Here is a 52628-nt window from a genome sequence, read left to right as displayed (position 1 = left end):
GACCACCCGCGTCCTCACCGAGGCCGCGGTCAACGGCAAGATCGATCCGCTCGAAGGCCTCAAGGAGAACGTCATCGTCGGCCGGCTGATCCCGGCAGGCACCGGCGCCTCCATGGCCAAGATCCGCGAAGTCGCGATGAAGCGCGACAAGCTGATCCTGGACGAGCGCGAGAAGCAGGCATCCGTCGTGCCGCCCGCGCCGGAAGCGGAGCTTCCTGCGCTGCCGCCTGCGGAATGATCGTTCATCCGTAGCAATACCGAGGACACTGAAAAGGCCGGCGTAAGCCGGCCTTTTTGCTGCTTTCTTTGCTTGCTGCGATGCAGGATCAACCTTTGTTCATCTTTCCTTCAGGCGCAAAAGCGCTTCTGCTAGGGGTGCTTAGACCGGTGGATCCCGTGACGGGGGCAGGGCCGGAGACCACGGAACTGACATGCTTGATCTTGCAATCGTAGGCGGCGGCCCCGGCGGGCTGATGAGCGCCTGGTACCTGAAGCGTAAGCTCGGCGACCTCTGCCGCGTCACCATCTTCGAGGCCTCCGACCGGCTCGGCGGCAAGATCGTCACGCGCAAATTCGATTCCGCGCCGGCAATGTACGAGGCCGGCGTTGCCGAAATCTATGACTACTCGATGACGGGACCCGATCCGCTGCGCGAGCTGATCCAGCATTTCGGCCTGCAGACGATTCCGATGGACGCCGAGCAGGTGCAGTTCGGCGGCGAGCTGCTCAACGACGTGCCGGGCATGCGCCGCAAATACGGCGCCAAGACCGCGGCCGCGATCGAGGCGTTCCGCAAGCGCTGCACCGAAGTGATGTCGCCGATCGAATATTACGAAGGCGTCGGCGCGCACGACAACGAGAATCCCTGGGCCTACAAGACCGCCGAGCAGGTGCTGGACGAGGAGGTCGAGGACGAGACCGCAAAGCGCTTCTTCAAGGTGATGGCGCGCTCGGACATCGCGACCGAAAGCCACAACACCAACGGCCTCAACGCGCTCAAGAACTATCTGATGGACGTCGAGGGCTATATCGGGCTCTATTCCATCCAGAACGGCAACGAACAGCTGATCGAGTGCCTGCAGTCGGAGGTCAACGCCGACATCCAGCTCAATCACCGTGTGCTCACCGTCGGCAAGGCGCCGACGGGCCGCTACCAGCTCAAGATGATGAATGGCAAGGGCCCGGAGACGCGCGACTTCGATCTCGTGCTGGTGTGCCTGCCGCATTCCTGGCTTGCCACCATGGGGTGGGAAGGCGAGCAGCTGCGCAAGTCGATGGTCAAGCATGTTTCGTATTTCGACCGTCCGGCGCACTATTTGCGCGTCTCGATCCTGTTCGACGAGCCGTTCTGGGGCGAGAAGATTCCCGGCGCCTGGTTCATGTCGGAAGCCTTCGGCGGCTGCTGCGTCTACAACGAGGGCGCGCGCCACGACGTCGGCAAGCATGGCGTGCTGAACTGGCTGATTCCCGGCTCCGACGCGCTGGCCTTCGCCAATCTCTCTGATCAGGAACTGATCGACGCCGCGCTGAAATCGCTGCCGGCTTCGCTCGGCGATGCCCGCGCGCATTTCATGGAAGGCAAGATCCATCGCTGGCTGTCGTCAGTGAATGCGCTGCCGGGCGGTCTGCCTGTGCGCGACGTCATGACCAATCACCGCCCGGAGCCGAAGGAACATCCCGGAATCGTCGTGGTCGGCGACTATCTGTTCGATTCGACGCTGAACGGTTTGCTCGACTCCTCGGACGCGGCGACCGACATCATCCTGACCGAGATGATGCGCCTGCGCCGCGAACGCGCGCAGGAGGACAAGCCGCTCTCTGACAAGATCGACCGCGACTATTTCGAGAACTATCGCGGTCTCGGTCCCTATCACGAGGCGTGGCGGCACTTCACCGATCCCGACTATCTGACGAAACTGATCGGGCTCGTCTGGGGCAAGGCCAAGGGCTCAAAGCTCCTGGTCGCAGGATCGGCCAGCGGGGAACTCGTTGGCGCGCTGCGCGAGCGCGGCATCGATGCCTGGGGCATCGAGAGCAACCGTGCGATCCATGCCAAGACTCCCACGGCGCTGAAAAAGTACAACAAGCTCGGGTCGATCACGGACACGCCGTTCAAGGACGGCAGCTTCGACTTCGTGTTCGAGACCAGCCTCTGCCACGTTTCGGCGAAGCAGGTGGTCCGCGCGATCCGCGAGCTCAACCGTGTGGTCAGGACCGGCCTCGTGTTCGGCTCGGTCACCTCGGACATGGCGCCGGCTCTGATCGACCGTTACGACCTCCTGCGCGGGGTCAAGAAGCTCGGCACCTGGTGGGAATGGTCCGAGCTGTTCTTCGGCAACGGATTCGATCTGTCGATGCATCGCAAGGACTGCACCGATGCGCTCTGGGAGGCGACGCTTGCCGCGGGCAAGGGTCCGGGCCAGTGGTACGCCGACGCGGACTCTTTGCGCTATTCGTTCTTCGACAAGGTCGAGGACGACGACTAACCCTTAAGATCGGGTGAATTCGCCAATTGTTTTGCCGAATTCATCGTGATCGCATAGAATCGGTGAGATAGCGGCTGTCCGCTATCTCCTGCTTTCTCTGCGGTCATGCCGGCCGTCAGCATCGGTTGGTATCATGGCGTCCAAGCCTTTTTTGCCCGACAAACAGAAGCTCGCCGCTGAAGAGGCGGCCGAGCTCGACGACAAGCTCGCCTCCGCCGCCAAGCCCGACCTCGAAGACGACGAGGACGACGAAGACGAGGCGGATGACGAGCTCGACGACGACGATGAGGACGAGGACCTCGTCGTCTTTACCGCGCGCGAGGCTGCCGGCGCGCTCGCGACCATCCTGGGTTTCGTCAAGCCCTATCTGACCAACTACAAGCGGATGCTGTCGTTCGTGGCCTTCGGCGTCGTCGTCGAGACGCTGTTCAACGTCATCATGCCGCTCAGCCTGAAGTACCTGATCGACGACGCGCTCGGCGAGGAGGATTTCCAGGCGCTGTACAAGATCCTCGGCGTGCTCGCGGCCGCCGGCATCTTCACCTCGATCGTCGCGGTCTGGTACGAGCGCTGGGACGCGCGGCTGGCGGCCTGCATCATCTCCGACGTGCGCAAGCGTCTGTTTGAGCATGTCCAGGACCTGCCGGCGGCCTATTTCGGCCGCACCAAGCGCGGCGAGATCCTGTCGCGTTTCTCGGTCGACCTCTCGGCCTTCGAAGGCTCGGTGAAGTCCTTCGCCAACAGCGCCGCGCTGCCATTCCTGGAATTGGTCGCCGGCATCATCCTGATGGTGTTCCTGAACTGGCAGCTCGCGGTGGTCGCGCTGCTGGTGTTCCCGATCACGCTGATCGGCCCGCGCATCCTCACCCCGAAGGCGGTGCAGGCCAATTACGAGCAGAAGCAGAACGAAGCCGCGCTGCTCGGCATGGTGCAGGAGAACATCGGCGCCCAGGCCGTGATCAAGGCGTTCAGCCTGCAACGCAGGATGTTCGGCTTCTTCTCCTTCCGCAATGACGAGACGCGCAACAGGATCGCCTCGGCCGCGTTCCTGTCGACCATGGTGGAACGGACGGTCACCATCTCGGTCCTGTTGCTGCACCTCGTGGTTCTCGCGATCGGCGCGTATCTGGCGACCAAGGGCCAGATCACCATCGGCACGTTCGTCACCTTCGAGAGCGCGTTCTGGGAGGTCTCCTACAACATCGCCCATGTGATGCATTTCATTCCGGTGTCGATCTCCTCGGCCGCGGCGATCCGGCACATCCAGGAACTACTCGACGAGCCGACCCGCGGCGCCGACCGCCCCGGCGCGCCCGACCTGCCGCGCATCACCCACGACATCACCTTCGACCGCGTGACGTTCCAGTACGGGGGCAGCCAGGCTCCGGTGCTGGACAATCTCAGCCTCAAGCTGAACGCCGGTAAGAGCATCGCCATCGTCGGGCCCTCGGGCTCCGGCAAGAGCACGCTGCTCAATCTGATCTTGCGGCTGTACGTGCCCGACGAGGGACGTGTCACCATCGACGGCGTCGATGTCCGCAAGGTGACGCTGGACTCGCTGCGCCGGAGCATGGCCGTCGTGTTCCAGGAGAACATGCTGTTCAACATGTCGATCCGCGAGAACATCCGGCTCGGCAAGGAGGGCGCGACCGACGCGGAGGTGGAAGACGCCGCCAAGAAGGCCGAGATCCACCGCTACATCATGAGCCTGCCGCAGCGCTACGACACGCCGGTCGGCGAACGCGGCGATACGCTCTCGGGCGGTCAGCGCCAGCGCATCGCGATCGCGCGCGCGATCATCCGCAATCCGTCGGTGCTGCTGCTGGATGAGGCGACGTCGGCGCTCGACCAGACCACGGAAGCTGCGATCAACCGTACGCTGCTGAAGGTCGCCAAAGGCCGTACAATGATCTGGTCGACCCACCGCCTGACTTCGGTGGTCGAGATGGACGAGATCATCGTGATTTCAGGCGGCAGGGCGATCGAGCGCGGCTCGCACGCCGAGCTGCTCGCCAAGAACGGCACCTACCGCAAGCTGTGGAACGATCAGATCCACCAGCCGCACGGCGCTGTGGCTCAGGCCGACGACGACAGCGAAGATGACGACGAGGATGAAGACGACCTCGAGGATGATGAGGACGAGGACGACGAGGAGGAGTGACCGAGAAAGTTCGGCTCCAGATCGAAGGCGCCTCCGAGCGGGCGCAACAGTCCCTGAACCGACCAGGCGATGAAGCGGGCCCAGCGCTGCGCCGTCCAGTAGGGGCTTGTGGCAGTCGAGACTGAGCGGAAGTCGAACGCCTTCGCCGCCGACCATTTGTCGCAGGCCCGCTTGACCGGATCGGCGTAGAACGCGGCGACCTTGGCGGCATGCATCCCGTCGGAGGCCAGCCATCGCGGGATGTAGACGTTGCAGAGCCGCTCGACGTCCGTGAAGACCTTGTCGCAGCCGGTGCCGGCCGCCGGGCAGGAGGTCGAGAAGGCATCGCCGACCAGCACGAGGCCCGGCTGGCTGCCCGCATCGTTCACATAGAGATCGACTGGGCGAATCTTCACTTCGCCGGGAATGTCGAAGGGGCCGGTGATGCGCTTGAGCCGGGGTAGGGCGGCATGCAGCGTCTCGGCCGGGACGCGGCGCAGCTCGCGCAGCCAGGGATCGTCGAATCCGCGGTAGACGAACAGATTTGCCCGCATCCGCGTGCCGATCGGAAACAGTGTGATGTAGGGGATGCGGTCGCCCGGCCGCTCCGAAAAGTAGGTGAGGGCCGGGAAGTCGAACGCATTCCGCCCGGCCGGCAACACGTCGAATCCGATCGACATCGAATGGCAGGCGCTGACGATTTTTCGCGCAATGCCGAGCTGGTGGCGCAGGCCGACATTGAGGCCGTTGGCGAGCACGACCAGGCGCGCCGAGATGGTCTCATCATTGGATAGCGTGAGCCTCTGCCGCTCCGGGCTGGTCTCGACCGCGATAGCCTTGGCATAGATGCGCTCGACGCTCGCAGGAATCTCGTCGCGGATGGCGTTGACCAGGGAATCATAGAGGATGTTGAACTGCCGGCTCGGCGCCTTATCGAGCAGGCGGCCGAATCTGGCGATCCAGTTCTCGCCGGAATAGGTCGCGCGCCGCAGCACCGATTCTGCGATTCCGGTCTTCAGGAATCGCTCGACCTGTACCTCGCCGCTGAGTTTTTCGACTCGAAAGTCCGCCGGATAGCTCTCATGCGGATCGATCAGCACCGCCGAAATGCCGGCGCGGCCGAGCATCGCGGCAGCAGTCGAGCCGGACAATCCTCCGCCGATAATGGCAATGTCGGTGTACCGCATGGCGCAAATCTCTGCCGAAGGCGGCAGATTGACGCCTCAACAGGAAAAAAAGCCTTAGCAAGGGTTATAAAAGTATATTTTACCCGGATGTAAATAGTGTGTTGAGGTAGCGGAACAGGCTCGGAGTTCCCATATGGGGTTGGCGTGGGGAGGGCGGCAAACGTCGATTTCGGCAGGCGCGAGAAGCGTTTTGTGACTGTCGTTTCACCTTGACTTGACCGATTCTCACTTATAGAAAGCGCCTCACTTAACGACAGGCGGTGAGCATCGCCAACGTCGGTACGGACTACCTGCCCGATCCCTTTTGGATCGTCCGGCAGGCACCAACCTCGACGAATGCCGCTCAGACGCTGTCGATCATAGCTAGGCAATGCCAGTGCGATTCTAGTTCTCTTGAGATTTTTCTCTTGAGATCGAATTCGGATGCATGACCTCGGTGCGCGGGCCGCAGCTTAACGCTGATTGGCCTGAAAACTGCGGTCCTCTGTGGCGTCGTAACGCTTTCCGCTCGGTGATGGAGCGGTTGGCGCAATTTCGCTTTGTGCGGATTGTTCCGCTTGAGGCGGCCTCGTTGGGCGGGTGGCCCGAACAGAATTTGCGGTCCCGGCAACGGGCCGCGGTAAGACAGCGGATCCGCAAGGAGCCGCGATAACAAAGGGTAAGGCCAGGATGCCGACGATCAACCAGCTGATCGCTCAACCGCGGGAAGTGCAGAAGTCGCGCAAGAAGGTGCCGGCGCTGCAGCAGTCGCCTCAGAAGCGTGGTGTTTGCACCCGCGTCTACACCACGACCCCGAAGAAGCCGAACTCGGCGCTTCGTAAGGTCGCCAAGGTGCGCCTGACCAACGGCTTCGAGGTGATCGGCTACATCCCCGGCGAGGGTCATAACCTCCAGGAGCACTCGGTGGTCATGATCCGCGGCGGCCGCGTCAAGGACTTGCCCGGCGTGCGCTACCACATCCTCCGCGGCGTTCTGGATACCCAGGGCGTCAAGAACCGTAAGCAGCGTCGTTCGAAGTACGGCGCCAAGCGTCCGAAGTAAGCGGGAACCAAGCCTATGTCTCGTCGCCACTCTGCGGAAAAGCGCGAAGTTCTCCCGGATCCGAAGTTCGGGAACATCATCGTCACGAAGTTCATGAACTCGGTGATGTACGCCGGCAAGAAGTCGGTCGCCGAAGGTATCGTCTACGGCGCGTTCGGCATCATCGAATCCAAGACCAAGCAGAACCCGCTCGGCGTGTTCGAGCAGGCGCTCGAGAACGTCATGCCGACGATCGAGGTTCGCTCCCGCCGCGTCGGCGGGGCGACCTACCAGGTTCCGGTCGAGGTTCGCTCGACCCGTCGGCAGGCCCTCGGCATTCGCTGGCTGATCGCGGCTGCGCGCGAGCGCAACGAGAAGACGATGACCGAGCGGCTCTCGGCGGAGCTCTTGGACGCATCGAACAACCGGGGGAACGCCGTCAAGAAGCGTGAAGACGTGCACCGTATGGCGGAAGCCAACCGCGCCTTCTCGCACTATCGCTGGTAACGGCGAAACAAACGGACTCGCAAGGAACACCCCATGCCCCGCCAACATGCCATCGAGGACTACCGTAACTTCGGTATCATGGCGCATATCGACGCCGGCAAGACGACGACGACCGAGCGCATCCTCTATTACACCGGCAAGAGCCACAAGATCGGCGAAGTGCACGAAGGTGCCGCGACGATGGACTGGATGGAGCAGGAGCAGGAGCGTGGCATCACGATCACCTCGGCTGCGACCACCGCCTTTTGGGCGGGCAAGCGCCTGAACATCATCGACACCCCCGGCCACGTCGACTTCACGATCGAAGTCGAGCGTTCGCTGCGCGTGCTCGACGGTGCCGTCTGCGTGCTCGACTCCAACCAGGGCGTCGAGCCCCAGACCGAGACCGTCTGGCGCCAGGGCGACAAGTACAAGGTTCCGCGCATCGTCTTCGCCAACAAGATGGACAAGATCGGTGCCGACTTCTTCAAGTGTCTGTCGGACATCGTCGATCGTCTGGGCGCCAAGCCCGTCGCGATCCAGCTTCCGATCGGTGCCGAGAACAACTTCAAGGGTCTCGTCGACCTCGTGAAGATGAAGGGCGTCATCTGGAACGATGAGTCGCTCGGCGCGAAGTTCGATTATGTCGACATTCCGGAAGACCTCGTCGACCAGGCCAAGGAATACCGCGAGAAGATGGTGGAAGCCGCCGTCGAGCTCGACGACGATGCCATGGCTGCCTATCTCGACGGCAAGGAGCCCGACGAGGCGACACTGAAGCGTCTGATCCGCAAGGCAGTGCTGACCGGTGCGTTCTATCCCGTGCTGTGCGGTTCGGCCTTCAAGAACAAGGGCGTGCAGCCGCTGCTCGACGCCGTCGTCGACTATCTGCCGTCGCCGCTCGATGTGCCCGCGATCAAGGGCACCGACGACAAGGGCAACGAAGTCGTGCGCAAGGCGGACGACAAGGAGCCGCTGGCGCTGCTCGCGTTCAAGATCATGGACGACCCGTTCGTCGGCACCATCACTTTCTGCCGCATCTATTCCGGTATTCTGCAGAGCGGCACCGGCGTCGTGAACTCGACCCGTGAGAAGAAGGAGCGCATCGGGCGCATGCTGCTGATGCATGCGAACAACCGCGAGGACATCAAGGAAGCCTATGCCGGCGACATCGTCGCGCTGGCCGGCCTGAAGGAAGCGCGCACCGGTGACACGCTGTGCGATCCCGACAAGCAGGTGATCCTGGAGAAGATGGAATTCCCCGAGCCGGTCATCGAGATCGCGATCGAGCCGAAGTCCAAGGCCGACCAGGAGAAGCTGGGCGTGGCGCTGGCCAAGCTCGCCGCGGAGGATCCGTCCTTCCGCGTGTCGACCGACCACGAGTCCGGCCAGACCATCCTCAAGGGCATGGGCGAACTCCATCTCGACATCAAGGTCGACATCCTCAAGCGCACCTACAAGGTCGATGCCAACATCGGCGCGCCGCAGGTTGCGTTCCGTGAGCGCGTCACCAAGCGGGTCGAGCACAGCTACACCCACAAGAAGCAGACCGGCGGTACCGGCCAGTTCGCGGCCGTGTCGTTCATCGTCGAGCCGAACGAGCCCGGCAAGGGTTACGAGTTCGAATCGAAGATCGTCGGCGGTGCGGTGCCGAAGGAATACATCCCCGGCGTCGAGAAGGGCCTGGAGAGCGTGCTGTCGTCGGGCGTGGTCGCGGGCTTCCCCGTGGTCGACGTCAAGGTGCAGCTCGTCGACGGCAAGTATCACGACGTCGACTCGTCGGCGCTGGCCTTCGAAATCGCTTCGCGCGCCTGCTTCCGCGAAGCGCTGCAGATGGGCAAGTCCGTGCTGCTCGAGCCGATCATGAAGGTCGAAGTCGTGACCCCGGAAGACTACACCGGCTCGGTCATTGGCGACCTGAATTCCCGGCGCGGTCAGATCCAGGGTCAGGACATGCGCGGCAACGCCAACGTCATCAACGCGATGGTGCCGCTCATGAACATGTTCGGTTACGTGAACAACCTGCGCTCGATGAGTCAGGGACGCGCGACCTTCACCATGCAGTTCGATCACTACGCAGAAGCGCCGGCCAACGTGTCGGCAGAAGTCCAGAAGAAGTTTGCCTGATTGTCGTCGGTTGAAAGCTGACGATTGAACGGAGAGTCAAATGGCCAAAGCAAAGTTTGAACGTACCAAGCCGCACTGCAACATCGGCACCATCGGTCACGTCGACCATGGTAAGACGTCGCTGACCGCGGCGATCACCAAGGTTCTCGCCGAAGCCGGCGGTGCGACGTTCACCGCGTACGACCAGATCGACAAGGCGCCGGAAGAGAAGGCCCGCGGCATCACCATCTCGACCGCGCACGTCGAGTACGAGACGCCGAACCGCCACTACGCCCACGTCGACTGCCCCGGCCACGCCGACTACGTGAAGAACATGATCACCGGCGCTGCCCAGATGGACGGCGCGATCTTGGTCGTGTCGGCCGCTGACGGCCCGATGCCGCAGACCCGCGAGCACATCCTGCTCGCCCGCCAGGTCGGCGTGCCCGCGCTCGTCGTGTTCCTCAACAAGTGCGACATGGTCGACGATCCGGAGCTCCTCGAGCTCGTCGAGCTCGAAGTCCGCGAGCTGCTCTCGAAGTACGAATTCCCCGGCGACAAGATCCCGATCATCAAGGGTTCGGCTCTGGCCGCTCTCGAAGATTCGGACAAGAAGCTCGGCCACGACGCCATCATCGAGCTGATGAAGAACGTCGACAGCTACATCCCGCAGCCGGAGCGTCCGATCGACCAGCCGTTCCTGATGCCGGTTGAAGACGTGTTCTCGATCTCGGGCCGCGGCACCGTCGTCACCGGCCGTGTCGAGCGCGGCGTCGTCAAGGTCGGCGAGGAAATCGAGATCGTCGGTCTCCGCGCCACCCAGAAGACCACCGTGACCGGCGTCGAAATGTTCCGCAAGCTGCTCGATCAGGGCCAGGCCGGCGACAACATCGGCGCGCTGCTCCGCGGCACCAAGCGCGAGGACGTCGAGCGCGGCCAGGTTCTGGCCAAGCCGGGTTCGGTCAAGCCGCACACCAAGTTCAAGGCTGAGGCCTACATCCTCACCAAGGAAGAGGGCGGTCGCCACACCCCGTTCTTCACCAACTACCGTCCGCAGTTCTACTTCCGCACCACCGACGTGACCGGTGTCGTGCACCTGCCGGAAGGCACCGAGATGGTGATGCCGGGCGACAACATCGCGATGGAAGTGCATTTGATCGTGCCGATCGCGATGGAAGAAAAGCTCCGCTTCGCGATCCGCGAAGGCGGCCGCACCGTCGGCGCCGGCGTCGTCGCCTCGATCATCGAGTAATTACGAGAAAAGGGACGGCGAGTAGCGAATGGTGACATTCGCTATTCGCTATTCGCCACCCACTGAAGAGAGACCACGGCAATGAACGGCCAAAACATTCGTATCCGTCTCAAGGCGTTCGACCATCGTATCCTCGATACGTCGACCCGTGAGATCGTGAACACGGCGAAGCGCACCGGCGCGCAGGTCCGCGGACCCATTCCGCTGCCCACCCGCATCGAGAAGTTCACCGTCAACCGTTCGCCCCACGTCGACAAGAAGAGCCGCGAACAGTTCGAGATGCGCACCCACAAGCGCCTGCTCGACATCGTCGATCCGACCCCGCAGACCGTCGATGCTTTGATGAAGCTCGATCTGGCTGCCGGTGTCGACGTCGAGATCAAGCTCTAAGATTTTGGATCCCGTTCGCGAAAGCGGACAAAGAGAACAGGAAGCAAGCCGATGCGCTCCGGAGTGATCGCACAAAAGGTCGGGATGACGCGGGTCTTCACGGAGGCCGGCGAACATATCCCCGTGACCGTGCTGAAGCTCGGCAATTGCCAGGTCGTAGGCCACCGCACCGAAGAGAAGAACGGTTACGTCGCGCTCCAGCTCGGTTCTGGCAGCCGCAAGACCGTTTACATGCCCAAGGCCGAGCGCGGCCAGTTCGCGGTTGCCAAGGTCGAGCCGAAGCGCCGGGTCGAGGAGTTCCGCGTCACCGCGGACGCCATGATCCCGGTCGGTGCCGAGATCCAGGCCGATCACTTCGTCGTCGGCCAGTTCGTCGACGTCACCGGCACCTCGGTCGGTAAGGGCTTCGCGGGCGGTATGAAGCGCTGGAACTTCGGCGGTCTGCGCGCCACGCACGGTGTGTCGATCTCGCACCGCTCGATCGGTTCGACCGGTGGTCGTCAGGACCCCGGCAAGACCTGGAAGAACAAGAAGATGCCCGGCCATATGGGTGTCGATCGCATCACCACGCTCAACCTTCGCGTCGTCCAGACCGATGTCGAGCGCGGCCTGATCCTCGTCGAAGGCGCCGTTCCCGGCTCCAAGGGCGGCTGGATCCGTGTGCGCGACGCCGTCAAGAAGCCGCTGCCGAAGGAAGCTCCGAAGCCCGGCAAGTTCAAGGTTGCTGGCGACGCGGAAGCCGCTCCGGCTGCGCAGGAGGCGTGAGATGGAACTGAAGGTCACCACCCTCGAAGGTAAGGAAGCCGGCTCGGTCCAGCTCTCCGACGCCATTTTCGGCCTCGAGCCGCGCGAAGACATCATCGCGCGCTGCGTGCAGTGGCAGCTCAACAAGCGCCAGGCCGGCACACACAAGGCCAAGGGCCGCGCCGAGATCTGGCGCACCGGCAAGAAGATGTACAAGCAAAAGGGCACCGGCGGTGCGCGTCACGGCTCGGCTCGCGTGCCGCAGTTCCGTGGCGGTGGCCGTGCCTTTGGTCCGGTGGTGCGTTCGCACGCCACCGACCTGCCGAAGAAGGTCCGCGCGCTCGCCCTCAAGCATGCGCTCTCGGCCAAGGCCAAGGACGGCGATCTCGTCGTGATCGAGAAGGCCGCGCTGGAGGCCGCCAAGACCAAGGCGCTGCTCGGGCACTTCTCGGGCCTCGGCCTCACTAACGCGCTGATCATCGACGGTGCCGAGCTCAACAACGGCTTCGCCGCTGCGGCCCGCAACATCCCGAACATGGACGTGCTGCCGATCCAGGGCATCAACGTCTATGACATCCTGCGCCGTCAGAAGCTCGTTCTGACCAAGGCCGCCATCGATGCGCTGGAGGCGCGCTTCAAATGACGAAGAACATCGAGCCTCGCCACTACGACGTGATCCTGTCGCCGGTCGTGACCGAAAAGGCGACGATCGCCTCGGAGCACAACAAGGTGCTGTTCAAGGTGGCCGCCAAGGCGACCAAGCCGCAGATCAAGGAAGCGATCGAGAAGCTGTTCGACGTCAAGGTCAAGAGCGTCAACACGCTGGTCCGCAAGGGCAAGGTCAAGGCCTTCCGCGGCAATCTCGGTTCGCAGTCGAACACCAAGCGCGCGATCGTGACCCTCGAAGAGGGCCACCGGATCGACGTCACCACCGGTCTGTAAGGTCGTACGACGATGGCACTGAAGACATTCAATCCCACGACGCCGGGCCAGCGCCAGCTGGTGATGGTCGATCGTTCGGCCCTCTACAAGGGCAAGCCGCTGAAGGCGCTCACCGAGGGCAAGAAGTCCTCGGGCGGCCGCAACAACACCGGCCGCATCACCGTGCGCTTCCGCGGCGGTGGTCACAAGCAGACGCTGCGTACCGTCGACTTCAAGCGCGAGAAAGTCGACGTGCCCGCGACCGTCGAGCGGCTGGAATACGATCCGAACCGCACCGGCTTCATCGCGCTGATCAAGTATCAGGACGGTGAGCAGGCCTACATCCTGGCGCCGCAGCGCCTGGCCGTGGGTGACACCATCATCGCCGGCAACTACGTCGACGTGAAGCCGGGCAACGTCATGCCGCTCGGCAACATGCCTGTCGGCACGATCATCCACAACATCGAGGTCAAGATCGGGAAGGGCGGTCAGCTCGCCCGTTCCGCCGGCACCTACGCCCAGCTCGTCGGCCGCGACCAGGACTACGTCATCATCCGCCTGAACTCGGGCGAGCAGCGCCTAGTGCACGGCCGTTGCCGCGGCACGATCGGCGCGGTGTCGAACCCGGATCACATGAACACCTCGATCGGCAAGGCCGGTCGCAAGCGTTGGATGGGCCGTCGCCCGCACAACCGCGGTGTCGCCATGAACCCGATCGACCATCCGCACGGCGGTGGTGAAGGTCGTACCTCGGGCGGTCGCCACCCGGTCACCCCGTGGGGCAAGCCGACCAAGGGCAAGAAGACCCGTACCAACAAGTCGACCAACAAATTCATTCTCCTAAGCCGCCACAAGCGGAAGAAGTAAGGAACGCCGGACATGGTTCGTTCAGTCTGGAAAGGCCCGTTCGTCGAGGGTTCTCTGCTCAAGAAGGCAGATGCCGCGCGCGCGTCCGGCCGTCACGACGTCATCAAGATCTGGAGCCGTCGCTCGACGATCCTGCCGCAGTTCGTCGGTCTGACCTTCGGCGTCTACAACGGTCAGAAGCACGTGCCGGTGGCGGTCAACGAGGAAATGGTCGGTCACAAGTTCGGCGAGTTCTCGCCGACCCGGACCTTCCATGGCCACTCCGGCGACAAGAAAGCCAAGAAGGCTTGAGGATTAAACGATGAGCAAACCTAAGCGCGAACGGAGCCTCGCCGAGAACGAGGCCAAGGCGGTCGCCCGGATGCTGCGGGTGAGCCCGCAGAAGCTCAACCTGGTCGCCCAGCTCATTCGCGGCCGGAAGGCGTCTGCCGCGCTCGCCGACCTGCAGTTCTCGCGCAAGCGGATCGCGGTCGACGTGAAGAAGTGCCTGGAATCGGCGATCGCCAACGCCGAGAACAACCACGACCTCGACGTCGACGATCTCGTCGTGGCGCAGGCGTTCGTCGGCAATGGCCTCGTCATGAAGCGTTTCGCCGCGCGCGGCCGTGGCCGTTCGGGCCGTGTCTACAAACCATTTTCGCAGCTGACGATCATCGTTCGTCAGGTCGAAGCCGAAGCAGCGGCTTAAGGGCGCAGGAGAACACGATGGGTCAAAAGATCAATCCGATCGGTCTGCGTCTCGGCATCAACCGGACCTGGGATTCCCGCTGGTTCGCCGGCAAGCAGGAATACGGCAAGCTGCTGCACGAGGACGTCAAGATCCGCGAGATCCTGCACAAGGAGCTCAAGCAGGCGGCCGTCGCCCGCATCGTGATCGAGCGTCCGCACAAGAAGTGCCGCGTCACCATCCACTCGGCCCGTCCGGGCGTGGTGATCGGCAAGAAGGGCGCCGACATCGACAAGCTGCGCAAGCGGGTTGCGGACATCACCTCGTCCGACGTCGTCATCAACATCGTCGAGATCCGCAAGCCGGAGCTCGATGCGACGCTGGTGGCCGAGTCGATCGCGCAGCAGCTGGAGCGCCGCGTGGCGTTCCGCCGCGCCATGAAGCGCGCCGTGCAGTCGGCGATGCGTCTCGGCGCGGAAGGCATCCGCATCAACTGCTCGGGTCGTCTGGGCGGTGCGGAAATCGCGCGCATGGAGTGGTACCGCGAAGGTCGCGTGCCGCTGCACACGCTGCGCGCCGACATCGACTACGGCGTTGCGACCGCGTTCACGACCTTCGGCACCTGCGGCGTCAAGGTCTGGATCTTCAAGGGCGAGATCCTCGAGCACGATCCGATGGCCCAGGACAAGAGAATGGCCGAAGGCGAGACGGGTGGCAGCAGCGATCGTGGTGGTCGTCAGCGCCGCGACACGGCTGCAGCCTGATCCAGCACGGGAATTTGAGGGCTTAAAGCCATGATGCAACCAAAGAAAACGAAGTTCCGGAAGGCGCATAAGGGCCGCATCCACGGCGTTGCGTCTTCGGGCGCGACGTTGGCGTTCGGCCAGTACGGCCTGAAGGCGACCGAGCCTGAGCGCGTCACCGCGCGCCAGATCGAGGCCGCCCGCCGCGCGCTGACCCGTCACATGAAGCGCGCCGGCCGCGTCTGGATCCGCGTGTTCCCCGACGTTCCGGTGTCGAAGAAGCCGGCCGAAGTCCGCATGGGCTCCGGCAAGGGTTCGCCGGAACTGTGGGTGGCGCGCGTCAAGCCGGGCCGGGTGCTGTTCGAGATCGACGGCGTCAACACCCAGACCGCGCGTGAGGCGTTGACCCTGGCGGCCGCCAAGCTGCCGATCAAGACGCGCTTCGTCGAGCGCATTGCGGAGTAATGGCCATGGCCCAGATGAAGATCGAAGACATCCGCGCGATGAGCCCCGACCAGCAGGATGACGCCATCCTGAACCTGAAGAAGGAGCGCTTCAACCTGCGCTTCCAGCGTGCCACCGGGCAGCTCGAGAACACCTCGCGCCTGCGCGAGGCCCGCCGTGACATCGCCCGGATCAAGACCGTCGCCGCGCAGACGCGCGCGAAGAAGAAGTAAGAGGCTTACGAAGATGCCGAAACGTACTTTGCAGGGCGTGGTCGTCAGCGACAAGCAAGCCAAGACCATCGTGGTGCGCGTCGATCGCCGCTTCACGCACCCGATCTACAAGAAGACGATCCGCCGTTCGAAGAACTATCACGCGCACGACGAGAGCAACCAGTTCAAGCCGGGCGACGTGGTGTGGATCGAGGAATCGAAGCCGATTTCGAAGTTGAAGCGCTGGGTCGTGATCCGGGGCGAACACAAGAAAAGCGCCTGATCTGTTGGCTTTAGCCGACTGACTTCAGGGAAATGTTGAGCGCCGGCTGGGCTGGCGCAAAGAGAAAGAGGACGAGGTGCATCAATGATTCAGATGCAGACCAACCTCGACGTGGCCGACAATTCTGGCGCACGCCGTGTCATGTGTATCAAGGTGCTCGGGGGCTCCAAGCGCCGCTACGCCACGATCGGCGACATCATCGTCGTCTCGATCAAGGAAGCGATTCCGCGTGGCAAGGTGAAGAAGGGCGACGTGATGAAGGCCGTCGTGGTGCGCGTCCGCAAGGACATCCGCCGCGCCGACGGTTCGGTCATCCGTTTCGACCGCAACGCCGCCGTTCTGATCAACAACCAGTCCGAGCCGGTCGGCACTCGTATCTTCGGGCCCGTGCCGCGCGAGCTGCGCGCCAAGAACCACATGAAGATCATTTCGCTCGCGCCGGAGGTGCTGTGATGGCTGCGAAGATCCGCAAGGGCGACAAGGTCGTCGTGCTGACCGGCCGCGACAAGGGCCGCACCGGCGAGGTGTTCGAGGTTCGCCCCGACGCCGGCACGGCACTCGTGCGCGGCATCAACATGGTCAAGCGTCACCAGAAGCAGACGCAGGCCCAGGAGGGCGGCATCATCTCGAAAGAGGCGCCGATCCAACTGTCCAACATCGCGTATGTCGGCAAGGACGGAAAGCCGACCCGCGTCGGATTCAAGATTCTGGCGGACGGCAAGAAGGTCCGCATCGCCAAGAGCTCGGGAGCTGAGATCGATGGCTGAGGCCGCTTACACGCCGCGCCTGCGCGCGGAATACGATGCGAAGATCCGCACGGCCATGACCGAGAAGTTCGGTTATGAGAACGTGATGCAGGTTCCTCGCCTGGACAAGGTCGTGCTGAACATGGGCGTTGGCGATTCGGTCAACGACCGCAAGAAGGCCGAGACCGCCGCGGCCGAGCTGACCCAGATCGCCGGCCAGAAGGCGATCGTGACCTATTCGCGCATCGCGATCGCGACCTTCAAGCTGCGTGAGAACCAGCCGATCGGCTGCAAGGTCACGCTGCGCAAGGCCCGCATGTACGAGTTCATCGATCGCCTGGTGACGGTCGCGCTGCCGCGCGTCCGCGACTTCCGCGGCCTGAACCCGAAGAGCTTTGACGGCCGCGGCAACTACTCGCTCGGCATCAAGGAGCACATCATTTTCCCCGAGATCGACTTCGACAAGGTCACGGAAGCCCGCGGTATGGACATCACCGTCTGCACCACGGCCAAGACCGACGAAGAGGCGAGGGCCTTGTTGACCGCTTTCAATTTCCCGTTCCGGCAGTGAGACGCTGACCTAAAGCCTCTCAAACGCGGATACCCAGGAGCCAAGCATGGCAAAGAAGAGTTCAGTCGAGAAGAACAACCGGCGCAAGCGGATGGTGAAGAACGCCGCCGCCAAGCGCGAGCGGTTGAAGGCGATCATCGCCGACAAGAAGCTGCCGATGGAAGAGCGTTTCGCTGCGACGTTGAAGCTGGCCGAAATGCCGCGCAACTCGTCGGCGACCCGCATCCGCCTGCGTTGCGAGCTGTCGGGCCGCCCGCGCTCGAACTATCGCAAGAACAAGCTGTCCCGTATCGCGCTGCGCGACCTTGGCTCCAAGGGCATGGTCCCGGGCCTCGTGAAGTCCAGCTGGTAAGGAGGGTCGTTTAGATGTCTACGCACGATCCAATCAGCGATCTGATCACCCGCATCCGCAACGCGCAGATGCGCTCCAAGACCAAGGTGTCCACGCCTGGTTCGAAGATGCGCGAGAACGTGCTCGAGGTGCTGAAGTCCGAGGGCTACATCCGCGGTTACGCCACGCTCGAGCATCCCTCGGGCCGCAGCGAGATCGAGATCGAGCTGAAGTATTTCGACGGCGAGCCCGTCATCCGCGAGATCGAACGCGTTTCCAAGCCCGGGCGTCGTGTCTACGCCTCGGTGAAGAACCTGCCGCGGGTCAACAACGGGCTCGGCATTTCGGTGTTGTCGACGCCGAAGGGGATCATGGCCGACCACAGCGCGCGCGACGCGAATGTGGGCGGTGAAGTCCTCTTCACGGTGTTCTGAGAAGGATTTTTCATCCATGTCACGAGTTGGCAAAAGGCCTGTGGCGGTTCCGTCGGGTGTGACCGCGACCGTCGATGGGCAGACCGTCAAGATGAAGGGGCCGAAGGGCCAGCTTCAGTTCGTCGTCCATGACGACGTCGAGGTGAAGCTCGAGAGCGGCCAGATCAAGGTCAAGCCGCGCGCTGAGACCAACCGCGCCCGCGCGCTGTACGGTACCGCTCGCGCCCAGGTCGCGAATCTGGTCGAAGGCGTCACCAAGGGCTTCGAGAAGAAGCTCGAGATCACCGGCGTCGGTTACCGCGCCGCGATGCAGGGCAAGAACCTCCAGCTCGCGCTCGGCTACAGCCACGACGTGATCTATCCGATCCCGGAAGGGATCACGGTCACCGTGCCGAAGCCGACCGAGATCACGGTGGCGGGCAGCGACGTCCAGCGCGTCGGCCAGGTCGCCGCGGAGATCCGCGCCTACCGTCCGCCGGAGCCCTATAAGGGCAAGGGCGTGAAGTATGTGGGCGAATTCATCTTCCGCAAGGAAGGCAAGAAGAAGTAACGGAGCCGGTCATGTCCAAAGCCAAGGTTACGAATGCCCGGCGCAAGCGGAGTGTGCGGCTGAAGCTGCGCCGCTCCGGTGGCGGCCGTCCGCGTCTGTCGGTGTTCCGCTCGTCCAAGCACATCTACGCCCAGGTCATCGACGACCTGAAGGGTGAGACGCTGGCCTCTGCCTCATCGCTCGAGAAGTCGATGCGCGACGGCGGCAAGACCGGCGCTGACATCGATGCGGCGAAGGCGGTCGGCAAGCTGCTGGCCGAGCGCGCGGTCGAGAAGGGCGTCAAGGAAGTCGTGTTCGATCGTGGTGGCTACCTCTATCACGGGCGCGTCAAGGCTCTGGCCGACGCCGCGCGCGAGAGCGGGCTGAGCTTCTAACAGAATTTGAGGATTGAGGCGCAAGCCTCTGAAGGATTGGAAAAATGGCAGAACGCGAACAACGTGGTGGACGCGATCAACGCGGCGGCGGACGTGAACGCAAGGAGCGCGAGGAGCGCGACAGCGAGTTCGTCGACAAGCTGGTCCACATCAACCGCGTGGCCAAGGTCGTCAAGGGCGGCAAGCGCTTCGGTTTCGCTGCGCTGGTCGTGATCGGCGACCAGAAGGGCCGCGCCGGCTTCGGTCACGGCAAGGCGCGCGAAGTGCCTGAGGCGATCCGCAAGGCGACCGAGTCCGCCAAGCGCAACCTGACCCGCGTCTCGCTGCGCGAGGGCCGTACGCTCCATCACGACATCGCCGGCCGTCATGGTGCGGGCCGTGTATATCTGCGTGCAGCTCCCGCCGGTACCGGCATCATCGCCGGCGGCCCGATGCGCGCCGTGTTCGAGACGCTCGGCGTCCAGGACGTGGTGGCGAAGTCGATCGGCTCGTCGAACCCGTACAACATGGTTCGCGCGACCTTCGACGCGCTGAAGCATCAGGATTCGCCGCGTTCGGTCGCGGCCCGCCGCAACATCAAGGTGTCCACTCTGCAGTCGCGCCGTATCGGTGGCGATGCCGAGGCGGCTGCCGACTAACGGAAGCTTTGGAGTAGACTCCCATGGCCAAGGACGCCGCTAAGTCCAGCAAGACGATCAAGCTCGAGCAGATCGGCAGCGCGATCCGCCGCCATCACTCGCAGCGCTCGACGCTGATCGGTCTCAAGCTCAACAAGATCGGTCGCACCAGCGAACTGCAGGACACCCCGGCGGTCCGCGGCATGATCGAGAAGGTTCACCATCTCGTCCGCATCGTCGACGAGAAGTAAGAGGCGGCGCACGATCCCGAAAAGTGGATACCGGTTTTCGGTGAAGATCGTGCGCAAGACATAAGGAGAAGGGCGATGAAGCTCAGCGATATCGCCGACAACGCCGGCTCGCGCAAGAAGCGCATGCGCGTCGGCCGCGGCATCGGTTCGGGCAAGGGCAAGCAGTCCGGCCGCGGCGGCAAGGGCCAGACCGCGCGTTCGGGCGTGCGCATCAAGGGTTTCGAAGGCGGCCAGATGCCGATGCATCGCCGTCTGCCCAAGCGCGGCTTCAACAACATCTTCCGCGTCGAGTTCGCCGAGATCAATCTCGACCGGCTCCAGGAAGCGGTCGATGCCAAGAAGATCGACGCCGGCAGCGTCGTGAACGTCGAGGCCCTGGTGAAGGGCGGCGTGCTGCGCCGCGCCAAGGCCGGCCTGCGGCTGCTCGGCCGCGGCGAGCTCAAGTCGAAGCTCAACATCGAAGTGCATGGCGCCACCAAGACCGCGATCGCGGCGGTCGAGAAGGCCGGCGGCTCGGTGAAGATCCTCGCCCCCGCCAAGGAAGAAGGCGAGGCGGCGTAACAACTGCGTCATTGGCCCGCGGCACGCGAGCCTTTACGCATGCGGGACGTGGACTTATCGAAGCCGAGCCCCAGATAATGTCCGGCGTCCGCGAAAGCATGATCCGGAAAAGTGTGAAGCGGTTTTCCGACCAGATCATGCTCAAACGACAACCTAAAGCGCGATAATGAGACATCCTGGTTTCATCGCGCTTTAGTAGCCCGGCCGCGGGCATGACGGCGCAACAGGCGGCGGGAGAAAGTCCAAGATGGTCTCTGCAGCGGAACAACTGGCAGCCAATCTCAATTTCGGCGCGTTTGCCAAGGCCGACGAACTGAAGAAGCGCATCTGGTTCACCCTGGGTGCGCTGCTCGTTTATCGGCTCGGGACCTACATCCCGCTGCCGGGCATCGATCCCAACATCTGGGAGCAGGTGTTTCGCTCCCAGGCGGGCGGCATCCTCGGCATGTTCAACATGTTCGCCGGCGGCGGCATCCACCGCATGGCGATCTTCGCGCTGAACATCATGCCGTACATCTCGGCCTCGATCATCATCCAGCTCCTGACCACCGTCTCGCCGCAGCTCGAGGCGCTGAAGAAGGAGGGTGAGGCCGGCCGCAAGACGCTGAACCAGTACACCCGGTACCTGACCGTGATTCTGGCCGCGTTCCAGTCCTACGGTATCGCGGTGGGTCTGGAAGGCGCCGGCAACGTCGTCAGCGAGCCCGGCATGTTCTTCCGCCTGTCCACGGCGATCACGCTGACCGGCGGCACCATGTTCCTGATGTGGCTGGGCGAGCAGATCACCTCGCGCGGCATCGGAAACGGCATCTCGCTGATCATCCTCTCCGGCATCGTCGCCGAGCTGCCCGCGGCGCTTGCCAACATGCTCGAGCTCGGCCGTCAGGGCGCGATGTCGACCGGCCTGATCCTGGTCGTGATCATCATGGCTGTCGCCGTGATCGCCTTCATCGTGTTCATGGAGCGCGCCCAGCGCCGGCTCTTGATCCAGTATCCGAAGCGCCAGGTCGGCAACAAGATGTTCGAGGGCCAGTCCTCGCATCTGCCGCTCAAGCTCAACACCTCGGGCGTGATCCCGCCGATCTTCGCATCCTCGCTGCTGCTGCTGCCGACCACGGTTGCGAACTTCAACGCGGGCAGCGGTCCGGAATGGTTCCAGTGGATCACCACCCAGCTCGGCCACGGCCGTCCGCTGTTCCTGATCCTCTATCTCGCGCTGATCGTGTTCTTCGCGTTCTTCTACACCGCGATCGTGTTCAACCCGACCGAGACCGCGGACAATCTGAAGAAGCACGGCGGCTTCATTCCGGGCATCCGTCCCGGTGAGCGTACGGCCGAATATATCGACTACGTGCTGTCGCGCATCACCGTGCTCGGTGCGATCTATCTTGCCATCGTCTGCTTGATCCCGGAGATCCTGATCTCCTACGCCTCGGTGCCGTTCTACTTCGGCGGCACCTCGCTGCTGATCGTCGTCAGCGTCACCATGGACACGGTGGCGCAGGTGCAGGGCTATCTGCTGGCCCATCAGTACGAAGGCCTGATCCGCAAGTCCAAGCTGCGCGGCCGGCGCCGCTAGCCGCGGCGTCGCCGTAGATGAGCAGGGAGCTCGCGCGCCGAATCGCTTTCACGATTGGCGCGCTGCTCCTTTTCAGGCTCGGCACCCAGATTCCGATCGCGGGAGTGAACACGTCTGGCGTCTCGCCGGCGTTGGACATCATCGCCCGTCTCTCGCTCTTTGCGCTCGGGCTCGTTCCCTATCTGAGCGCGGCGATCTTCATCCGGCTGCTGTCCGTGGTGTGGCGCGGCCTGAATGCGATCGAGCGGTCGGGCGAGGCCGGCCGGCGCAAGATCGCACGGGCCACGTTCGGACTGACCTTGGGACTTGCGGCCTTCCAGGCCTACGGCATCGCTTCCGCGCTGACGGCCATTCCGGGCCTCGTCAGGAATCCCGACGGCTGGTTCGTGGTGACGGCGACGGCTTCGATGGTCGGCGGCGTCGTCGTGCTGGTGTGGTTGAGCGAACAGATCACCCGCTACGGCGTCGGTAACGGGCTGGCGCTGATCCTGAGCGTCGGCTTTGTCGTTGCTCTTCCGCGAGACATCGCTGGCATCGTGGATCTCGTTCAGAGCGGTGTGGTCTCGGGAAATCTCGTGCTCGGCCATGCCGTGTGCTGGGTCGTGATCGTTGCCGGGATCGTGCTTGTCGAAGGCGCGCGGCGAAATGTGCGGGTCCAATTCGGCGCGCTCAGCGTCGGCGCGCGGCAACTGCCGGTGCGCGATGCCGTGCTGCCGATCAAGCTCAACAGCGCCGGGTTTCTGATTCCGGTCACGGTGGCGCCGTGGATCTTCTTTCTGCCGCTCGCTTTTGCAGGCTTCATCCTGGGCGGCAATCACCCCCTGGTCGTAGCGGCCTATCGGCAACTGCAGTTCGGGCAGCCGGCACATCTCATTCTCGGTTCGATCGCCGTGTTCGTGCTCGTCTTCATCTACACGGCCTATGTCGTCGATCCCGAGCAAGCGGCCAAATCCCTGGCCGCGCAGGACGGCGCGATTCCCGGCGTCGCGCCGGGCGAGGCGACCGCCGACCATCTCGATCGCGTCGTGTCATTGACGACGGTCGTCGGAGCCGTCTACCTGACGGTGTTGCAGTTGATTCCGGAGGTCTTCGAGCTTTACGGGATCGGGCTGCCTTATAGTATGGTCGTCAATGGCGGTGCGGCGCTGGTTGTGGTTGGCACTGCTCTTGATATCAAAACACAGGTGCGCGACGTATCGCTCACCAATCCGGGGGGCGTACGCCGATGAGAATTATACTTCTGGGACCGCCGGGGTCGGGCAAGGGGACCCAGGCGCAGCTGCTGGTGCAGCGCTATGGCATCGTCCAGCTCTCGACCGGTGAGATGCTGCGCGCGGCCGTCGCGGCGGGAACGCCGGTCGGCCTGAAGGCCAAGGAAGTCATGGCGGCCGGCGGCCTCGTGCCCGACGAGGTCGTGGTCGGAATCATCTCCGACCGGATCGACCAGCCGGACGCCAAGAATGGTTTCATCCTCGACGGCTTCCCGCGCACCGTGCCACAGGCCGAGGCGCTGGATGAGCTGCTCAGGCACAAGCATCTCAAGCTCGATGCGGTGATCGAGCTCCGCGTCAACGAGAGCGCGCTTCTGAGCCGCGTCGAGACCCGTGTCGCCCAGATGCGGGAGCGCGGCGAAGAGGTCCGACTCGACGACACCCCGGAGGTCCTGACCAAGCGCCTGGCTAGCTACCGCAGCCAGACGGAACCCCTGATTCACTACTATTCCGAGCGGCGGAAGCTCTCCACCATCGACGGCATGATGGCCATCGACGAGGTCACCCGCGCCATCCACCGCCAGCTCCTGGCCCTCGGGGCGGTGGAACCCAAGACCCACGCCCGCAGCGCGGCCAAGTCAGGCCCGGCCAAGAAGGCCAACGCGGCGAAGAAAGCGGCCAAAAAGCCGGCGAAAACGGCCAAAAAGGCTGCCAAATCCTCCAAAAAGGCCGCCAAGAAGACCGTGAAGGGTGCCAAGAAGGCAGCCAAGAAAATGGCCAAGAAAACGGTCAAGAAAGCAGCTAAGACGACCGCCAAGAAGGCGGTCAAAAAGGGTGCCAAAAAGGCCGCAAAAAAGGTCACGAAAAAGCGAGCCAAGCGCTAGCAGCGGTTGACGAAAGCCCCCGGAATCCCCTAATAAGCCCCGCATCCAAGTCGGATAGTTTCAGACGATGCCGGGCCCCAGGAAGACCGGGGGTGGGCGTCGTGTTCGCGTTTGTGAACACCTGCCCGAGAACGCAAGCACTTAAAGCCCGATTCCTGACGAGGGATCGGCAACAGGAGAGAAGGCCGTGGCCCGTATTGCCGGCGTGAACATTCCCACCAACAAGCGCGTGCTGATCGCGCTTCAGTACATCCATGGCATCGGCCCGAAGATCGCCGGTGACATCATCGAGAAGGTGAAGATCCCCGAGGATCGTCGCGTCAATCAGCTCAGCGACGCCGAAGTTCTCCAGATCCGCGAAGTGATCGACCGCGACTATCTCGTCGAGGGCGACCTGCGTCGTGAGGTCGGCATCAACATCAAGCGTCTGATGGACCTCGGCTGCTATCGCGGCCTGCGCCATCGTCGCGGTCTGCCGGTGCGCGGCCAGCGTACCCACACCAATGCGCGTACGCGCAAGGGTCCGGCCAAGGCCATCGCCGGCAAGAAGAAGTAAGTTTTCGCATCCAGTCGCGGCGTGTGGCGAAAGGGGATGACCCGTTCGCCACGCGCTTTTCGTTCCACAGGTGTAGCCGCTGGCATTACGGCGGCGTTTGAGATCTTCAGGAAAGGGACTCAATGGGCAAGGAAGCCACCCGCGTTCGCCGTCGTGAGCGCAAGAACATCGCCTCCGGCGTTGCGCACGTGAACTCGTCGTTCAACAACACGACCATCACCATCACCGACGCGCAGGGCAACACGATTGCCTGGTCTTCCGCCGGCACGATGGGCTTCAAGGGCTCGCGCAAGTCGACCCCGTACGCCGCGCAGGTTGCCGCCGAGGACGTGTCGAAGAAGGCGCAGGAGCACGGCATGCGCACGCTGGAAGTCGAAGTCGCCGGTCCCGGTTCGGGCCGCGAATCGGCGCTCCGCGCGCTCCAGGCCGCGGGGTTCACCGTCACCTCGATCCGCGACGTGACCACGATCCCGCACAACGGTTGCCGTCCCCGCAAGCGTCGGCGCGTTTGATACGACATCGCGGGCGCATCGGCGCCCGCGATGACTTTACTAAGAAGCCGCGGGTGTGATCTGCGGCCTTTCTCCAACGCCAGTGTCTGCAACGGCAGTTCGACTGGCCTGTATGGGTGAAACAGTGACGATCCAGAAAAATTGGCAAGAACTGATTCGGCCGAACAAGCTCCAGGTCACGCCCGGCAGTGACCCCAGCCGTTTCGCGACCATCGTCGCCGAGCCGCTCGAGCGCGGCTTCGGCCAGACCCTCGGCAACGCGCTGCGCCGCATCCTGCTCTCCTCGCTCCAGGGCGCGGCGGTGCAGTCGGTGCACATCGACGGCGTGCTGCACGAGTTCTCCTCGATCGCTGGCGTCCGTGAGGACGTCACCGACATCGTGCTGAACATCAAGGACATCTCGATCAAGATGCAGGGCGAAGGCCCCAAGCGCATGGTCGTGAAGAAGCAGGGCCCTGGCGTCGTCACCGCCGGCGACATCCAGACCGTCGGCGACGTCACCGTGCTCAACCCGGACCTGCAGATCTGTACCCTCGACGAGGGCGCCGAGATCCGCATGGAGTTCACGGTCTCCACCGGCAAGGGCTACGTCCCCGCCGAGCGCAACCGTCCCGAGGACGCGCCGATCGGCCTGATTCCGGTCGACAGTCTGTACTCGCCGGTCCGCAAGGTCTCCTACAAGGTCGAGAACACCCGCGAGGGCCAGATCCTCGACTACGACAAGCTGACCATGACGATCGAGACCAACGGCGCGATCTCGCCGGATGACTCGGTGGCCTATGCCGCCCGCATCCTGCAGGACCAGCTCAACGTGTTCGTCAACTTCGAAGAGCCGCGCAAGGAAGTCGCCCAGGAGATCATCCCGGACCTCGCCTTCAACCCGGCCTTCCTCAAGAAGGTGGACGAGCTCGAACTGTCGGTGCGTTCGGCCAACTGCCTGAAGAACGACAACATCGTCTACATCGGCGACCTCGTGCAGAAGAGCGAAGCGGAAATGCTCCGCACTCCGAACTTCGGCCGCAAGTCGCTGAACGAGATCAAGGAAGTGCTGGCCCAGATGGGTCTGCACCTCGGCATGGAAGTGCCGGGCTGGCCGCCGGAGAACATCGACGAGCTCGCCAAGCGCTTCGAGGATCATTACTAAGCATTTCGTCGTTCCGGGGCGGCTCACAGAGTCGAGCCCGGAACCGCGAGATTCCGGATCGCCGCTTCGCGTCGTCCGGAATGACTGACCAGGGCGAACGCAGGCAGCCCACCTGAGCAACATGTCCGACGAACCGTCGCGGCAGTTTAAAGTAAGGACTACACACATGCGTCACGGCAAGGTTCATCGGAAGCTCAACCGCACGGCCGAGCACCGCAAGGCGATGTTCGCCAACATGGCGGCCGCGCTGATCAAGCACGAGCAGATCGTCACCACGCTGCCCAAGGCCAAGGAGCTCCGTCCGATCGTCGAGAAGCTCGTCACTCTCGGCAAGAAGGGCGGCCTGTCGCTGCGCCGTCAGGCCATCGCCGAGCTGCGCGACGTCGACATGGTCAAGAAGCTCTTCGACACGCTGGCGACCCGCTACAAGGACCGCCAGGGCGGCTACACCCGCATCATCAAGGCCGGCTTCCGCTACGGCGACAACGCCGCGATGGCCGTGATCGAGTTCGTCGATCGCGACGTCGATGCCAAGGGCCAGGACTCCGGCCCCGTGCAGGAGAAGGAAGCCGAGGCGGCGTAAGCCACTCAGCAGATCTGAATTGAAAGCGGCGCCCTCGGGCGCCGCTTTTTTTGTCTGCAACGTCGCGCGTGTACCGTCCGGCCTCGCTGCCGTGCGGCCTTTCTCACGCCACGAATGCAACTCTACTGTTCGCGTTCAACCTCCGGGGGAAAGCGATGTTTAAGCCGCGATACATGATTTCCATTGTCTTTTTGGCGTTTTCAATGATCTGGCCGGTCGGCCTCGCGCAGGCCCAGCAGGCATTTCAGCGCTTTCTGCCGTTCCTGGTCGATCTGAATGGTTGGGAAGGCAAGAAGCCGGAGGGCATGTCGATGCAAATGGCAGAGACCAGCGTGACCACTGCGACGCGCGACTACGAACGCGGTGAGGCGCAGGCTCACGCCACCATCATTCTCGGCCCGGCTGCCGAGGGCGCGCTGGCGCCGATTCAGAGTGGCATGAATGTCCAGACGGCGGATGGTCACATGATCACCGGCAGCGCGCGGGGCATGCAGGTTTTCAAGACCTTCCACGTCCAGGACAAGTCCGGCACGCTGATCGTCGCGCTTGGCAAAGAGGCGGTGTTCAGCTTCACCTATCAGGGCGTCGGCGAGGACGAGGCATTGGCGCTCGCCGACAGGTTCGACTGGAAGGCAATTCAGGCCGTCGCGGAGAAAAAATGACGGTGTAGCAGGGGGACCTGTAGGGCGGGCACGGCGCACTTGCGCCGTATCCAGCACTTCCGTTGGCGAGCGGAAGATTACTCCTCCTTGATCCCCGCCTTCTGCGCGATGTCCTTCATCTCCGCCGTCTCCTTGGTCACCGCGCCGGCCCAATCGTCGAAGCGCGCAAAGCCCGGCTCGAAGCCGACCTTGCTGAAGCGCTCGGCGACGGAGGGACTGTTGATGATCTCCTCCAGCGTCGCCGACAGCTTGTTGCGAACGGCCGGCGGCAACCCCTTGGGCGCGACCAGCGCGCCCCAGGACGCGAAGTCGATGTTGCCATAGCCGAGCTCGGCGAGCGTCGGCACGTCGGGCAGGAAGGGCGTGCGCTTGCCCGAGAACACGGCGAGCACCTTGACCGTGCCGGCCTCGATCTGTGGCTTCACGGCAATCACGGTGTCGACGTGGTACTGGATGTGCTTGCCGATCAGGTCGTTCATCGCCGGCGCGCTGCCTTTGTAGGGCAGGTGGACCATCTTGACCCCGGCGGCCGACTTGAACAGCTCGCCGGCGAAATGCGACACGGTCGCGACGCCGAAGGAGGCCAGCGACAGCTTGTCGGGATTGGCCTTCGCCTCGGCGACGAGCTCAGCCACGTCCTTGATCGGGTTGTCCTTGTAGGTGACCAGCGCCAGCGTGATCTTTCCGGTCCGGCCGATTGGCTCAAAGTCCTTGGCCGCATCGTAAGGCACGCTTTCCTTGACGGCCGCCGGCAGCGTGAAGCTCGAGTTTGAGCTGAAGAACAGAGTGTATCCGTCGGGCTCCGAGCGCGCGACTTCCTTGGCTGCGATCGTGGTGCCGCCCCCGGGACGGTTCATGATGATCACGGGCTTGCCGAGCCGCGTCTCCAGGTCGCCGCCGATGATGCGCGCGACCACGTCGGAGGCGCCGCCGGGCGGGAAAGGGACGATCATTTGCAGCGATTTTTCCGGATAGACCGCCTGGGCCGGCGCGGGCGAATTGCTGCCTATCAGGCCGAGCAACCCAAGCGCGACAGTTAGAGCGGTTCTCTTCATCGTATGGTCCTTCCGTGTTCGCATCGGATGTGGCTTAGCAATAATCATTCCATCTGCAGCCGAGACATGGGCACGTAGGACCCGCGCGGCTGTCGGATCGGCCGCTGATCGTGTCACTGATTGGTGAGTGCCGATTGCGTCCCGATCCGCTCCGTCCGATATCCCCACCATCGACCTGATGGAGATAGTACATGATCATCGACCTTTCCGGAAAGACCGCACTCGTCACCGGCTCGACTGCCGGCATCGGCCACGCCATCGCCAAGGGGCTTGCTGCATCCGGCGCCAGCGTCGTGATCAACGGGCGTGGCCAGGACAAGGTCGATGCCGCGGTGCGTAGGCTGGAAGGAACCGGCGCCAAGGTCCGCGGCATCGCTGCCGATGTTTCCACGGCTGCGGGCTGCAAGGCGCTGGTGGCCGCTCTGCCCGAGGTCGACATCCTCATCAACAACGCCGGCATCTTCGAGCCGAAGGACTTCTTCGACATTCCCGACGAGGACTGGAGCCGCTTCTTCGAGGTCAACGTGATGAGCGGCGTGCGGTTGTCGCGGGCCTACATGAAGGGCATGCTCAAGCGCAACTGGGGCCGCATCGTCTTCATCTCCTCGGAGTCCGGGCTCAACATTCCCGTCGAGATGATCCACTACGGCATGAGCAAGACGGCCCAGCTTTCGGTCGCGCGGGGCCTCGCGCAGCTCACCCGCGGCACGGGCGTTACGGTCAATTCCGTGCTGCCGGGCCCGACCATGTCGGAGGGCGTCGAGACCTTCGTGAAGGATCTCGCGAAGCAAAACGGGCAGTCCGTGGACGAAGCCGCGGCCAACTTCGTCAAGCAGCATCGCCCGAGCTCGCTGATCCAGCGCTTTGCGAGTGTCGAGGAGATCGCGAACATGGTTGTTTACGTCGCCTCGAAGGAGGCGTCTGCGACCAACGGCGCGGCGCTGCGGGCGGAAGGTGGCATCGTCAATACGATCGCGTAAGAGCAGCCTATGACCGCTTATGTGATTTCCGAAGTCGAGATGCGCGATCTCGAGGGATTTGAAGCCTATCGCGCGCTCGCCGCGAAGACGATCGCGGAGTTTGGCGGGCGCTATCTTGTCCGTGGCGGCAGGGCCGAGCTGGCGGAAGGCAACCTTCCGCCGAAGGCCATCGTCATCGTCGAATTCCCTTCGATGGCGAGGCTAAAGGAATGGTACGCCTCGCCGGAATATGCCGAGGCATTGAAGATCCGCGCCGGTGCGCTGGAGCGGCGACTGCTGTTCGTTGAAGGCGTGCCAGTGCCGTAGTGCCGTAGGGTGAGCAAAGCGCAAGCGTGCCCACCACCTTGATTGCGCGTGTCGAGGCGACGGTGGGCACGGCGCAAGTGCGCCTTTGCCCGCCCTACGATGTCTTCGCTACCAGCCCTCCAGCACGATCTTGCCGCGCGACTTGCCGCTCTCGAGCAGCGCATGCGCGCGCTTGAGGTTGGCAGCATTGATCGTGCCGAAGGTCTGATCGAGCGTGGTGCGCAACACGCCCTTGTCGATGAGGTCTGCGACGTCGTTGAGTAGATGATGCTGCGCGATCATGTCGGGCGTCTGGAACGACGAGCGCGTGAACATCGATTCCCAATGCACCGAGATCGCTTTGCCCTTGAACGTGCTCATGGTGAATTCCGGGGGATCGTCGATCAGGCCGAACCGTCCCTGCGGCGCCATGAAGTCGGCGATGCTCTTGTAATGCTGGTCGGTGAAGGTGAGGCTCGCCACCAGCGCGACCGGCGGCAGCTTTAGCTTCTCGACCTGCTCCTTCATCGGCTTGCCATGGTCGATTACCGCATGCGCACCGAGATCGAGGCACCATTTCTGCGATTCCGACCGCGTCGCGGTGGCGAGCACCGTGAGGCCGGTGAGGCGGCGCGCGAGCTGGATCAGGATCGAGCCGACGCCGCCGGCGCCGCCCGTGATCAGCAGCGTGCGCGGATCGACGCTCTTGCCGGGCACGGCGCCGAGCCGGTCGAACAGCAATTCCCAGGCGGTGATGGAGGTGAGGGGAAGTGCTGCTGCCTGCGCGAAGGACAGGCTCTTCGGCTTGTTGCCGACGATGCGTTCGTCGACCAGGTGGAATTCGGCATTGGTGCCCTGGCGCAGGATCGAGCCGGCGTAGAACACCTCGTCGCCCGGCTTGAACAGCGTGACCTCGGGCCCGACGGCATCGACCACGCCGGCCGCGTCATACCCCAGGATCTTGGTCTCGCCCTCGGGCGGGGCGGCACGCTTGCGCACCTTGTAATCAACCGGATTGGCCGAGATCGCCTTCACGGCGACGCGGATGTCGCGCCCCTTGGGCTCGGGTTTTGCGGTCTCGAAATCGATCAGTGAATCCGCGTCCTCGATCGGAAGCGACGTCTTATATCCGACGGCCTTCATGGCGTGTCTCCATCAGTTGGCGCGATAGCTTGTCGTGTGCGCCCGGCCTGCTAACTGTCCCTGTAGCGTCCGTTTGGCAAGTACTGTAAATTCGGGGATATAGTCCCTGTTTGGATACTATTGGAAAAACACGCATGAAACGGCGCAATTTTGCCCGTCGTCCCGGCTGCTCGGTCGAGGCGACGCTGGATCTGATCGACGGCAAATGGAAGGGCGTGATCCTCTACCACCTGCAGAGCGGAACCCAGCGCTTCGGCGAATTGCGCCGCCGGATGCCCGGCATCACCCAGCGCATGCTGACCAAGCAGCTGCGCGCGCTGGAGGAGGACAAGCTCGTCATCCGCAAGGTCTATGCCGAGGTGCCGCCGCGGGTTGAGTATTGCCTCTCCGAGCTCGGCGAGAGCCTCAAGCCGGTGATCGACATCCTCAAGGCCTGGGGCGAGAGCCACCAGCAGCGACTCTCCTGCGCGCCGGCGCCGGTGGTCGTGAAGAAGCCGAAACGCGCCGCGTGAGTGTCCGGGGAGCGGCATCTGCCGCTCCCGGACCGTATCGTCTCAGAACGCGAACTGGGTGCGCATCGCGACCGCGTCGAACTTCGAGCCGACGTCGGCGGTCGAGACCGGCGAGGACTGCCTCGATACCGTGCCATGCAGATAGTCGAGCATGAAGCGGACATTGCCGTTGACGTACCAGTTGAGCGCGAGCGTGTAGACCGTCTGGCGTCCGCCGGGGATGCCGGCGGCAGTCCCGAGCTGATCATTCAAGTCCATCGTGGAGTAGCGGCCGGCGATCTCCCAGGCGCCCCAGCCACCGCCATCGAGCGAGAACGGATGATCGGGCTTGACGCCGCCATAGGCGGCATTGCCGGGATTGTACTTGCGCGATTCACCGGTCAGGACGTAGGCCGCTTGCGCGTAGCCGCCCTGGAATTTCAGGCTTGGCGCACCGATCAACGGTACGCCGGTGTTCGCGTTGCGATCAATGTTGAACCAGTAGTACTCGCCCTGGACCCAGAGGGGTCCGTAGGTGGCTGCGGCTTCGACGCCATAGACCTGTGCGCCCGACACATTTGCAATCGCTCCGGTCGAGATCAGCGTTGTGGGGTCGATGCGCAGCTCGGGCCGATCGCTGAGCGTAAGCGTTTGCGTGTTCGCGACCAGATTGCGCGGCGGCTGAATCAGCCACTGCGCGTCGCCGCCGAGATGCACCGAGTAGTCCTTGCCGCTGACGACCTGGCCTGCAACGCGGGCGGTCGCGCCGTATTGTTCGCTGGTCCCGGGAGGTGAAACGCTCGAGGCCGAGTGAATGGCACCTGTGGTCGGGCCGGTCACGTAAGCGCCGGCGTAGAACTCGTCGTTGTACCAGCGAGCGCCGGCGGCAGAACGGAAATCGCCGGCGGCGATATTTTGCGCGATGATGCCGACCGAGGCGCGCTCCATGAAGGCGATGTCGTTGGAGCTCGTGGATTCATCCATGGTCCAGGCGATATCCATGACGCCGGCTTCGATCGCCATTTTGCCGCCGAACGGCTTCAGCCCCGTGTAGCTGATATACGCGTTCTCGATGCCGGACGTGCCTCCGCCGGGCAGGAAGCCGACGGCGGTCGTGCCGGCGGCGCCAGTGCCGCCAAAGCCGTCCGACGAGCCGCCGAAATCGTAGATCAGGGCGAAATTCCAGTCATTGAGGAATTTACCGGTGACGCCGATGCGCGCGCGGCGGACGTTCTCGCCGCTGTCCAGTTTCTGCGGCACGGTGGCTGTGGTGTTGGGGCGGTAATCGTAGCCACCGACATCCCAATGCACGCGGCTGGTGATCGCGACGCAGTTGGCTTGATCCGCGGTACAGATCGTCGGCCGGTTGTTCGGCATCGTCACCACGACGCCGGACGCAGGCGCCGGGCCCTTGACCGGAATCGCCGCATTCGCGTTGGCGACCACTGCCTTCGCCTCCGAGCGCGCTTCGGCCTTTGCTTCAGCCTTCGCCTCGGCTTTGGCTTTCGCCGTCGCGGCGGTGTTCGCCGCGGTCTGGCTTTGCAGCTTGTCGAGCTTCTGCTCCAGCAGCTTCAGCTGCTGCTTCAGCAGTGCGATTTCCTGCTCGCTGCTGCTGGCCGATTGGGCCTGGGCCTCCGAGGCCGCCAGCGCACTGGCGAGACCAATCGCCGTGGCTGCAAGTCTTGTCCTGCTCACGTTACGCCTCCATCGTTTGACGAGCTTCCCCAAGTCACTTCCCCAAATCACTTCACCAAGTCACTGCCTAAGTCACTGCCCTAGGTCACTTCCTCAAGTCGCGAACGGAGAGCCTAGGTATGATCGATGACTGCCCCGCGACGCTGCGCCCGGTTGCGTAGGTTCCCACTGATGCAAATTCGCCGCAACCGAATCCGCTTCTCATCAACATGCTAGATGACGCGCATCATGCCAATCCGTCGCCCGGGCAAATTGCCGATTCGCAAGGTCCATTTGCATTCCGGACACACCGGGGAGGGGGCCAATATTGCCGCTTCGCGCCCTTCTATTGGGGGGCGAACGCGCCTATATTCCGACGTCTTTTCCAAGAGGTAGGAATGTTTCGATCGACCTGGACTGCCGTCGTCACGGCATTGTGCATAGCCTTTTCGGCCCACTTCAATCCGACTGCTGCGCAGGACCGTCGGGTTCCGTCATCGCCGGCCGAACTGCGGCTGTCTTATGCGCCGATCGTGCAGAGGGTGCAGCCGGCGGTTGTCAACGTCTATGCCGCCAAGGTGGTGCAGAACCGCAATCCGCTGCTGGATGATCCGATCTTCCGCCGCTTCTTCGGCGTGCCGGGCCAGCAGCCCGAGCAGATGCAGCGCTCGCTCGGCTCCGGCGTCATCGTCGATGCCTCCGGCCTCGTCGTCACCAACGTCCACGTCATCGAGGGCGCGGACCAGGTCAAGGTGTCGCTGTCGGACAAGCGTGAGTTCGAGGCCGAGATCCTGCTGAAGGATTCGCGCACCGATCTCGCCGTGCTGCGCCTGAAGGACACCAAGGAGAAATTCCCGACGCTGGACTTCACCAATTCCGACGAGCTGCTGGTCGGCGACGTCGTGCTCGCGATCGGCAATCCCTTCGGCGTCGGCCAGACCGTGACGCACGGCATCATCTCGGCGCTGGCGCGCACGCAGGTCGGCATCACCGACTACCAGTTCTTCATCCAGACCGATGCGGCGATCAATCCCGGCAATTCCGGGGGCGCGCTGGTCGACATGAGCGGCAAGCTTGCCGGTATCAACACCGCGATCTATTCGCGCTCCGGCGGCTCACAGGGCATCGGCTTTGCGATTCCCGCCAACATGGTGCGCGTCGTCGTCGCCTCCGCCAAGAGCGGCGGCAAAGCGGTGAAGCGACCCTGGCTCGGTGCGAAATTGCAGGCGGTGACGCCGGAGATCGCCGAGAGCCTCGGTTTGCGCTCGCCGACCGGCGCGCTGGTCGCGAGCGTGGTGTCGAACGGTCCCGCGGCCAGGGCCGGCCTGAAATCCTCAGACCTCATCACCGGGATCGACGGCCAGACCGTGGATGATCCCAACGCCTTCGACTACCGGTTCGCGACGCGTCCTTTGGGCGGCACCGCACAGATCGACGTGCAGCGCGGCGGCAAGCCGGTCAAGCTGACCGTGGCGCTGGAGACCGCGCCCGATACCGGGCGCAACGAGCTCGTTATTACCGCGCGTTCGCCGTTCCAGGGCGCGAAGGTCTCGACCATCACGCCGGCGGTTGCCGACGAGCTGCATCTGGACGCCGACACCGAAGGCGTCGTGATCGCCGATCTCGGCGGCGACAGCGCGGCGGCGAGCGTGGGCTTCCAGAAGGGCGACATCATCCTCGCCGTCAACAACCAGAAGATCAGCAAGACCGGCGACCTCGAGAAGGCCGCGGGCGAACGTCCGCGGATCTGGCGCATCACGCTGGTGCGCGGCGGTCAGCAGATCAACGTCACGCTGGGCGGATGAGTCCGAAGCGACCACGGGAGACGCCAACTCTCTTCGCCGCGGCGGGGCTCGATCACGAGGCTCCGCATCCGCTGCCGGATCGCTTGCGCCCGCGCACGCTGTCGGAGGTCGTCGGCCAGGATCACATCCTCGGCCCCGACGGCGCGCTGACGCGCATGCTGGAGACGCGCACATTGGGCTCGCTGGTGTTCTGGGGTCCGCCTGGCACCGGCAAGACCACGGTGGCGCGGCTGCTGGCGGACGCCACCGATCTGCATTTCGAGCAGATCTCCGCGGTGTTCTCCGGCGTCGCCGACCTGAAGAAGGCGTTCGATGCCGCGCGCGCCCGCCGCGAGATGGGCAAGGGCACGCTGCTGTTCGTCGACGAGGTGCACAGATTCAACCGCGCCCAGCAGGACTCGTTTCTTCCCGTGATGGAAGACGGTACGGTGGTGATGGTCGGCGCTACCACCGAAAACCCGTCCTTCGAGCTCAACGCGGCGCTTTTGTCCCGCGCGCGCGTGCTGGTGTTTCGCTCGCTTGACGCCGCCGCGATCGAAAAGCTGTTCGCACATGCCGAGGCGGTCGAAGGCAGGAAGCTGCCGCTCGATGCGGAGGCGAGGGCGGTGCTGGTGCGCATGGCCGATGGTGATGGCCGCGCGTCGCTGACACTCGCCGAAGAGGTCTGGCGTTCGGCGCGAGCAGACGAGATTTTCAATGCGGCGCAGTTGCAGGACATCCTGCAGCGCCGTGCGCCGATCTACGACAAGTCGGCCGACGGCCACTACAATCTGATCTCGGCGCTGCATAAATCGGTGCGCGGCTCCGATCCCGATGCAGCGCTCTATTACCTTGCGCGCATGCTCGATGCCGGCGAGGACCCGCTGTTCCTGGCCCGCCGCGTCGTGCGCATGGCGGTCGAGGACATCGGCCTTGCCGATCCGCAGGCGCTCGTCATCGCCAATGCGGCCAAGGATGCCTTCGATTTCCTCGGCCATCCCGAGGGCGAGCTCGCCATTGCACAGGCCGTGGTCTATCTCGCCACCGCGCCGAAATCGAATGCGGTCTATACCGCCTTCGGCACGGCGATGCAGGTCGCAAAGCAGGCCGGCTCGCTGCTGCCGCCAAAACACATTTTGAACTCGCCGACCAAGCTGATGAAGTCGGAAGGCTATGGCGCGGCTTACGAATACGACCACGACGCGCCGGATGCCTTTTCGGGGCAGGACTACTTCCCGGAAGCCCTGGGCCGCCAGACGTTCTACGATCCTCCCGAACGCGGCTTCGAACGGGAGATCCGCAAGCGGCTGGATTACTGGGCCAAGCTGCGCAAGGAGCGGGGCGGCTCGCGCTAGAGGCGGCCATTTCGTCGTGACGGAAGGCCGCTTTTAGGGTACGCAGGCGTTCATGAGCCGCCGCATCAAGAGAATGAATCCAAAGCCCCGTTCGCGTGACGAGCGCGACGACGCACGCCCGCATCAGGCGCGCAGCGCGAAGAAGGCCGGGCCCCGTCCGGGCAGCAAGCCCGGCAGCAAACCCGGCGGTAAACCGCCGCGCTTTGCCGGAGAGCGTGCCGAGCGGCGCGGCCCCGACCGCGCCGAGCGGCGGCCGTCCAAAGCCGCCGACGACAGGCCGGAACGGGAGAAGCCGGTCGAGGCGCTGCTGCCGACCAAGGTGCAGAGCGTCGTCGTCACGGCCGACGAGAACAACATGCGCGTCGACCGCTTCCTCGAGGCGCGCTTTCCCGGCCTGTCGTTCTCCCATATCCAGCGCGTCGTCCGCAAAGGCGAGCTGCGCGTCGACGGCAAGCGCGTCGACAGCAAGGACCGCCTGGAGGAAGGGCAGAGCGTCCGCATTCCGCCGCTGAAGCTCGACACGCCGAAGGCGGTCGGCGAGCTCTCGGAGGCGGCGCAGAAGACGCTCAAGGCGCTGAAGGAGATGACGATCTGGGAGGACGACGACGTCCTCGTGCTGAACAAGCCGGCCGGCCTTGCCGTGCAGGGCGGTTCGGGCATGACGCGGCACATCGACCAGATGCTGGAGGTGATGCGCGATGCCAAGGGCCAGAAGCCGCGCCTCGTGCACCGCATCGATCGCGAGACCTCGGGCTGTCTCCTGATCGCCAAGACGCGCTTTGCCGCCTCGCATCTGACCGGCGCATTCCGCTCGCGCTCGGCGCGCAAGGTCTATTGGGCGCTGGTGCCGGGCCTGCCGAAGCCGAAGCAGGGCCGCATCTCGACTTTCCTTGCGAAAGAGGAGAGCGAGGACGACACTATCATGCGCATCGCCCAGCATGGCGACGAGGGCGCCAGCCACGCGGTGACCTATTACGCGGTGGTCGAGACCGCCGGCAACAAGCTGACCTGGGTTTCGCTGAAGCCGGTGACCGGCCGTACCCATCAGCTCCGTGCCCACATGGCCCATATCGGCCATCCCATCATCGGCGACCCCAAATATTTCAACATCGAGAACTGGGAGCTGCCGGGCGGCCTGCAGAACCGTCTGCACCTGCTCGCGCGCCGCATCGTCATTCCGCATCCGCGTGGCGGCGTGATCGACGCCACCGCGCCGCTGCCGCCGCACATGCAGCAGTCGTGGAATCTGCTCGGGCTGGATGCGAGCCGGTTCGACCCGATCGAGAACGCGCCGGAAGAATAGGGCTGAACTCCGCTGCTAGCCCGGTCATTGCGAGGAGCTCTTGCGACGAAGCAATCCAGACTGCCTCCGCGGCAAGATTCTGGATTGCTTCGCTGCGCTCGCAATGACGGTGCGGAGACAGCAGTGGCTGGCGGCGCTCAATTGCGAAACTGCTCCAGAAACATCCGCAAGCTGTCGTGCGGGCTCTCGACGTCCGTGATCAGCCAACCCTCGGGTCCGTTGACCAGGACGAAGTTCAGCACCACCCGGCGGCCGTGATTGTCGAAATTCGCCGCGACATAGGTCTTGTCATATTGCCGGCGCACGACCGCGATTGCGACCGGGCCGAGCTTCCAGCTCGGGCTCTGCACCAGGAAATCGTAGGGCTCGATCCTCGGCGCGCTCCAGGCCCTGCGCAGGGGCGGATCGAAGAACTGGCGGGCGGTCACGGCGTCGCGCGGCAGGCCTTTCGACAGCTCCGGCGCGCCTTCGCCGTAATGGGCATAGACGTTGCGGACCAGCGATTCCGGGGTTCGGAAGCCGGCCTCGGCCGCGGCCAGCCAAATTCCAGCCAACAAGGCCCCAATGCCCGCAAGTTCCCTCATGCCTGCCGCTCGCTTTATCGGCCGCAAGTCCTGGCTTAAAACAAGTCCTAGAACGCTTATCTTGAAAGCCTAGCACTCAGCGACCGGGACCGAAAACTCACATGCGCGAATTGTTCGAAGACGCTGCGGGCCAGCCCCCGCCGGATCCACGGGAATCGGCGCGTGCGTCCGCGCGCACGCCGCTGCGCAAGCGCTTCTACAAGGCGGCCAGCGTCACGGATGCCGAAGGCGGCTTCGCCATCACGCTCGACGGCAAGCCGATCCGGACGCCCTCCGGCCGTCAGGTGGTGATCCCGGCGCGCGCACTGGCCGATGCGGTGGCCGCCGAATGGGCGGCCCAGGGCGAGACGATCGATCCCGTCACCATGCCGCTGACCCGGATCGCCAACAGCGTGGTCGAGGGCGTCATCGACCGTGTCGAGCTCGTCAGCGACGATCTCGCGAAATACTTCGAGTCCGACCTGCTGTTCTATCGCGCCGGCCATCCCGACGGGCTGGTGGCCCGCGAGGCCGCGCACTGGGACCCCGTGCTGTTCTGGGCCGCGGAGGCGCTGGGGGCGCATTTCATCCTGTCCGAAGGCGTCATGCATGTGAAGCAGCCGGACGAGGCGCTGAAGGCCGCACGTGCCGCGTTGCCCGGCGATCCCTGGTCGGTCGCAGCCCTCCACATGGTCACGACCCTGACCGGCTCGGCGCTGCTGGCCCTGGCGCTGGCCCACGGCGTGCGCGATGCCGAGCAGGTCTGGGCCGCCGCCCATGTCGACGAGGACTGGAACGCGGAGAAATGGGGCGTGGACGAGGAGGCCGCCGCCCGCCGCGCCGCCCGCCTGAAGGATTTTGAGGCCGCCGTGACGGTTCTGACGGCCGTGAAGCCGCCCGCGGCCCAAGGTCCTTAACGAGAGGTTTACGAGGGGGCCTTAGGGTGGGGTTAGCATTCCCCGGGCCCTTCAGATGCCGACGCCGATAAGCTCGATCGTTCCCGTCAGTGCCGCCAGCCCCGTGGCTGATGCGACGACGCCCGATCTCGTGCTTCAGGCCGGCAGCGTCGTCGATGCCAGGGTGGTCAGCGTGATGGCCGACAATCTGGTGCGGATCGCGATCGCCAATTTGTCGATGGACGTGATGTCCGAGGTGGCGCTGACCCCTGGGCAAAACCTCCAGCTCGCGGTCTCGCAGGACGACGGCATCATCCGGCTTGCCGTCATGAACGGGGCAGGCGAGGCGACTGCCGATCAGGTCACGCTGACACCGCGCGCGACATCTCTCGTGGACAGCCCCCCGCTTGCGCCGTCCGCGAGCGCGGCACGCAACACGCTGACGCCATCGGAACAGGTCGCCGTCACCGTGGCTTCGGCCGAGGCGGTGACAAAACAGGGCGGCCAGGCGCCGCTGTTCGCCAATCTGGCCTCCGTCGTCACCGGCAGCGATCTGCCCGCAGGGCTGAAGCAGGCGGTGCTGGATGTGCTGGCGCAGCAGACGCCGCTCAACACCGCGCTCGATGGCGGCGATATCGAATCCGCATTCCAGAAGTCCGGGCTGTTTCTCGAAGCGTCATTGGCCGCAGGCACAGCGCCTTCTCCTGGCGCGACGCCGGACTTGAAGGCCGCGCTGCTGGTGCTGCGCCAGACACTGGCCACGCTCGAGACCGGCGTGCCGCAGGCGCCGGCGCAAGCCGTGTCGCTGCCGACGCGTGCTGCGGCCACGACGCCGACCGCAGCTTCCGCGCTTCAAGTGGCGGGCGAGGCTGCTCAGGCGGCGTCGCCGGATGCGGACGTGGCTCGACCGATGCAATCGCCACGTGGCGCCGCGCTTGCCGCCGCCGTGCTGGCGGAGGCCGCGGGCGGCAATCCGCAAGCCCCGGTGTCGCGCACCATGTCCGCAGGCCTTGCCGCGAGCCTGCTGCAGGAGGCCACGCAAAACCTGCCGCGCATGCTTGGCAATGTGCCGGGCTCCAACAAGGCCGTGCCTGACGGTCATGTATTCGAGGCCGCCGCGCACGCGACCACACCACCTCCGTTTCGGGGCGCATTGCCGGCGCCGCAGGCCATCGCCGCGCCGTCGCTCGCGCCGGATACGCCGCTCTCCGCAACAGTGCATCGCCTGCTCGGTGACACCGATGCCGCGATCGCGCGGCAGACGCTGTTGCAGGTCGCCTCGCTCCCCGATCGCGCGGATGCCTCTGGTCACCGCGTCGATCCGGCCGTGCCGCAGTGGAATTTCGAGATTCCCTTCGCGACGCCGCAGGGCACCGCGATGGCCCAGTTCGAGATCTCGCGCGATGGCGGCAATGAATCAGCCGATCCCGCCAAGCGCGCCTGGCGCGCGCGCTTCACGCTCAATGTCGAGCCGGCAGGCCCGGTGCACGCGCTGATCACGCTGAACGGCGACAAGACCTTCGTGCGGATGTGGGCGGAGCGCGCGTCGACCGCGCAGCTACTCCGCGCCGGGATCGGTGAGCTCAGCCAGGCCATGACCAGGGCCGAACTCAAGCCCGGCGATATCGTCGTGCGCGACGGCACGCCGCCGCAGCCGGCGCCGGCCCGCGCCGGCCACTTCCTGGATCGTGCCACATGAGCGATCCCTCCAAGCTCGCGATCGCGCTGCATTACGAGAAGGGCTCTGGGGCGCCCGTCGTGGTCGCCAAGGGCAAGGGCACGATCGGCGAAAAGATCGTCGAGATCGCGAAAGCCAACGACATCCCAATCGAGGAGAACGAGATCCTCGCGGGCGCGCTCTCCAAGGTCGAGCTCGGCGACGAGATCCCGCCGGACCTCTACAAGGCCGTCGCCGAAGTGCTGGTGTTCGTGCTGCGGCTGTCGGGCCGCGGGCGGTAGAGCATGATCCGGAAAAGTGTGCAGCGGTTTTCCGAATAGATCATGCTGAAGATGTGACCTGTCATCGTTTCACCACGTAGCGGCTGCATGGTCGCTGCCACTTTCATCATTCGACGGACATTGCCTTGCTCACCCGCCGTTCCACCCTCGGCCTTCTCGCCGCAACCGCGATCCTGCCGCAGCGCGCGTTCGCTCATGTCGCGCCGCCGCGCAACGAGATTCGCGACAGCCTTGCCAAGCGCTTCACCGATCTCGGCACGTCAGGCACCTTCGTCGGCTACAAGGTCGAGGAGTACCTGATCGTCGCCAGCGACAAGGAGCGCTCGGGCGAGGGGAAGCTGCCTGCCTCGACCTTCAAGATTCCGAACTCGCTGATCGCGCTGGAGACGGGTGTCGTCGCCGATCCCGACAAGGATGTATTTCCCTGGGACGGCGTGAAGCGGCCGATCGAGGCCTGGAACAAGGACCACACGCTGCGCAGCGCGATTCTCGTGAGTGCGGTTCCGGTCTATCAGGAGATCGCGCGCCGCATCGGCGAGGCGCGCATGCAGAAATATGTCGACGAGTTCGACTACGGCAATCGCGACATCGGCGGCGGCATCGACCAGTTCTGGCTCACCGGGAATTTACGCATCGATCCGATCGAGCAGATCGATTTCGTCGACCGGCTGCGCCGCCGCGCGCTGCCGATTTCCAAGCGCAGCCAGGACCTCGTTGCCGACATCCTGCCGGTGACCAAGGTCGGCGACAGCGTCATCCGCGCCAAGTCCGGCCTGCTGGGGGCCGAGCGCGGTGAGCCTTCGCTCGGCTGGATGGTCGGCTGGGCCGAGAAGGGCGAGGCGCACACCGTGTTCGCGCTCAACATGGATTGCAGGGAGCCGCGCCTCGTTGGCGAGCGCATGCCGCTGACGCAAGCTTGCCTTGCCGAGATCGGCGCGATCTAGCACTGTCGCGCCTGCGCCGCGTCATTGCGCGGAGTTCTTGCGATGAGCAATCCAGACTGCTGCCGCGGTAAGACTCTGGATCGCTTCGCTGCGCTCGCAATGACGAATTTGCGGCGCAGACGTCGGCTCTCATTTGACCCTCATGGTGAGGACCCCGCAAAGCAGGCGTCTCGAACCATCCAGGCCCGGCTGCTTCTCACCCCAGCTTGAACAGCGCCTGCAAAAATTCCTCCACCGCCTTGCGCGACTCCGCGGCGGTCGTCGGATTGCCGCCGACATGTGGGTTGAGCTCGACGCAGGAATCCTTATAGGTGAACGGCGCGTTGGTATCGCCGTTCATCAACACACCGGCGTCGCCCTCCTTGATCTTGCAGTTGCGCACGGTCTGCGCATTCGCTGAGACCGCAACGGTGCTGACGCCGAGCAGGCCGCTGTCGAAGCCGTGCGCGCTGTCGGGATATTCGGTCAGCGCCACGTCTCGCCCGGCGGCCTTGAGCCGCTCGACGAAGGCCTTGCAGCTCCTCACGGGATTATAGTCGTCAGGCGTGCCGTGGAAGATGCGGATCGGGCGCGCCGCGACGTCGGTGTCGCCAACATAGGTCGTCGAGCAGTCCGGATAGAACGGAATGTACGCTGCGAATTGGATGCCGGATTTGTTCCAGAGCTTGTTGAAGCGCTCGAGGCTCGCATAGAGCGTAGCTTGGCCACCGCGTGAAAAACCCATCAGCACGATGCGGTCGGGGTCGACGCGCGGGTGCTTCGCCAGGATCTCCAGCGAGCGGTAGGTGTCCATGATGAGATTGAGGCGGCCGAGCAGGGCCTGGTTCGGCCCCACCACCGTCAGGCCGCGGCCGGTAAAGCCGTCGATCACGAAGGTCGAGATGCCCATGGCGTTGAAGGCGTGCACCCAGGCCTCGGTCGTCGCGCCGACACCGCTGGAGCCATGCATCAGCACCACGACCGGAAGCTTTCCGGTGCCCTGGGCAACGCGAAATTCGCCGGCAACCGTCACCGCCTTGCCGGCGGCCGCATCGCCGCTCAAAAATTGCTGGTCGGAGAGGGTGAGCGAGGGGATCGGGTAGATCTCGGCGCGGGTGGCGACCTCCTTGGGCAGCGATTGCGCACTCGCGAGCACGGTTGAAACGCAGAGCGCAATGACCGCCATGGCGGCGCGGAATGCCGTCGGCATCGGATCCTCCCTTGTGATTTTCAGGGAGTAGAGCAACCGGCTTGCGCGCTGTCAATTTGACGCGCGGCGTCTCAGCCCTTGTCCGTCGTCTTCTTCGCCGTCAACGCCTGGTCAATGGCAAAGCCGCCGATCTCGCTCATGGCCTGCGAGATCACGTCGCCGCGTCGCGCAAAGCCGCTCGACAGATAATCGAACTGCGTCCGCGCCAGCCGCAGCACCTCGATCGGCACGGAGACGACGGTCTCGTTGAAACTGTCCACGGAGGCGCGAAGCGTATCGAGCTCGGTGGTCAGCTTGCCGATATGGCTTTCCGCATGCTGCATCAGACCGAGCAGCTTGCCGCGCTCGGCGTCGAATGCCGCGCGCTCGGCGGCCGCCGCTGCGGTGACTTCCGCGAGCTGCGCGCGGAGCGCCTCGATCTGGCCGACCATGGTGTCGGAGGCAAGCTCGGCGGCCTCGCGCAGTTCGCTGTTGCGCGTGCTCTCTTCATGCGTCTCGTGATAAAGCCGTTCGGCCGACATCGCCCGCTGGCTCAGCGACTCGATCAGGCTGGCGGCACGCAGCAGCATCTCGCCGTTGCGCCCCGACACCATGCTGGCCATGCGCCGCAGGAAGTCGATGGTTTCGGACGATGGCTTCGGCGGCAGTGGGACGACCGTCGCGGACATGGGTGATGCTTGCAGCCAGACGTGATCGACAGCCGCCGTACCGACTGGGCTCACGCAACATTCGGCGCCTGATCGCAAGCCTTGAAGCAAGCCTGAATCGGCCGGCCCGGTCAACCGGCCGGGCGGCCAAATTTGCGTCCCGCGTCAGGCGCCCCTCTGCCGCCCGATCCGCCCCAGATGGGTGAAGCCGAACCCGGCGGAATATTTCAGGCCGTAGCCCAGCGCCCGGTCGATGCCGATATGGGCGAGCCAGATCAAGGCGATGGACAGGGTGAGAGGCGAGGCGAGGCCGAAGCCCAGCGTCAGCAGCGCCACCGGCGCCATGTAACTGTGGGCGGCGTTGTAGACCATCGCGCCGAATTTGGCGTCGGACAGGTATGCCAGGAAGCTCAGATCGGGCACGAAGAACAGCAGGGCAAACACCAGCCACGACCCGTCCCAGGCCGCGTAGAGCATCACCATCCCGACAAACAGGGTCAGGCCCTCCAGCCGCAGCAGGATGTTGACGCCGCCTGTCGCAGCCCCCGTCTCGGCCGTTCCTTCCGTCATGCTCGTCTCCCGAGCAAAACTTTGTAATTCCTTGCGCTTTCCCGCTACGGCAGGGCAGCCCTGCGACGGCGAAAGCGGCTTTCCGCCGCGCAAAATGCCGTGTTAGAACCCCGCATCACTTAAGAACTGGCGGGAGCAAATGAAACACATCCTGGACGCCCTTGAAGATCGTCGTGCCGGCGCAAAGCTCGGCGGCGGGGAGAAGCGCATCGAGGCGCAGCACGCCCGCGGCAAGCTGACCGCGCGCGAGCGCATCGAGCTCTTGCTCGACAAGGGATCGTTCGAGGAGTTCGACATGTTCGTCGAGCACCGCTCCACCGAGTTCGGCATGGAGAAGAGCAAGGTGCCGGGCGACGGTGTCGTCACCGGCTGGGGCACCGTCAACGGCCGCAAGACGTTTGTCTTCGCCAAGGATTTTACGGTCTTCGGCGGCTCGCTCTCGGAAACGCACGCTCTGAAGATCACAAAACTCCAGGACATGGCGATGAAGGCGAGGGCGCCCATCATCGGCCTCTATGACGCGGGCGGCGCTCGCATCCAGGAGGGCGTCGCCGCGCTCGCCGGCTATTCCTACGTGTTCCGCCGCAACGTGCTGGCCTCGGGCGTAATCCCGCAGATCTCCGTCATCATGGGTCCGTGCGCCGGTGGCGACGTCTATTCGCCTGCGATGACCGACTTCATCTTCATGGTGAAGAACACCAGCTACATGTTCGTCACCGGCCCCGACGTGGTGAAGACCGTGACCAACGAGGTCGTCACGGCGGAAGAGCTCGGCGGTGCCTCCGTGCACGCCACGCGCTCCTCGATCGCCGACGGCGCCTTCGAGAACGACGTCGAGACGCTTCTGCAGATGCGGCGCCTGATCGACTTCCTGCCGTCCAACAACACCGACGGCGTGCCGGAATGGCCGAGCTTCGATTCGATCGAGCGTCTCGACGATTCCCTCGATACCCTGATCCCCGACAATCCGAACAAGCCCTACGACATGAAGGAGCTGATCCTGAAGGTCGTGGACGAGGGCGACTTCTTCGAGATCGCGGAAGCCTTCGCCAAGAACATCGTCACCGGCTTTGGTCGCATCGCCGGCCGCACCGTCGGCTTCGTCGCCAACCAGCCGATGGTGCTGGCCGGCGTGCTCGACTCTGATGCCTCGCGGAAAGCCGCGCGCTTTGTTCGTTTTTGTGACGCCTTCAACATCCCGATCGTCACCTTCGTCGACGTGCCGGGCTTCCTGCCGGGCACCGCGCAGGAATATGGCGGCCTGATCAAGCACGGCGCGAAGCTGCTGTTCGCCTATTCGCAGTGCACCGTGCCGCTCGTCACCGTCATCACCCGCAAGGCCTATGGCGGCGCCTTCGACGTCATGGCCTCCAAGGAGATCGGCGCCGACATGAACTACGCCTGGCCGACCGCCCAGATCGCGGTGATGGGCGCCAAGGGCGCGGTCGAGATCATCTTCCGCTCCGACATCGGCGACCCCGACAAGATCGCTGCCCGCACCAAGGAATACGAAGACCGCTTCCTGTCGCCGTTCATCGCCGCCGAGCGCGGCTACATCGACGACGTGATCATGCCGCATTCGACGAGAAAGCGGATCGCAAGGGCGCTGGCGATGCTGAAGGACAAGAAGACGGAAATGCCGGCGAAGAAGCACGACAATTTGCCGTTGTGAGGAATGGAGACGTCGGTGGCAATTTGGCGTCGGCGATCGAGATTGGGGCGGAGCGCCAATGGATCGTGCGACCTGATATTGGGCGTGTTGTCCGCAGTCCTGGCGATGGACATATCGTGCTTCGCGCAAGACAGCGAGATGACCGTTACCGCCCGGACGTCAGAAGAGACCGTTATCGAAGGCTACGCCGACGCCGACGATACGTGCGCGCCGATCGAGCTTCCTCGGCTCTTGCTCGTGAAGTCACCAGAACATGGGATCGTCTGTTATCGGATCGAGGATTTCGAGGTGGCGGGCGACTCTGGAAGAGATCGATCCTGTATCGGGCGCTGGATCCGCGGCATAAGCGTCTTCTATTCGGCTCGAGCTGATTACAGCGGGCCGGATAGTCTCCGGTACGAAGCAATCACCGATCGAAGGCGGGACCGAGTGGCTGTCCGCGTCACGGTCTTGCCGGACCCTGCAAACGCGTCCAATGCACCGGCCAACCCTGGTGGTTCTTCGCGCGAGGCTGCTATGTCGATCGGGCCCATCCCTGCGTGCGCTGTGCCGGTGTCCTAGAAAGTTCGTTTGTCCAATCTGCTCGCTCACAAATCTCATGACTGAAGAAGATCCGACCGGCGAAATCTCCGACATCGAAGATCGGATCGAGCGGCTCGCCGAGATCGCCGAGCGGTGCCGCAAGTTCATTCTGGCGTCCAAGATTGCGATCGGTGGCGGGGCGGCGCTGCTGTTGGTTACGATCCTCGGGCCGTTCGGATTTGGTCAGACCGCAGCCCTCGGATCGATCGCACTGGTGCTCGGAGGCATCGTCTCGCTCGGCTCGAATATCAGCACGCTGCGGCAGACGGACGAGGCCATCAGTGCGGCGGAGGCGCGACGTTCGGCGTTGATCGGCAGCATCGACCTGCGTTTGGTTGCCGATGCGCCGATGAAGCTGGTGTAGCATGCTGCCGGAGGGTGGTCAGCGTTAGCGTAACCCACCTTTCTTTCCGCGGCAGCAGAATTGGTGGGTTACGTCCGGCGGACTGCGCTTCGCGCAGCCGCAAGGTCAACCCACCCTACGAGTTCTCGCGCGCCTTGTCCGCCAGAGCGAAATGCGCCATCTGATCAGCGTAGGCCTTTGCAAACGCCGGGCGGGCCGTGGCGCGCGCGAGATAGGCGCGGCAGGCTGGATGATCCGCGAGACAGTCGAAGCGATCGACGGGGCGCAGCACGTCCGCCATCAGGATGTCGGCGACGGAGAAGGAGCCCGTCAGCCATTCGCGGCCGGCCAGCACCGGTTCGAGGTGCTTGAGGCGGATTTTCAGGAAGCCGTCGACGAACTTCGCGGCCGGCGAACCGTCGTCGCTGCCGGTGAATTTGAACATGGACCATGGCAGGCTTGCCATCTCCACCGAATTGAGCGCGGCGAACACCCATTTTGTCGCCTCGCTGCGACCGCGCGGATCTGATGGCATCAGCTTCGCGCTGAGTTCGCCGAGATGCAGCAGGATCGCGCCGCTCTCGAAGATCGAGAGGTCGCCATCGGTCAGCCACGGCACCTGGCCGAACGGCTGGTGCGCGAAATGCGTAGGCCCGCGGTCGCCGAACGGCACGCTTGCGACCCGATAGGGCAGAGCGGCTTCCTCCAGCGCCCAGCGTACGCGAAGGTCGCGCACCAGCCCACGTGGCATTTCGGGAACCCAGTCGAAGGTGGTGAGGGTGAGGTCGGTCATGCGGCGTCTCCGTGCTGTCTTTGGGCATAGGACGGATGAGGGGCGCGCGTTCCGACACGACGCGCTGAAAAAGCTCGTCGCCGATTTCAACCGTGACTGGCCTGACGTGAAGCGCTCGCGCGAGACGCTGGCGCTGGCCCAGGAGTTTGTGAAGTAGTTGCGCTCCATCCGGACTGCGCAGCGAATCTGAATGCGCGATTCAGCTTGGGTTCATGTCGTGACCGCGACACTTCCTCTGCATCACTTGCCCGATAGCCGAGAGGACATGTCATGGAGCGCCGGAACTTTTTGAAACTTGCATTGGGTGTGACGGCGGGCGCCGCCGCCTTCGCTGCGACCGCCCAGGCCGCGCCGTTGTCACCCCAGCCGGTCGGCGCCCAGGGCCGCATGCCGCAGCCTGACGCCGATCTGCATCCGGCCGTCACCACCAGCGATGAAGCCGCGCAGCTCAAGCCCGAGCAGGTGCATTGGCATGGACATCACCGCCATTGGGGCTGGCGCCACCGCCACTGGGGCTGGCGTCGCCGGCACTGGCATCGTCGTCACTGGCATCGTCGTCACTGGTGGTAAGCCTTGAACTGAATGTTAGGCCTTGAACGGGGATCGCAATCGCGATCCTCGTTTTGATTCGTGCGAGACGATGCATTGCGAGGCCTTGAAAAGAAATGGCCGCGCCGGGTAATCCCGCGCGGCCACTTTGCAGTGCGAAAAGACGAGATCAGATCGGACGGCAGCGACCACCCCACCAGCGGAAGCCGTAGGGGCACACGCGCGGACGCACCACGACGACGGGGGCAGGGGCAGGCGCCACAACCACGACCGGAGGCCGCCCGGCCATTGGACGGCAGCCGCCATAAGGGCCGCGATACCAGCCGGGGCCGCAGCCCTGCATGGCGCTGGCGGCTTCGCTGAAACCGACGACCGCACTCGCGAGCATGGCGGCGGCAATGACATATTTCATTTGATCTTCCTTCTCGTCCTTGGGGCAGATAGTTGGGAGCAGCGCTTGCGGCGCACAATGAATCAAAAGACGCGATTCGACATGTTAAATCTTGCAGCATGCCGACACGTCGCGATCCAAGCCTGCCAATCATGACCTGAATGCGGCGTGAACGTGCCCCACGATCCTGCCTCAGGCGACACGCACCTGTCGCTAAAGCATGATCCGGAAAAGTGCGAAGCGGTTTTCCGAAAAGATCATGCGTAAACAACGAACCAAGGCGCGATGACGATTCATCCAGATCTCATCGCGCTTTAGCGGCCGAGAAAGCCCAGCACCAGCTCGCGATATTTCTCCGGCGCCTCCAGGAAGACGAGATGGCCGGTGTCGGGAATCACCTCGGCCCGCGCGTTCGGCATCTTCGCGGCGAGCTGCTTTGCAAGCTCGGCGTTCTGCCCCATTCTTGCGCGCAGCGCCTCCGGCGCGAGCGGCCGGCCTGGCGCGTTGTGGTCGTCGGCGCCCATGATGAACAGCGTCGGCAGCGCGATCAGCGGGATCTCGTGCGCGACGGGCTCGCGATAGATCATCTGGCCGGAAGAGACGAAGGCGCGCAGCCAGCGCGGATAGTCGGGGCCGCCCTTGATGTTGAAGCGGGCATCGATGAACGGGGTGATCGCCTCGCCCGGCAGCTTGATCGCGTAGTTGGTCTGCAGCTGCTTGCGATAGCCCTCGGCGGTGAGCTTGTCCTCGGTCTCGATCATCTTCTCGGTCGGCGTCGGCGGCACGTAGAGGCGGTAATCCTCGAGCCCGATCGGGGCGGTCAGCACCAGATGGGCAACGCGATCCGGAAAGGCACGCGCGATGCGCACGCCCAGCATGCCGCCGAGCGAGTGCGCGACGATCTCGGCCTTCTCGATCCCCAAGTGGTCGAGCAGCGCGATGGTGTTGCGCGCCAGATTGTCGAAATGCAGCTCGCCCGCCGGCTTGGAGGATTTGCCGAAGCCGATCTGGTCCGGCACCACGACGCGATAACCCGCTTCGCTCAGCATCATGATCACGGGCGCCCAGTAGCTCGACGGGAAATTGCGCCCGTGCAGCAGCACCACGGTGCGGCCGTTCGGCTGCGCGGGAGCGACGTCCATATAAGCCATGCTGAGCTGCTCGCCGTCATTGACGACGGGGAGCAGGTGCACGGGATAGGGATAGGCAAAGCCTTCCAGCGCGATGCCATAGGGCTCGCGCGGCGCGGTCTCGGCGGCGTTGATGGGCGTGAACGAAGAGGCGAGGAGGGTAGCGCAGAGGGCGGCGGGGAGGAGGCGGTTCATCTGTGGGTCTCGTCATTGGAGCCGTCATTCCGGGGCGGTCCGCAGGACCGAACCCGGAATCTCGAGGTTCCGGGTCTGGTCCTTCAGACCATCCGGAACGACACTGCGCTTAATGCGACGAATAGCCGGGTCAAGCCCGGCCATGACGAGAGTGAGCGCGCACACGCAAACGTGTGAATTCACGACGTTTGCGTGACTAATCCTTCCCGTTGCCGAACAGCGCGGCGAACTGCTTCTCGCCGGTCCGGGTAAAATTCACGACGCGGCTGCCCGGCGTGGGATCGCGCGCGGCCCATTTCAGCTCGGCGAAGCGCTGCATCATGGCGGCCCCTAACGTGCCGGCGAGATGATGACGCCGTTCGCTCCAGTCCAGACAGGCTTTGCAGACCGGGCGGCGCGGATGGGTCAGCATCTCGGGGGAGATCTGCAGATGCTTGGCAAGGAAGCGCTCGCCCTCCGTCGTCAGCTCGATGTCCTGCTTCTTCTGCCTGACCAGATGCCGCTCGCGCAAGGAGTCGAGCATCTGCACGCCGAGATCGCCGGCGAGATGGTCGTAGCAGATCCGCGCGCGCCGCAGCGCCGGATCCTTCGGGCCAGTGCGCACACGCATGTGGCCGGTGCGCGCAGCGAGACCCGCGAGCCCTTCGAGCACGCCGGCGACGTCGTCGTCGGTGAGGCGGNGCGGTGGCGTCCCTGCTTCTCCGGCTCCACCAGCCCGCCGGCCTCGAGCTTGGCCAGATGCGAGCTCGCCGTCTGCGGTGTGATGCCGGCCTCCTGAGCGAGCTCGCTCGCGGTGAGCGCGCGGCCGTTCATCAGCGCCGTGAGCATGTTGGCGCGGGCGGGGTCGCCGACCAGGGAGGCGACCATGGCGATGTCGGGTCCTGATTTCATGCTTCGATGGTAGCCGAAGCATTGTGGTCGGGCAAGCCGGTAATCTTTCAACACGTCGTCATTGCGACCGCAGCGAAGCAATCCAGAGATGCTTCCGCGGCGGAATTCCCGGATTGCTTCGCTGCGCTCGCAATGACGGAAGCACAGGAGCCCATCATGTCCGTCACCGTCTTCATCCGCTACCAGCTCGATCCGTTCAAGCGCGCGCAGTTCGAGGAGTATTCGAAGCGCTGGCTCACCATCATCCCGAAATGCGGCGGCGACCTGGTCGGCTATTTCATGCCGCACGAAGGGACCAACAACATCGCGTTCGCGCTGATCACCTTCGAGAGCCTCGCCGCCTATGAGGCCTATCGCGCGCGCCTGCGCCAGGATGCTGAGGGCATGGCGAACTTCCACTTCGCCGAGGAACACAAATTCATCCTCGCGGAAGAGCGCACCTTCCTGCGCAAGGTGGTATCGTAGGCCACCACTAAGGAGGAGACGCCCATGATCGCCGTGATCTTCGAGGTCTGGCCCAAGCCGGAACACCGCCAGGACTATTTCGACCTCGCGGCCGATCTGAAGCCGCTCCTGCAAACCATCGACGGCTTCATCTCGGTCGAGCGTTTCGAGAGCCTGACCGAGAAGGGCAAGATCCTGTCGGTGTCGTTCTGGCGGGACGAGGCCGCCGTGCAGGCCTGGCGCAACACTATGGAGCATCGTCGCACCCAGGCCAGGGGCAGGGCGCAGATCTTCGCCGATTATCATTTGCGCATCGCCAGCGTCATCCGCGACTACGGCATGAACGATCGCGAGGAGGCGCCGAAGGACAGCCGCGCGGTGCACGATGCGCACTAGCGTTCGCCCTTGCGCCTGCCTATCTCTGCGCGGCCAACAAGGGAGAGAAACATGCACGTGACGACCGCTGACAAGCGCGCGACGTTCAAGAAGATGCACGAGAGCGGCTGCTTCATCCTGCCCAATCCGGTCGACGTCGGCAGCGCCAAAGCGTTGCAGCATCTCGGTTTCAAGGCGATCGCGTCATCGAGCGCGGGTTTTGCCTGGACCATCGGCAAGGCCGACAATCACGTCACCGTCGAGGACGTCTGTCAGCATCTGGCAGCATTGAGCTCGGCCGTGGACATCCCCGTGAACGCCGATTTCGAGGGTGGCTTTGCGGTCGAGCCGGACAAGGTCGCGGACAATGTCGAGCGCTGCGTGCGCACCGGAGTAGCCGGCCTGTCGATCGAGGATTCCACCGGCGACAAGGACAACCCGATCTACGAGCGCGCGCTCGCGGTCGAGCGCATCAAGGCCTCGCACAAGGCGATCGGCGACAGCGGCACGCTCTTGGTCGGCCGCTGCGAGGCGTATCTCTGGGGCGTCACCGATCTCAAGCTCGTCATCGACCGGCTCACCGCCTATGCGGATGCCGGTGCGGACTGCCTCTACGCGCCGGGTCTGAAAACGCGCGAGGACATCGCCGCGGTGGTGAAGGCTGTCGCACCGAAGCCGTTCAACCTTCTGATCGGCGGCTCCGGCCTGTCGCTGCAAGAAGCCGAAGATCTCGGCGTCCGCCGCATCAGCGTCGGCGGCTCGCTCGCCCGCGCCGCCTGGGGCGGCTTCATGCGCGCGGCGAAGGAGATGGCGGAGAAGGGAACGTTCACCGAGCTTGCCAGCGGCTATCCCGGCGGCGAGCTCAACAAGATGTTTGGCTGAAACCGAACGCGACAAACGAAGAGCGGCGG

65 protein-coding genes and 1 pseudogene (1 of these 66 cut by a window edge) are annotated in these 52628 nt (G+C 64.1%); 53 read left to right on the top strand and 13 right to left on the bottom strand.

Annotated features, from left to right (window positions below; all coding sequences use genetic code 11):
- From rpoC to A5906_RS21205, 3 genes are all read left to right on the top strand, one after another.
- On the top strand, positions 1-238 hold the 3' portion of the coding sequence (gene rpoC / locus A5906_RS21215) for a DNA-directed RNA polymerase subunit beta' (RefSeq protein ID WP_080137244.1). It extends 3959 nt beyond the left edge of the window; only the last 238 of its 4197 coding nucleotides appear in the window; the start codon falls outside the window, past its left edge; the stop codon is at positions 236-238.
- Positions 239-431: 193 nt separating this feature from the next.
- On the top strand, positions 432-2486 hold the full coding sequence (locus tag A5906_RS21210; RefSeq protein ID WP_080137243.1) for an FAD-dependent oxidoreductase: 2055 nt from the start codon (positions 432-434) through the stop codon (positions 2484-2486).
- Positions 2487-2619: 133 nt separating this feature from the next.
- Entirely contained in the window at positions 2620-4647 is a 2028-nt protein-coding gene (locus A5906_RS21205; RefSeq protein WP_080137242.1) for an ABC transporter ATP-binding protein, read from the top strand.
- Here the strand turns inward: A5906_RS21205 and A5906_RS21200 are convergent.
- Positions 4563-5813, bottom strand: a complete 1251-nt coding sequence (locus tag A5906_RS21200; protein WP_080137241.1) for an FAD-dependent oxidoreductase — start codon at positions 5811-5813, stop codon at positions 4563-4565. The genes A5906_RS21205 and A5906_RS21200 overlap by 85 nt on opposite strands.
- 669 nt (positions 5814-6482) lie before the next feature.
- On the opposite strand from A5906_RS21200, the gene rpsL reads away from it, so the two are divergent.
- The 33 genes from rpsL to A5906_RS21035 all read left to right on the top strand — a co-directional run bounded on the left by rpsL (position 6483) and on the right by A5906_RS21035 (position 27514).
- Positions 6483-6854 carry a 30S ribosomal protein S12 gene (rpsL, locus tag A5906_RS21195; protein ID WP_007603006.1) on the top strand — a complete coding sequence of 124 codons (372 nt, stop codon included), beginning with the start codon at positions 6483-6485 and terminating at the stop codon, positions 6852-6854.
- A 15-nt stretch (positions 6855-6869) separates the two neighbouring features.
- Positions 6870-7340, top strand: coding sequence for a 30S ribosomal protein S7 (gene rpsG, locus A5906_RS21190; RefSeq protein ID WP_018647239.1), 471 nt, complete (start codon positions 6870-6872; stop codon positions 7338-7340).
- A 33-nt stretch (positions 7341-7373) separates the two neighbouring features.
- Positions 7374-9446, top strand: a complete 2073-nt coding sequence (gene fusA / locus A5906_RS21185) for an elongation factor G (protein WP_080137240.1) — start codon at positions 7374-7376, stop codon at positions 9444-9446.
- A 40-nt stretch (positions 9447-9486) separates the two neighbouring features.
- Entirely contained in the window at positions 9487-10677 is a 1191-nt protein-coding gene (tuf, locus tag A5906_RS21180; protein WP_080137239.1) for an elongation factor Tu, read from the top strand.
- 81 nt (positions 10678-10758) lie between these two features.
- Positions 10759-11067, top strand: coding sequence for a 30S ribosomal protein S10 (gene rpsJ, locus A5906_RS21175; protein ID WP_002712302.1), 309 nt, complete (start codon positions 10759-10761; stop codon positions 11065-11067).
- Positions 11068-11118: 51 nt separating this feature from the next.
- Positions 11119-11832: a 50S ribosomal protein L3 gene (rplC, locus tag A5906_RS21170; protein ID WP_025036993.1), complete on the top strand. Its 714-nt coding sequence runs from the start codon at positions 11119-11121 to the stop codon at positions 11830-11832.
- A 1-nt stretch (position 11833) separates the two neighbouring features.
- Positions 11834-12454 carry a 50S ribosomal protein L4 gene (rplD, locus tag A5906_RS21165; RefSeq protein ID WP_018647243.1) on the top strand — a complete coding sequence of 207 codons (621 nt, stop codon included), beginning with the start codon at positions 11834-11836 and terminating at the stop codon, positions 12452-12454.
- Complete coding sequence (locus A5906_RS21160; protein WP_018647244.1) at positions 12451-12753, top strand: 50S ribosomal protein L23; 303 nt, start codon at positions 12451-12453, stop codon at positions 12751-12753. The genes rplD and A5906_RS21160 overlap by 4 nt, the downstream gene beginning before the upstream one ends.
- A gap of 12 nt (positions 12754-12765) precedes the next feature.
- Entirely contained in the window at positions 12766-13599 is an 834-nt protein-coding gene (rplB, locus tag A5906_RS21155; protein ID WP_060736369.1) for a 50S ribosomal protein L2, read from the top strand.
- A 12-nt stretch (positions 13600-13611) separates the two neighbouring features.
- Positions 13612-13890, top strand: a complete 279-nt coding sequence (gene rpsS / locus A5906_RS21150; protein ID WP_008136357.1) for a 30S ribosomal protein S19 — start codon at positions 13612-13614, stop codon at positions 13888-13890.
- A gap of 10 nt (positions 13891-13900) precedes the next feature.
- Positions 13901-14287, top strand: a complete 387-nt coding sequence (gene rplV / locus A5906_RS21145; RefSeq protein ID WP_024342451.1) for a 50S ribosomal protein L22 — start codon at positions 13901-13903, stop codon at positions 14285-14287.
- Positions 14288-14304: 17 nt separating this feature from the next.
- Complete coding sequence (gene rpsC, locus A5906_RS21140; protein ID WP_080137238.1) at positions 14305-15030, top strand: 30S ribosomal protein S3; 726 nt, start codon at positions 14305-14307, stop codon at positions 15028-15030.
- A 30-nt stretch (positions 15031-15060) separates the two neighbouring features.
- Positions 15061-15474 (top strand): 50S ribosomal protein L16, encoded by a 414-nt coding sequence (gene rplP, locus A5906_RS21135; RefSeq protein ID WP_018647247.1) that lies wholly within the window; start codon positions 15061-15063, stop codon positions 15472-15474.
- Between the two features lie 5 nt (positions 15475-15479).
- Positions 15480-15686, top strand: a complete 207-nt coding sequence (rpmC, locus tag A5906_RS21130; protein WP_011088144.1) for a 50S ribosomal protein L29 — start codon at positions 15480-15482, stop codon at positions 15684-15686.
- Positions 15687-15699: 13 nt separating this feature from the next.
- Entirely contained in the window at positions 15700-15948 is a 249-nt protein-coding gene (gene rpsQ, locus A5906_RS21125) for a 30S ribosomal protein S17 (RefSeq protein WP_008549247.1), read from the top strand.
- Between the two features lie 84 nt (positions 15949-16032).
- Entirely contained in the window at positions 16033-16401 is a 369-nt protein-coding gene (gene rplN / locus A5906_RS21120; RefSeq protein ID WP_007603030.1) for a 50S ribosomal protein L14, read from the top strand.
- On the top strand, positions 16401-16715 hold the full coding sequence (gene rplX / locus A5906_RS21115) for a 50S ribosomal protein L24 (protein WP_011088142.1): 315 nt from the start codon (positions 16401-16403) through the stop codon (positions 16713-16715). The genes rplN and rplX overlap by 1 nt, the downstream gene beginning before the upstream one ends.
- Entirely contained in the window at positions 16708-17265 is a 558-nt protein-coding gene (gene rplE / locus A5906_RS21110; protein ID WP_011088141.1) for a 50S ribosomal protein L5, read from the top strand. Before rplX ends, rplE begins: the two co-directional genes overlap by 8 nt.
- 46 nt (positions 17266-17311) lie before the next feature.
- Positions 17312-17617 (top strand): 30S ribosomal protein S14, encoded by a 306-nt coding sequence (gene rpsN, locus A5906_RS21105; protein ID WP_018647251.1) that lies wholly within the window; start codon positions 17312-17314, stop codon positions 17615-17617.
- 14 nt (positions 17618-17631) lie between these two features.
- On the top strand, positions 17632-18030 hold the full coding sequence (rpsH, locus tag A5906_RS21100) for a 30S ribosomal protein S8 (protein WP_018647252.1): 399 nt from the start codon (positions 17632-17634) through the stop codon (positions 18028-18030).
- A gap of 16 nt (positions 18031-18046) precedes the next feature.
- Positions 18047-18580 carry a 50S ribosomal protein L6 gene (rplF, locus tag A5906_RS21095; protein WP_080137237.1) on the top strand — a complete coding sequence of 178 codons (534 nt, stop codon included), beginning with the start codon at positions 18047-18049 and terminating at the stop codon, positions 18578-18580.
- A gap of 11 nt (positions 18581-18591) precedes the next feature.
- Positions 18592-18954, top strand: coding sequence for a 50S ribosomal protein L18 (gene rplR, locus A5906_RS21090; RefSeq protein ID WP_080137236.1), 363 nt, complete (start codon positions 18592-18594; stop codon positions 18952-18954).
- A 44-nt stretch (positions 18955-18998) separates the two neighbouring features.
- On the top strand, positions 18999-19592 hold the full coding sequence (gene rpsE / locus A5906_RS21085) for a 30S ribosomal protein S5 (RefSeq protein WP_008136332.1): 594 nt from the start codon (positions 18999-19001) through the stop codon (positions 19590-19592).
- Positions 19593-19615: 23 nt separating this feature from the next.
- The gene (gene rpmD, locus A5906_RS21080; protein WP_008136329.1) at positions 19616-19822 is read left to right on the top strand and encodes a 50S ribosomal protein L30; all 207 of its coding nucleotides are present in this window, start codon (positions 19616-19618) and stop codon (positions 19820-19822) included.
- Positions 19823-19897: 75 nt separating this feature from the next.
- Positions 19898-20383, top strand: coding sequence for a 50S ribosomal protein L15 (rplO, locus tag A5906_RS21075; protein ID WP_018322273.1), 486 nt, complete (start codon positions 19898-19900; stop codon positions 20381-20383).
- 247 nt (positions 20384-20630) lie between these two features.
- The gene (gene secY / locus A5906_RS21070) at positions 20631-21962 is read left to right on the top strand and encodes a preprotein translocase subunit SecY (RefSeq protein WP_080137235.1); all 1332 of its coding nucleotides are present in this window, start codon (positions 20631-20633) and stop codon (positions 21960-21962) included.
- Between the two features lie 131 nt (positions 21963-22093).
- Positions 22094-23191, top strand: a complete 1098-nt coding sequence (locus tag A5906_RS21065) for a preprotein translocase subunit SecY (RefSeq protein WP_245326820.1) — start codon at positions 22094-22096, stop codon at positions 23189-23191.
- Positions 23188-24057 (top strand): adenylate kinase, encoded by an 870-nt coding sequence (locus tag A5906_RS21060; protein ID WP_080137233.1) that lies wholly within the window; start codon positions 23188-23190, stop codon positions 24055-24057. The genes A5906_RS21065 and A5906_RS21060 overlap by 4 nt, the downstream gene beginning before the upstream one ends.
- A gap of 187 nt (positions 24058-24244) precedes the next feature.
- Positions 24245-24613: a 30S ribosomal protein S13 gene (gene rpsM / locus A5906_RS21055; RefSeq protein WP_018647258.1), complete on the top strand. Its 369-nt coding sequence runs from the start codon at positions 24245-24247 to the stop codon at positions 24611-24613.
- A 122-nt stretch (positions 24614-24735) separates the two neighbouring features.
- A complete protein-coding gene (rpsK, locus tag A5906_RS21050) occupies positions 24736-25125 on the top strand; it encodes a 30S ribosomal protein S11 (RefSeq protein ID WP_007603045.1) in 390 nt (129 codons plus the stop codon).
- Between the two features lie 112 nt (positions 25126-25237).
- On the top strand, positions 25238-26269 hold the full coding sequence (locus tag A5906_RS21045; protein ID WP_060736365.1) for a DNA-directed RNA polymerase subunit alpha: 1032 nt from the start codon (positions 25238-25240) through the stop codon (positions 26267-26269).
- A 166-nt stretch (positions 26270-26435) separates the two neighbouring features.
- On the top strand, positions 26436-26852 hold the full coding sequence (gene rplQ, locus A5906_RS21040; RefSeq protein WP_080137232.1) for a 50S ribosomal protein L17: 417 nt from the start codon (positions 26436-26438) through the stop codon (positions 26850-26852).
- Positions 26853-27055: 203 nt separating this feature from the next.
- Positions 27056-27514: a hypothetical protein gene (locus A5906_RS21035; protein ID WP_080137231.1), complete on the top strand. Its 459-nt coding sequence runs from the start codon at positions 27056-27058 to the stop codon at positions 27512-27514.
- A gap of 77 nt (positions 27515-27591) precedes the next feature.
- On the opposite strand, the gene A5906_RS21030 is transcribed toward A5906_RS21035, so the two are convergent.
- Positions 27592-28569 (bottom strand): Bug family tripartite tricarboxylate transporter substrate binding protein, encoded by a 978-nt coding sequence (locus A5906_RS21030; RefSeq protein ID WP_080137230.1) that lies wholly within the window; start codon positions 28567-28569, stop codon positions 27592-27594.
- Between the two features lie 191 nt (positions 28570-28760).
- Here A5906_RS21030 and A5906_RS21025 point away from each other — a divergent pair, with 191 nt between their 5' ends.
- Positions 28761-29549, top strand: coding sequence for an SDR family NAD(P)-dependent oxidoreductase (locus tag A5906_RS21025; protein ID WP_080137229.1), 789 nt, complete (start codon positions 28761-28763; stop codon positions 29547-29549).
- A gap of 9 nt (positions 29550-29558) precedes the next feature.
- A complete protein-coding gene (locus tag A5906_RS21020) occupies positions 29559-29855 on the top strand; it encodes a DUF1330 domain-containing protein (RefSeq protein WP_080137228.1) in 297 nt (98 codons plus the stop codon).
- Between the two features lie 108 nt (positions 29856-29963).
- Here A5906_RS21020 and A5906_RS21015 read toward each other — a convergent pair whose 3' ends face one another.
- On the bottom strand, positions 29964-30977 hold the full coding sequence (locus A5906_RS21015; protein WP_080137227.1) for a zinc-binding alcohol dehydrogenase family protein: 1014 nt from the start codon (positions 30975-30977) through the stop codon (positions 29964-29966).
- 134 nt (positions 30978-31111) lie between these two features.
- Between A5906_RS21015 and A5906_RS21010 the strand changes: the two genes are divergently transcribed.
- Entirely contained in the window at positions 31112-31489 is a 378-nt protein-coding gene (locus A5906_RS21010) for a winged helix-turn-helix transcriptional regulator (protein ID WP_080137226.1), read from the top strand.
- A 42-nt stretch (positions 31490-31531) separates the two neighbouring features.
- Here the strand turns inward: A5906_RS21010 and A5906_RS21005 are convergent, their stop codons facing one another.
- Positions 31532-33163 carry an OprO/OprP family phosphate-selective porin gene (locus A5906_RS21005; RefSeq protein ID WP_080137225.1) on the bottom strand — a complete coding sequence of 544 codons (1632 nt, stop codon included), beginning with the start codon at positions 33161-33163 and terminating at the stop codon, positions 31532-31534.
- A 377-nt stretch (positions 33164-33540) separates the two neighbouring features.
- Here A5906_RS21005 and A5906_RS21000 point away from each other — a divergent pair, with 377 nt between their 5' ends.
- From A5906_RS21000 to A5906_RS20990, 3 genes are read left to right on the top strand one after another with little or no spacing between them, the layout of a single operon-like run.
- A complete protein-coding gene (locus tag A5906_RS21000) occupies positions 33541-34947 on the top strand; it encodes a DegQ family serine endoprotease (protein WP_080137224.1) in 1407 nt (468 codons plus the stop codon).
- Positions 34944-36281: a replication-associated recombination protein A gene (locus tag A5906_RS20995; RefSeq protein ID WP_080137223.1), complete on the top strand. Its 1338-nt coding sequence runs from the start codon at positions 34944-34946 to the stop codon at positions 36279-36281. Before A5906_RS21000 ends, A5906_RS20995 begins: the two co-directional genes overlap by 4 nt.
- Positions 36282-36333: 52 nt before the next feature.
- Positions 36334-37584, top strand: coding sequence for an RluA family pseudouridine synthase (locus A5906_RS20990; RefSeq protein WP_080137222.1), 1251 nt, complete (start codon positions 36334-36336; stop codon positions 37582-37584).
- Positions 37585-37721: 137 nt separating this feature from the next.
- Here the strand turns inward: A5906_RS20990 and A5906_RS20985 are convergent, their stop codons facing one another.
- The gene (locus A5906_RS20985) at positions 37722-38168 is read right to left on the bottom strand and encodes a hypothetical protein (RefSeq protein ID WP_080137221.1); all 447 of its coding nucleotides are present in this window, start codon (positions 38166-38168) and stop codon (positions 37722-37724) included.
- Between the two features lie 101 nt (positions 38169-38269).
- On the opposite strand from A5906_RS20985, the gene A5906_RS20980 reads away from it, so the two are divergent.
- From A5906_RS20980 to blaOXA, 4 genes are all read left to right on the top strand, one after another.
- On the top strand, positions 38270-39064 hold the full coding sequence (locus A5906_RS20980; RefSeq protein WP_080137220.1) for an ATP12 family chaperone protein: 795 nt from the start codon (positions 38270-38272) through the stop codon (positions 39062-39064).
- Positions 39065-39119: 55 nt separating this feature from the next.
- Positions 39120-40742: a flagellar hook-length control protein FliK gene (fliK, locus tag A5906_RS20975; RefSeq protein ID WP_080137219.1), complete on the top strand. Its 1623-nt coding sequence runs from the start codon at positions 39120-39122 to the stop codon at positions 40740-40742.
- Positions 40739-41002 carry an EscU/YscU/HrcU family type III secretion system export apparatus switch protein gene (locus A5906_RS20970; RefSeq protein WP_080137218.1) on the top strand — a complete coding sequence of 88 codons (264 nt, stop codon included), beginning with the start codon at positions 40739-40741 and terminating at the stop codon, positions 41000-41002. The genes fliK and A5906_RS20970 overlap by 4 nt, the downstream gene beginning before the upstream one ends.
- Before the next feature lie 125 nt (positions 41003-41127).
- Positions 41128-41946: a class D beta-lactamase gene (gene blaOXA / locus A5906_RS20965; RefSeq protein ID WP_080137217.1), complete on the top strand. Its 819-nt coding sequence runs from the start codon at positions 41128-41130 to the stop codon at positions 41944-41946.
- A 196-nt stretch (positions 41947-42142) separates the two neighbouring features.
- Here blaOXA and A5906_RS20960 read toward each other — a convergent pair whose 3' ends face one another.
- From A5906_RS20960 to A5906_RS20950, 3 genes are all read right to left on the bottom strand, one after another.
- On the bottom strand, positions 42143-43135 hold the full coding sequence (locus tag A5906_RS20960) for a dienelactone hydrolase family protein (RefSeq protein WP_080137321.1): 993 nt from the start codon (positions 43133-43135) through the stop codon (positions 42143-42145).
- Positions 43136-43206: 71 nt separating this feature from the next.
- Positions 43207-43803 (bottom strand): hypothetical protein, encoded by a 597-nt coding sequence (locus tag A5906_RS20955; RefSeq protein WP_080137216.1) that lies wholly within the window; start codon positions 43801-43803, stop codon positions 43207-43209.
- A gap of 144 nt (positions 43804-43947) precedes the next feature.
- The gene (locus A5906_RS20950) at positions 43948-44352 is read right to left on the bottom strand and encodes a DUF4260 domain-containing protein (protein WP_080137215.1); all 405 of its coding nucleotides are present in this window, start codon (positions 44350-44352) and stop codon (positions 43948-43950) included.
- A gap of 139 nt (positions 44353-44491) precedes the next feature.
- Here A5906_RS20950 and A5906_RS20945 point away from each other — a divergent pair, with 139 nt between their 5' ends.
- On the top strand, positions 44492-46024 hold the full coding sequence (locus A5906_RS20945; protein WP_080137214.1) for an acyl-CoA carboxylase subunit beta: 1533 nt from the start codon (positions 44492-44494) through the stop codon (positions 46022-46024).
- Between the two features lie 598 nt (positions 46025-46622).
- On the top strand, positions 46623-46970 hold the full coding sequence (locus A5906_RS20935; RefSeq protein WP_080137212.1) for a hypothetical protein: 348 nt from the start codon (positions 46623-46625) through the stop codon (positions 46968-46970).
- A gap of 115 nt (positions 46971-47085) precedes the next feature.
- Here the strand turns inward: A5906_RS20935 and A5906_RS20930 are convergent, their stop codons facing one another.
- Positions 47086-47742 carry a glutathione S-transferase family protein gene (locus tag A5906_RS20930; RefSeq protein ID WP_080137211.1) on the bottom strand — a complete coding sequence of 219 codons (657 nt, stop codon included), beginning with the start codon at positions 47740-47742 and terminating at the stop codon, positions 47086-47088.
- On the opposite strand from A5906_RS20930, the gene A5906_RS42610 reads away from it, so the two are divergent.
- Positions 47741-47899: a hypothetical protein gene (locus A5906_RS42610; protein ID WP_161495413.1), complete on the top strand. Its 159-nt coding sequence runs from the start codon at positions 47741-47743 to the stop codon at positions 47897-47899. The two genes, A5906_RS20930 and A5906_RS42610, sit on opposite strands and share 2 nt — an antisense overlap.
- A gap of 113 nt (positions 47900-48012) precedes the next feature.
- Entirely contained in the window at positions 48013-48312 is a 300-nt protein-coding gene (locus A5906_RS20925) for a twin-arginine translocation signal domain-containing protein (protein WP_080137210.1), read from the top strand.
- Between the two features lie 148 nt (positions 48313-48460).
- Here A5906_RS20925 and A5906_RS20920 read toward each other — a convergent pair whose 3' ends face one another.
- The 4 genes and pseudogenes from A5906_RS20920 to A5906_RS44775 form a co-directional block, all read right to left on the bottom strand.
- Positions 48461-48703 carry a GCG_CRPN prefix-to-repeats domain-containing protein gene (locus tag A5906_RS20920; RefSeq protein WP_080137209.1) on the bottom strand — a complete coding sequence of 81 codons (243 nt, stop codon included), beginning with the start codon at positions 48701-48703 and terminating at the stop codon, positions 48461-48463.
- Positions 48704-48996: 293 nt separating this feature from the next.
- Complete coding sequence (locus A5906_RS20915; RefSeq protein ID WP_080137208.1) at positions 48997-50007, bottom strand: alpha/beta fold hydrolase; 1011 nt, start codon at positions 50005-50007, stop codon at positions 48997-48999.
- Positions 50008-50203: 196 nt separating this feature from the next.
- Positions 50204-50687, bottom strand: a pseudogene (locus A5906_RS20910) (transcriptional regulator); the annotation flags it as partial.
- A gap of 1 nt (position 50688) precedes the next feature.
- Positions 50689-50898, bottom strand: a 210-nt coding sequence (locus tag A5906_RS44775; protein ID WP_245326819.1) for a winged helix-turn-helix domain-containing protein, incomplete at its 3' end; no start/stop codon positions are given.
- Between the two features lie 156 nt (positions 50899-51054).
- On the opposite strand from A5906_RS44775, the gene A5906_RS20905 reads away from it, so the two are divergent.
- Genes A5906_RS20905 through A5906_RS20895 form a run of 3 tightly spaced genes read left to right on the top strand, consistent with a single transcriptional unit; the run spans position 51055 to position 52599 of the window.
- Positions 51055-51363, top strand: a complete 309-nt coding sequence (locus tag A5906_RS20905) for an NIPSNAP family protein (protein ID WP_080137320.1) — start codon at positions 51055-51057, stop codon at positions 51361-51363.
- A gap of 24 nt (positions 51364-51387) precedes the next feature.
- Positions 51388-51738, top strand: coding sequence for an antibiotic biosynthesis monooxygenase family protein (locus A5906_RS20900; protein ID WP_080137207.1), 351 nt, complete (start codon positions 51388-51390; stop codon positions 51736-51738).
- Between the two features lie 51 nt (positions 51739-51789).
- A complete protein-coding gene (locus tag A5906_RS20895) occupies positions 51790-52599 on the top strand; it encodes an isocitrate lyase/PEP mutase family protein (RefSeq protein WP_080137206.1) in 810 nt (269 codons plus the stop codon).
- Positions 52600-52628: the final 29 nt, after the last annotated feature.

The sequence above is a fragment of the Bradyrhizobium sacchari genome, assembly GCF_002068095.1.
GTDB classification, from domain to species: domain Bacteria; phylum Pseudomonadota; class Alphaproteobacteria; order Rhizobiales; family Xanthobacteraceae; genus Bradyrhizobium; species Bradyrhizobium sacchari.
The sequence above is the reverse complement of the archived record's forward strand: the minus strand, read 5'-3'. Positions and strand labels throughout refer to the sequence as shown.

What these genes read in the sequence shown, in the direction of transcription:
- A5906_RS21210 (WP_080137243.1), top strand. Translation starts at nt 432, where the DNA reads ATGCTTGATCTTGCAATCGTAGGCGGCGGCCCCGGCGGGCTGATGAGC.
- A5906_RS21205 (WP_080137242.1), top strand. Translation starts at nt 2,620, where the DNA reads ATGGCGTCCAAGCCTTTTTTGCCCGACAAACAGAAGCTCGCCGCTGAA.
- A5906_RS21200 (WP_080137241.1), bottom strand. Translation starts at nt 5,813, where the DNA reads ATGCGGTACACCGACATTGCCATTATCGGCGGAGGATTGTCCGGCTCG.
- rpsL (WP_007603006.1), top strand. Translation starts at nt 6,483, where the DNA reads ATGCCGACGATCAACCAGCTGATCGCTCAACCGCGGGAAGTGCAGAAG.
- rpsG (WP_018647239.1), top strand. Translation starts at nt 6,870, where the DNA reads ATGTCTCGTCGCCACTCTGCGGAAAAGCGCGAAGTTCTCCCGGATCCG.
- fusA (WP_080137240.1), top strand. Translation starts at nt 7,374, where the DNA reads ATGCCCCGCCAACATGCCATCGAGGACTACCGTAACTTCGGTATCATG.
- tuf (WP_080137239.1), top strand. Translation starts at nt 9,487, where the DNA reads ATGGCCAAAGCAAAGTTTGAACGTACCAAGCCGCACTGCAACATCGGC.
- rpsJ (WP_002712302.1), top strand. Translation starts at nt 10,759, where the DNA reads ATGAACGGCCAAAACATTCGTATCCGTCTCAAGGCGTTCGACCATCGT.
- rplC (WP_025036993.1), top strand. Translation starts at nt 11,119, where the DNA reads ATGCGCTCCGGAGTGATCGCACAAAAGGTCGGGATGACGCGGGTCTTC.
- rplD (WP_018647243.1), top strand. Translation starts at nt 11,834, where the DNA reads ATGGAACTGAAGGTCACCACCCTCGAAGGTAAGGAAGCCGGCTCGGTC.
- A5906_RS21160 (WP_018647244.1), top strand. Translation starts at nt 12,451, where the DNA reads ATGACGAAGAACATCGAGCCTCGCCACTACGACGTGATCCTGTCGCCG.
- rplB (WP_060736369.1), top strand. Translation starts at nt 12,766, where the DNA reads ATGGCACTGAAGACATTCAATCCCACGACGCCGGGCCAGCGCCAGCTG.
- rpsS (WP_008136357.1), top strand. Translation starts at nt 13,612, where the DNA reads ATGGTTCGTTCAGTCTGGAAAGGCCCGTTCGTCGAGGGTTCTCTGCTC.
- rplV (WP_024342451.1), top strand. Translation starts at nt 13,901, where the DNA reads ATGAGCAAACCTAAGCGCGAACGGAGCCTCGCCGAGAACGAGGCCAAG.
- rpsC (WP_080137238.1), top strand. Translation starts at nt 14,305, where the DNA reads ATGGGTCAAAAGATCAATCCGATCGGTCTGCGTCTCGGCATCAACCGG.
- rplP (WP_018647247.1), top strand. Translation starts at nt 15,061, where the DNA reads ATGATGCAACCAAAGAAAACGAAGTTCCGGAAGGCGCATAAGGGCCGC.
- rpmC (WP_011088144.1), top strand. Translation starts at nt 15,480, where the DNA reads ATGGCCCAGATGAAGATCGAAGACATCCGCGCGATGAGCCCCGACCAG.
- rpsQ (WP_008549247.1), top strand. Translation starts at nt 15,700, where the DNA reads ATGCCGAAACGTACTTTGCAGGGCGTGGTCGTCAGCGACAAGCAAGCC.
- rplN (WP_007603030.1), top strand. Translation starts at nt 16,033, where the DNA reads ATGATTCAGATGCAGACCAACCTCGACGTGGCCGACAATTCTGGCGCA.
- rplX (WP_011088142.1), top strand. Translation starts at nt 16,401, where the DNA reads ATGGCTGCGAAGATCCGCAAGGGCGACAAGGTCGTCGTGCTGACCGGC.
- rplE (WP_011088141.1), top strand. Translation starts at nt 16,708, where the DNA reads ATGGCTGAGGCCGCTTACACGCCGCGCCTGCGCGCGGAATACGATGCG.
- rpsN (WP_018647251.1), top strand. Translation starts at nt 17,312, where the DNA reads ATGGCAAAGAAGAGTTCAGTCGAGAAGAACAACCGGCGCAAGCGGATG.
- rpsH (WP_018647252.1), top strand. Translation starts at nt 17,632, where the DNA reads ATGTCTACGCACGATCCAATCAGCGATCTGATCACCCGCATCCGCAAC.
- rplF (WP_080137237.1), top strand. Translation starts at nt 18,047, where the DNA reads ATGTCACGAGTTGGCAAAAGGCCTGTGGCGGTTCCGTCGGGTGTGACC.
- rplR (WP_080137236.1), top strand. Translation starts at nt 18,592, where the DNA reads ATGTCCAAAGCCAAGGTTACGAATGCCCGGCGCAAGCGGAGTGTGCGG.
- rpsE (WP_008136332.1), top strand. Translation starts at nt 18,999, where the DNA reads ATGGCAGAACGCGAACAACGTGGTGGACGCGATCAACGCGGCGGCGGA.
- rpmD (WP_008136329.1), top strand. Translation starts at nt 19,616, where the DNA reads ATGGCCAAGGACGCCGCTAAGTCCAGCAAGACGATCAAGCTCGAGCAG.
- rplO (WP_018322273.1), top strand. Translation starts at nt 19,898, where the DNA reads ATGAAGCTCAGCGATATCGCCGACAACGCCGGCTCGCGCAAGAAGCGC.
- secY (WP_080137235.1), top strand. Translation starts at nt 20,631, where the DNA reads ATGGTCTCTGCAGCGGAACAACTGGCAGCCAATCTCAATTTCGGCGCG.
- A5906_RS21060 (WP_080137233.1), top strand. Translation starts at nt 23,188, where the DNA reads ATGAGAATTATACTTCTGGGACCGCCGGGGTCGGGCAAGGGGACCCAG.
- rpsK (WP_007603045.1), top strand. Translation starts at nt 24,736, where the DNA reads ATGGGCAAGGAAGCCACCCGCGTTCGCCGTCGTGAGCGCAAGAACATC.
- A5906_RS21045 (WP_060736365.1), top strand. Translation starts at nt 25,238, where the DNA reads ATGGGTGAAACAGTGACGATCCAGAAAAATTGGCAAGAACTGATTCGG.
- rplQ (WP_080137232.1), top strand. Translation starts at nt 26,436, where the DNA reads ATGCGTCACGGCAAGGTTCATCGGAAGCTCAACCGCACGGCCGAGCAC.
- A5906_RS21035 (WP_080137231.1), top strand. Translation starts at nt 27,056, where the DNA reads ATGATCTGGCCGGTCGGCCTCGCGCAGGCCCAGCAGGCATTTCAGCGC.
- A5906_RS21030 (WP_080137230.1), bottom strand. Translation starts at nt 28,569, where the DNA reads ATGAAGAGAACCGCTCTAACTGTCGCGCTTGGGTTGCTCGGCCTGATA.
- A5906_RS21025 (WP_080137229.1), top strand. Translation starts at nt 28,761, where the DNA reads ATGATCATCGACCTTTCCGGAAAGACCGCACTCGTCACCGGCTCGACT.
- A5906_RS21020 (WP_080137228.1), top strand. Translation starts at nt 29,559, where the DNA reads ATGACCGCTTATGTGATTTCCGAAGTCGAGATGCGCGATCTCGAGGGA.
- A5906_RS21015 (WP_080137227.1), bottom strand. Translation starts at nt 30,977, where the DNA reads ATGAAGGCCGTCGGATATAAGACGTCGCTTCCGATCGAGGACGCGGAT.
- A5906_RS21010 (WP_080137226.1), top strand. Translation starts at nt 31,112, where the DNA reads ATGAAACGGCGCAATTTTGCCCGTCGTCCCGGCTGCTCGGTCGAGGCG.
- A5906_RS21000 (WP_080137224.1), top strand. Translation starts at nt 33,541, where the DNA reads ATGTTTCGATCGACCTGGACTGCCGTCGTCACGGCATTGTGCATAGCC.
- A5906_RS20995 (WP_080137223.1), top strand. Translation starts at nt 34,944, where the DNA reads ATGAGTCCGAAGCGACCACGGGAGACGCCAACTCTCTTCGCCGCGGCG.
- A5906_RS20990 (WP_080137222.1), top strand. Translation starts at nt 36,334, where the DNA reads ATGAGCCGCCGCATCAAGAGAATGAATCCAAAGCCCCGTTCGCGTGAC.
- A5906_RS20985 (WP_080137221.1), bottom strand. Translation starts at nt 38,168, where the DNA reads ATGAGGGAACTTGCGGGCATTGGGGCCTTGTTGGCTGGAATTTGGCTG.
- A5906_RS20980 (WP_080137220.1), top strand. Translation starts at nt 38,270, where the DNA reads ATGCGCGAATTGTTCGAAGACGCTGCGGGCCAGCCCCCGCCGGATCCA.
- fliK (WP_080137219.1), top strand. Translation starts at nt 39,120, where the DNA reads ATGCCGACGCCGATAAGCTCGATCGTTCCCGTCAGTGCCGCCAGCCCC.
- A5906_RS20970 (WP_080137218.1), top strand. Translation starts at nt 40,739, where the DNA reads ATGAGCGATCCCTCCAAGCTCGCGATCGCGCTGCATTACGAGAAGGGC.
- A5906_RS20960 (WP_080137321.1), bottom strand. Translation starts at nt 43,135, where the DNA reads ATGCCGACGGCATTCCGCGCCGCCATGGCGGTCATTGCGCTCTGCGTT.
- A5906_RS20955 (WP_080137216.1), bottom strand. Translation starts at nt 43,803, where the DNA reads ATGTCCGCGACGGTCGTCCCACTGCCGCCGAAGCCATCGTCCGAAACC.
- A5906_RS20950 (WP_080137215.1), bottom strand. Translation starts at nt 44,352, where the DNA reads ATGACGGAAGGAACGGCCGAGACGGGGGCTGCGACAGGCGGCGTCAAC.
- A5906_RS20945 (WP_080137214.1), top strand. Translation starts at nt 44,492, where the DNA reads ATGAAACACATCCTGGACGCCCTTGAAGATCGTCGTGCCGGCGCAAAG.
- A5906_RS20935 (WP_080137212.1), top strand. Translation starts at nt 46,623, where the DNA reads ATGACTGAAGAAGATCCGACCGGCGAAATCTCCGACATCGAAGATCGG.
- A5906_RS42610 (WP_161495413.1), top strand. Translation starts at nt 47,741, where the DNA reads ATGCGGCGTCTCCGTGCTGTCTTTGGGCATAGGACGGATGAGGGGCGC.
- A5906_RS20930 (WP_080137211.1), bottom strand. Translation starts at nt 47,742, where the DNA reads ATGACCGACCTCACCCTCACCACCTTCGACTGGGTTCCCGAAATGCCA.
- A5906_RS20925 (WP_080137210.1), top strand. Translation starts at nt 48,013, where the DNA reads ATGGAGCGCCGGAACTTTTTGAAACTTGCATTGGGTGTGACGGCGGGC.
- A5906_RS20920 (WP_080137209.1), bottom strand. Translation starts at nt 48,703, where the DNA reads ATGAAATATGTCATTGCCGCCGCCATGCTCGCGAGTGCGGTCGTCGGT.
- A5906_RS20915 (WP_080137208.1), bottom strand. Translation starts at nt 50,007, where the DNA reads ATGAACCGCCTCCTCCCCGCCGCCCTCTGCGCTACCCTCCTCGCCTCT.
- A5906_RS20905 (WP_080137320.1), top strand. Translation starts at nt 51,055, where the DNA reads ATGTCCGTCACCGTCTTCATCCGCTACCAGCTCGATCCGTTCAAGCGC.
- A5906_RS20900 (WP_080137207.1), top strand. Translation starts at nt 51,388, where the DNA reads ATGATCGCCGTGATCTTCGAGGTCTGGCCCAAGCCGGAACACCGCCAG.
- A5906_RS20895 (WP_080137206.1), top strand. Translation starts at nt 51,790, where the DNA reads ATGCACGTGACGACCGCTGACAAGCGCGCGACGTTCAAGAAGATGCAC.